Origin of the sequence: Loigolactobacillus backii, assembly GCF_001663675.1 — a bacterium.
Classification (GTDB): Bacteria; Bacillota; Bacilli; order Lactobacillales; family Lactobacillaceae; genus Loigolactobacillus; species Loigolactobacillus backii.
Genome location: NZ_CP014873.1, coordinates 1,557,134 through 1,614,804 on the forward strand (window position 1 = coordinate 1,557,134; position 57,671 = coordinate 1,614,804).

At 40.3% G+C, this 57,671-nt stretch carries 44 protein-coding genes (2 of these 44 running past the window's edge); 35 read left to right on the forward strand and 9 right to left on the reverse strand.

All coding sequences use genetic code 11. The features are described 5' to 3' along the window. From AYR53_RS06930 to yedF, 3 genes are all read left to right on the forward strand, one after another. On the forward strand, window positions 1-615 hold the 3' portion of the coding sequence (locus tag AYR53_RS06930) for a DUF1828 domain-containing protein (protein WP_068281053.1). It extends 204 nt beyond the left edge of the window; the window shows 615 of its 819 coding nt (coding positions 205-819); its start codon lies beyond the left edge, outside the window; the stop codon is at window positions 613-615. 276 nt (window positions 616-891) lie between these two features. After that, window positions 892-2,082 (forward strand): cobalamin-independent methionine synthase II family protein, encoded by a 1,191-nt coding sequence (locus tag AYR53_RS06935; protein WP_068281052.1) that lies wholly within the window; start codon window positions 892-894, stop codon window positions 2,080-2,082. 385 nt (window positions 2,083-2,467) lie between these two features. Further along, window positions 2,468-3,061, forward strand: coding sequence for a sulfurtransferase-like selenium metabolism protein YedF (gene yedF, locus AYR53_RS06940; protein WP_068223113.1), 594 nt, complete (start codon window positions 2,468-2,470; stop codon window positions 3,059-3,061). A gap of 666 nt (window positions 3,062-3,727) precedes the next feature. On the opposite strand, the gene AYR53_RS06945 is transcribed toward yedF, so the two are convergent. The 3 genes from AYR53_RS06945 to AYR53_RS06955 all read right to left on the reverse strand — a co-directional run bounded on the left by AYR53_RS06945 (window position 3,728) and on the right by AYR53_RS06955 (window position 5,319). Beyond that, window positions 3,728-3,973 carry a DUF2922 domain-containing protein gene (locus AYR53_RS06945; protein WP_068223118.1) on the reverse strand — a complete coding sequence of 82 codons (246 nt, stop codon included), beginning with the start codon at window positions 3,971-3,973 and terminating at the stop codon, window positions 3,728-3,730. 328 nt (window positions 3,974-4,301) lie between these two features. Continuing rightward, window positions 4,302-4,517 carry a hypothetical protein gene (locus tag AYR53_RS06950; RefSeq protein ID WP_068281050.1) on the reverse strand — a complete coding sequence of 72 codons (216 nt, stop codon included), beginning with the start codon at window positions 4,515-4,517 and terminating at the stop codon, window positions 4,302-4,304. Between the two features lie 241 nt (window positions 4,518-4,758). Further along, window positions 4,759-5,319 (reverse strand): sigma-70 RNA polymerase sigma factor region 4 domain-containing protein, encoded by a 561-nt coding sequence (locus AYR53_RS06955; RefSeq protein ID WP_068281047.1) that lies wholly within the window; start codon window positions 5,317-5,319, stop codon window positions 4,759-4,761. A gap of 415 nt (window positions 5,320-5,734) precedes the next feature. Here AYR53_RS06955 and AYR53_RS06965 point away from each other — a divergent pair, with 415 nt between their 5' ends. The 3 genes from AYR53_RS06965 (at window position 5,735) to AYR53_RS06975 (ending at window position 9,959) form a co-directional block, all read left to right on the forward strand. Next, window positions 5,735-7,006 (forward strand): ISL3 family transposase, encoded by a 1,272-nt coding sequence (locus AYR53_RS06965; protein ID WP_068279055.1) that lies wholly within the window; start codon window positions 5,735-5,737, stop codon window positions 7,004-7,006. Window positions 7,007-7,910: 904 nt separating this feature from the next. Next, entirely contained in the window at window positions 7,911-8,795 is an 885-nt protein-coding gene (locus tag AYR53_RS06970; protein ID WP_068281041.1) for an RluA family pseudouridine synthase, read from the forward strand. A gap of 405 nt (window positions 8,796-9,200) precedes the next feature. Next, window positions 9,201-9,959, forward strand: coding sequence for a hypothetical protein (locus AYR53_RS06975; protein WP_068281036.1), 759 nt, complete (start codon window positions 9,201-9,203; stop codon window positions 9,957-9,959). Between the two features lie 260 nt (window positions 9,960-10,219). Here the strand turns inward: AYR53_RS06975 and AYR53_RS06980 are convergent, their stop codons facing one another. After that, entirely contained in the window at window positions 10,220-11,377 is a 1,158-nt protein-coding gene (locus AYR53_RS06980) for an LCP family protein (protein WP_068281035.1), read from the reverse strand. An 802-nt stretch (window positions 11,378-12,179) separates the two neighbouring features. On the opposite strand from AYR53_RS06980, the gene AYR53_RS06985 reads away from it, so the two are divergent. The 9 genes from AYR53_RS06985 (at window position 12,180) to AYR53_RS07025 (ending at window position 26,184) form a co-directional block, all read left to right on the forward strand. Then, complete coding sequence (locus tag AYR53_RS06985) at window positions 12,180-13,220, forward strand: conserved phage C-terminal domain-containing protein (protein WP_068281031.1); 1,041 nt, start codon at window positions 12,180-12,182, stop codon at window positions 13,218-13,220. Continuing rightward, window positions 13,210-14,493, forward strand: coding sequence for a DnaB-like helicase C-terminal domain-containing protein (locus AYR53_RS06990; protein WP_068281027.1), 1,284 nt, complete (start codon window positions 13,210-13,212; stop codon window positions 14,491-14,493). Before AYR53_RS06985 ends, AYR53_RS06990 begins: the two co-directional genes overlap by 11 nt. 159 nt (window positions 14,494-14,652) lie before the next feature. Then, the gene (locus AYR53_RS06995; protein WP_068223145.1) at window positions 14,653-14,835 is read left to right on the forward strand and encodes a type II toxin-antitoxin system Phd/YefM family antitoxin; all 183 of its coding nucleotides are present in this window, start codon (window positions 14,653-14,655) and stop codon (window positions 14,833-14,835) included. Window positions 14,836-14,911: 76 nt separating this feature from the next. Then, window positions 14,912-15,175, forward strand: coding sequence for a hypothetical protein (locus tag AYR53_RS07000; RefSeq protein WP_068223152.1), 264 nt, complete (start codon window positions 14,912-14,914; stop codon window positions 15,173-15,175). Window positions 15,176-15,678: 503 nt separating this feature from the next. Then, entirely contained in the window at window positions 15,679-16,149 is a 471-nt protein-coding gene (locus AYR53_RS07005; RefSeq protein WP_125636173.1) for a VOC family protein, read from the forward strand. Between the two features lie 105 nt (window positions 16,150-16,254). Further along, window positions 16,255-22,305 carry an MBG domain-containing protein gene (locus AYR53_RS07010; RefSeq protein WP_068281022.1) on the forward strand — a complete coding sequence of 2,017 codons (6,051 nt, stop codon included), beginning with the start codon at window positions 16,255-16,257 and terminating at the stop codon, window positions 22,303-22,305. A gap of 360 nt (window positions 22,306-22,665) precedes the next feature. Beyond that, a complete protein-coding gene (locus AYR53_RS07015) occupies window positions 22,666-24,528 on the forward strand; it encodes a phosphotransferase (RefSeq protein WP_068281020.1) in 1,863 nt (620 codons plus the stop codon). Then, window positions 24,515-25,459: a DMT family transporter gene (locus tag AYR53_RS07020; protein ID WP_068281013.1), complete on the forward strand. Its 945-nt coding sequence runs from the start codon at window positions 24,515-24,517 to the stop codon at window positions 25,457-25,459. Before AYR53_RS07015 ends, AYR53_RS07020 begins: the two co-directional genes overlap by 14 nt. 20 nt (window positions 25,460-25,479) lie before the next feature. Then, on the forward strand, window positions 25,480-26,184 hold the full coding sequence (locus AYR53_RS07025) for an NTP transferase domain-containing protein (protein ID WP_068281011.1): 705 nt from the start codon (window positions 25,480-25,482) through the stop codon (window positions 26,182-26,184). 68 nt (window positions 26,185-26,252) lie between these two features. Here AYR53_RS07025 and AYR53_RS07030 read toward each other — a convergent pair whose 3' ends face one another. Further along, on the reverse strand, window positions 26,253-26,660 hold the full coding sequence (locus tag AYR53_RS07030; protein ID WP_068281009.1) for a TIR domain-containing protein: 408 nt from the start codon (window positions 26,658-26,660) through the stop codon (window positions 26,253-26,255). A gap of 697 nt (window positions 26,661-27,357) precedes the next feature. Between AYR53_RS07030 and AYR53_RS07035 the strand changes: the two genes are divergently transcribed. The 7 genes from AYR53_RS07035 to AYR53_RS07065 all read left to right on the forward strand — a co-directional run bounded on the left by AYR53_RS07035 (window position 27,358) and on the right by AYR53_RS07065 (window position 34,409). Further along, the gene (locus tag AYR53_RS07035; protein ID WP_225418557.1) at window positions 27,358-27,984 is read left to right on the forward strand and encodes a sugar transferase; all 627 of its coding nucleotides are present in this window, start codon (window positions 27,358-27,360) and stop codon (window positions 27,982-27,984) included. A 101-nt stretch (window positions 27,985-28,085) separates the two neighbouring features. Further along, a complete protein-coding gene (locus AYR53_RS07040; protein ID WP_068281005.1) occupies window positions 28,086-28,961 on the forward strand; it encodes a Wzz/FepE/Etk N-terminal domain-containing protein in 876 nt (291 codons plus the stop codon). A gap of 29 nt (window positions 28,962-28,990) precedes the next feature. Then, window positions 28,991-30,367, forward strand: a complete 1,377-nt coding sequence (locus tag AYR53_RS07045; protein ID WP_068280999.1) for a hypothetical protein — start codon at window positions 28,991-28,993, stop codon at window positions 30,365-30,367. Then, window positions 30,357-31,130, forward strand: a complete 774-nt coding sequence (locus tag AYR53_RS07050; protein WP_068280994.1) for a DUF4422 domain-containing protein — start codon at window positions 30,357-30,359, stop codon at window positions 31,128-31,130. Before AYR53_RS07045 ends, AYR53_RS07050 begins: the two co-directional genes overlap by 11 nt. Further along, window positions 31,127-32,248: a glycosyltransferase gene (locus tag AYR53_RS07055; protein WP_068280991.1), complete on the forward strand. Its 1,122-nt coding sequence runs from the start codon at window positions 31,127-31,129 to the stop codon at window positions 32,246-32,248. Before AYR53_RS07050 ends, AYR53_RS07055 begins: the two co-directional genes overlap by 4 nt. A gap of 27 nt (window positions 32,249-32,275) precedes the next feature. Then, complete coding sequence (locus AYR53_RS07060) at window positions 32,276-33,178, forward strand: glycosyltransferase family 2 protein (protein WP_068280985.1); 903 nt, start codon at window positions 32,276-32,278, stop codon at window positions 33,176-33,178. A 7-nt stretch (window positions 33,179-33,185) separates the two neighbouring features. Next, the gene (locus tag AYR53_RS07065) at window positions 33,186-34,409 is read left to right on the forward strand and encodes a CDP-glycerol glycerophosphotransferase family protein (RefSeq protein ID WP_068280982.1); all 1,224 of its coding nucleotides are present in this window, start codon (window positions 33,186-33,188) and stop codon (window positions 34,407-34,409) included. A gap of 47 nt (window positions 34,410-34,456) precedes the next feature. Here the strand turns inward: AYR53_RS07065 and AYR53_RS07070 are convergent, their stop codons facing one another. Further along, the gene (locus AYR53_RS07070; RefSeq protein ID WP_082920451.1) at window positions 34,457-35,281 is read right to left on the reverse strand and encodes a LicD family protein; all 825 of its coding nucleotides are present in this window, start codon (window positions 35,279-35,281) and stop codon (window positions 34,457-34,459) included. 467 nt (window positions 35,282-35,748) lie between these two features. Between AYR53_RS07070 and glf the strand changes: the two genes are divergently transcribed. The 11 genes from glf (at window position 35,749) to AYR53_RS07125 (ending at window position 49,461) form a co-directional block, all read left to right on the forward strand. After that, complete coding sequence (gene glf, locus AYR53_RS07075) at window positions 35,749-36,867, forward strand: UDP-galactopyranose mutase (protein WP_068280974.1); 1,119 nt, start codon at window positions 35,749-35,751, stop codon at window positions 36,865-36,867. Window positions 36,868-36,870: 3 nt separating this feature from the next. Then, window positions 36,871-38,292: a flippase gene (locus AYR53_RS07080; RefSeq protein WP_068280967.1), complete on the forward strand. Its 1,422-nt coding sequence runs from the start codon at window positions 36,871-36,873 to the stop codon at window positions 38,290-38,292. 18 nt (window positions 38,293-38,310) lie between these two features. Continuing rightward, entirely contained in the window at window positions 38,311-38,712 is a 402-nt protein-coding gene (tagD, locus tag AYR53_RS07085; RefSeq protein WP_068280963.1) for a glycerol-3-phosphate cytidylyltransferase, read from the forward strand. Between the two features lie 59 nt (window positions 38,713-38,771). Further along, window positions 38,772-40,523 (forward strand): hypothetical protein, encoded by a 1,752-nt coding sequence (locus tag AYR53_RS07090; RefSeq protein WP_068280960.1) that lies wholly within the window; start codon window positions 38,772-38,774, stop codon window positions 40,521-40,523. Window positions 40,524-40,842: 319 nt separating this feature from the next. Beyond that, window positions 40,843-41,766: a glycosyltransferase family 2 protein gene (locus tag AYR53_RS07095; protein WP_068280957.1), complete on the forward strand. Its 924-nt coding sequence runs from the start codon at window positions 40,843-40,845 to the stop codon at window positions 41,764-41,766. 913 nt (window positions 41,767-42,679) lie between these two features. Beyond that, window positions 42,680-43,855, forward strand: a complete 1,176-nt coding sequence (locus tag AYR53_RS07100) for an acyltransferase family protein (RefSeq protein WP_068280955.1) — start codon at window positions 42,680-42,682, stop codon at window positions 43,853-43,855. A gap of 319 nt (window positions 43,856-44,174) precedes the next feature. After that, complete coding sequence (locus tag AYR53_RS07105) at window positions 44,175-44,432, forward strand: transposase (protein ID WP_017866964.1); 258 nt, start codon at window positions 44,175-44,177, stop codon at window positions 44,430-44,432. After that, window positions 44,417-45,301: an IS3 family transposase gene (locus AYR53_RS07110; protein ID WP_105782191.1), complete on the forward strand. Its 885-nt coding sequence runs from the start codon at window positions 44,417-44,419 to the stop codon at window positions 45,299-45,301. Before AYR53_RS07105 ends, AYR53_RS07110 begins: the two co-directional genes overlap by 16 nt. 599 nt (window positions 45,302-45,900) lie before the next feature. Further along, window positions 45,901-46,830: a glycosyltransferase family 2 protein gene (locus AYR53_RS07115; RefSeq protein WP_068280953.1), complete on the forward strand. Its 930-nt coding sequence runs from the start codon at window positions 45,901-45,903 to the stop codon at window positions 46,828-46,830. A 148-nt stretch (window positions 46,831-46,978) separates the two neighbouring features. After that, complete coding sequence (locus tag AYR53_RS07120; RefSeq protein WP_404802949.1) at window positions 46,979-47,944, forward strand: glycosyltransferase family 2 protein; 966 nt, start codon at window positions 46,979-46,981, stop codon at window positions 47,942-47,944. 20 nt (window positions 47,945-47,964) lie between these two features. Next, complete coding sequence (locus AYR53_RS07125) at window positions 47,965-49,461, forward strand: glycosyltransferase family protein (RefSeq protein WP_068280948.1); 1,497 nt, start codon at window positions 47,965-47,967, stop codon at window positions 49,459-49,461. 526 nt (window positions 49,462-49,987) lie between these two features. Here AYR53_RS07125 and AYR53_RS07130 read toward each other — a convergent pair. Both AYR53_RS07130 and AYR53_RS07135 read right to left on the reverse strand, forming a co-directional pair. Further along, window positions 49,988-50,872, reverse strand: a complete 885-nt coding sequence (locus AYR53_RS07130) for an IS3 family transposase (protein ID WP_105782191.1) — start codon at window positions 50,870-50,872, stop codon at window positions 49,988-49,990. Next, window positions 50,857-51,114, reverse strand: a complete 258-nt coding sequence (locus AYR53_RS07135) for a transposase (RefSeq protein ID WP_017866964.1) — start codon at window positions 51,112-51,114, stop codon at window positions 50,857-50,859. Before AYR53_RS07135 ends, AYR53_RS07130 begins: the two co-directional genes overlap by 16 nt. Window positions 51,115-51,548: 434 nt before the next feature. Between AYR53_RS07135 and AYR53_RS07140 the strand changes: the two genes are divergently transcribed. Then, window positions 51,549-54,086, forward strand: a complete 2,538-nt coding sequence (locus AYR53_RS07140) for a GH25 family lysozyme (protein WP_068477269.1) — start codon at window positions 51,549-51,551, stop codon at window positions 54,084-54,086. 106 nt (window positions 54,087-54,192) lie between these two features. Here the strand turns inward: AYR53_RS07140 and AYR53_RS07145 are convergent, their stop codons facing one another. Then, window positions 54,193-55,464, reverse strand: coding sequence for an ISL3 family transposase (locus AYR53_RS07145; RefSeq protein ID WP_035457977.1), 1,272 nt, complete (start codon window positions 55,462-55,464; stop codon window positions 54,193-54,195). A 1,084-nt stretch (window positions 55,465-56,548) separates the two neighbouring features. Between AYR53_RS07145 and AYR53_RS07155 the strand changes: the two genes are divergently transcribed. Next, a protein-coding gene (locus AYR53_RS07155) for an IS1380 family transposase (protein WP_068279064.1) crosses the window boundary here: on the forward strand, window positions 56,549-57,671 show its 5' portion. The gene runs 188 nt beyond the window's last position; 1,123 of the gene's 1,311 nt are visible here — the first part of the coding sequence; it begins with the start codon at window positions 56,549-56,551; its stop codon lies beyond the right edge, outside the window.

Sequence of the window (57,671 nt, forward strand, 5' to 3'; positions counted from 1 at the left end):
ACGCTTGATGGTTTGCGTACTAAGGGTATTTTGTTTGATAAAAGAAGCAAAACAAGAAATAAAATAATGGCCGATGTTTTAGATACTTTTGGTATTGAAAAGCAAACAAATTCAAAAAAATTATTTATAATTACTAAGCGGAATGATTTTCCTAACGCAAAACAACGTTTGTTGCAGGGAATTCTAAAAATTATTGATTTAACGTATACTGAATCTAAAAGTGTTTTTAGTTTATTTACTGATGAAGTAGCGAATATACTAACGGCTAAACAAATTCTTTATAATCGTTCTCGGGCCGTTGTTGCACCAAATGGCCGCTCTTTTATTTTTGATTTTATGATTCCCACCAAAAGAAATGGCGATACTTTGGTACGAACTTTTCATAGTCCACAATTTACTAATTCGGCTAAAGTATTCTCGTGGGACGCTAGTTATATCAGCCGCTTTACGACCAACAAACCAGGAAAGTTTATTGCGGTAATTGACGATCAAAATGCAAAACAGGAACAGGTCAATGACTTCATCGCTATCCTTAATAGTGAGCAACAAGCTAGTATCGAAGGAATTTCCTATTCTGAAATGAATGCAAAAATGAATGCCTTCACTAATTGTTAACTGAATATGATTAACATAATAAAAAATGTAGCCTAACTATTTAAATTAGTTAGGTTCTTTTTTTGCAGAGATTTCCGTTAGTCAATGAATATACAGGGGATTAACGACATTTCAAATAATTAATTCTTCAAAGCACCTAAAGAATTAATTAATAATAGTAACATTAGATTGTTTTAATTTGAATTGTGAATTAATTAGCTTAATGCTATTATGAAATCGGTTACAAAAGACTGGTCTTGGTAACTGAAACCTGAATACATAGAATGGGGTGATTAGATGACGACGAAATTTCCACTGTTTCCGGTTTCAATGGTCGGTAGTTGGCCACGGAATCCAGATGTGTTGGCGGCGATTAAGGCGATTGGCAAACCTGATTTTTCTCAGGCAAGTCTTGATGCTGTCGCTCGGCAACAGGAAATATCGGTTATCAAAATGGAGGAGCAACTTGGGTTAGATGTCATTAGTGATGGTGAGTTGAACCGCGATAACTACGCATCATACGTGGCGCAGCGGTTTGACGGCATTGAATTAATGGATATGTTACGTTTTTCTGATGTTTTAGGCTCGGACTGTAGTTTTGCGGACGAGTTGATTAATCGGGCCGGCGTTAAGTTGAGTGCCATTAACAACGCTGTGTGCGTGGGCAAGCTTGGTTATGCGCAAGGATTGACGGTGGAAGACCTGCAATTTTTGAAGCAGCAAACGAAGCAGCCAGTCAAAATTGAGTTACCGGGTCCGTATTTACTGGCGCGTTCGATTTGGGTGCCTAACGCCAGTATGCCGGCCTATAAAAACCAAGAAGAAATGGCCGAAGATATTCTTAAGCTACTAACAAAAGAGGTTCAGCACCTGCAGGCAATTGGTGTGGATATCATTCAAATTGACGAACCTGTTTTAACTGAAATTGTGTTTAGTGCGGCGTCTAATTCCGAGCGCTCATTCATGTGTTCATCACTTTCCAAAAAACGGGATAAGGCAGATGAGTTGGCCTTTGCGACTGACCTAATCAAGCGTCTATTTGCTCAAATTGACCGTAGTAAATCGATTGCTGCTCTACATACTTGCCGCGGCAACTGGGGGACGGATGAAAATGCGATGCTATCTGGCTCATACGCGCCACTAGTCGACACGTTTAATGAAATTTCACCGGATCTTTTGTTCCTTGAGTTTTCTGTCAAACGAGCTGGCGACATTTCAGAATTGTACGACAACGGTCTGAATAAAACGTTCGCGTTAGGCATTGGGTCCACCAATCCCCGCAGTAGTGAAATTGAAAATCCTTATGACATCATGGCTCGAGTTGAAAAGGCGCTGCAATACTTACCGAAAGAAAAAATCTGGCTCAATCCAGATTGCGGCTTCGGAACGTTCTCCAACAGTGTTATCAGTAACGCAGAAGTTGCCGAACGAAAAATGCGTGCCATTGTGCGGGCGGCGAAGTTATTGCGGAAGAAGTATCAGGAGTAGTTGGAAGAGTGTCTGGAAAGGCGCTTAGATTCTGAGGATTAGCCTAAACAGACGAATTGGCTGTTGTAGCTACTATTCCGCAGTTGAAGATTATTAGCAAAAATACGCTAATAATCCTGATGCTTCATCCGTTGTCCATTCAACTATGGCGAAAACCGCCAAGTTGAAACATGGCAACCGCAGGAATCTGCCTTTCCAAACACGTTTAGGCCGAACACGTTTAGGCCGAACACGTTTAAGCCAAACTAGCCAGGGAAGACTAGTAGGATTCTGGCTTATATGTGCTCCTGATAGGCCCACAACAATACCATTTCAACACATTTACAGAAAAAGTACCGCAATCAAACCAATTTTCAAACATACATAAATAAAGGAGAAATCAATCATGCAAAAATTAGATGCTCGTGGCGTTCCCTGTCCTAAACCGATTATTATGACCAAATTGGCGTTAGAAGAGGATCCAGTGGTTAGCGTTACGGTGAACGAAGAGGCGCTTGAAGATCTCAAAAAATTAGCGGATAAATTGGAAGGAACCTACTCAGAAAAGAAGCTTAAGGAAGACGAATATGAGGTGAATATCGAAGTGAAGGATACAGTGGAAAAGGATCAACCAATTGAACAGGCGCCTAATCAAAATGGTGGTGGCACCGTCATTATGATCGGTAAAAAGGTCATGGGTACAGGGCCAGAAGAACTGGGTACGATTTTGATGAATGGGCTCATCTTTACAATTGATCAGACTGCGCCACTACCAAGTTCGATTATTTTCTATAATGACGGCATCTTTTTAACGACAAAGGAAAATGACGCTCTGGAGGATATTAAAAACCTCGCTGATGAAGGTGTCGAAATCCTATCTTGTGGAACTTGCCTGAATTACCATGATGTTGAGGCCGAACTGAAAGTTGGTGGAACCACTAATATGTACGAAATTTTCCAGAAATTAGGTAAGGCCAGCCAGGTAATTACGCTAGAATAAACGAATAAATGGCTCTGAATAAGCCTTGTGTCATACTTGCAACTTTGCGGGTATGGCGTAAGGCTTTTTATTAGAATAATTTTTCCAAGCAAAGAGGCTGGGGGAAAATTCCTAGTCGCTCATTGTTTCTAAACGTTACCCTAGAATGTGCGCCAAAAGTCTGGGTTCACGTGCCTAACTACGACTAATCGAATAACCATAGTACGGTTATTTGATTAGTCTACGTTACGCAGTAAACCCAAAAACGACTTTTGTCCCACTCCAAGCAAAAACCCCTCATCATCGACGAGGGGTTTCACTAGGAGTAACTGGGCTGTTACTACTTTTTAGGTAGAGAAATAATTATCTGCCTGTTGGGGGTGGATAACTATTGCAAATCCAATTATACGATAGGTGCCAGTAATTAGCAATCGTAAAAATGAAAAAATCTAATTTACTGATAAGCAACTAACTATTACAGAATTAATGTGGTTAAAATGTAGTTAACTCATCAGAGATTAGTGGAACTTTTTTTAAATTGGCAACAACGGTAATTGTAGTCAAATCTTTTACATTTTTAAAAAGCAACTTGGTTAGTTGTACGTTAGGGACAGCTTACTTTTTGTTAGAAAAAAACTAACCCAATTGGTAATTACTGTACTATTAGTTGTGCGTTAAACTACAAGCTTACGCGTCCGCTTTTTCACTCTTTTTCTTATCACTGAAAATTGGTGTTACTGTGCGTTCAGTGTAGCTGGCCTGAACCGGGTGGGCGTAGGGGTTGGCAAAATCGATTTCGAACATTTTTAGTTCGGCGATTGTCTGCATTGCCGTCTTGACAGTTGTTTCGTCAAGATTCTGGGAAGCGTAATTCATTCGCAAATGCTTCTCTTTGCCGTTTTCACTGGTGAATTCCATATCAAGTTGTTTCATAGGTGGGACCTCCTTAATTCGTTAGGGTCGATTTTACGTTAATCGCAAAATTTCATTCACGGCGGCTGATCATTTTTCTAGTGTACCTGGAAAAGATAGCACCGCCTTAATGCTTAGGCCGTTTTAGGATCGTCTGCGAGACTAACTGTAGTTTTCGATTAATCTGTGTATTTTTGCGCCTGAATTCTACAGTTAGCCTATAGTCAGTGTGATCACTAATTGGCAGTGTGACTCGTTAAATCAATGACTAAACTGCTTTTCATTAATTTAGGCGTGTTTGGAAAGGCATCCGGGGACTTATTTTTCAAACACGGTCTAGTTCGCTGGACTATTCCTCAATTCCGGGAAAGTCGTGGCGGCGGTAATAAACGGTAACGGCGGCGTTGGCACGCTGACCGGAGAGATTCTCAACAACTTTGCCAAGACCAGTTAGCTGTTCTGTCGTTACTTCTTCTTTGCAGTCATGAAAAACCCGTGTCGCTTCGTTGGCGATGTCAGGCCCAGTGACCTTAATTTCAACGTTCGTTTTAATCCAATCATCCATGAGATTGTCCTCCTGTTATAGAGTGCAGAAAAAGGCGGTATAAACGTGTTCCAAAAGGCAAATTCCTGCGGTTGGCTACAGAAGTCGTCTCGTCCGTTTCACGGCCAATCCGCCTTCTTAGGCCAATCCTCAGAATTTAACCGCCTTTTTCCGCACTCTAAATATTTTGTAAGATCTAATCAGGTGGCCACCATTTTTACCCTTACATACTAATAACAATTTAGCGGCCGGATTTGTGACCTTAATCGCTGAACAAATTTTCAGCTTGGCGCCGAACTCGATCGCGAATTCGGTAAACGCTGCGGCGATTAATGCCTAACTCTTTGGCAATTTGAACCATGTTTTGATCGGCTCGGTAGGCGCGCCAAAGGTAATAGCGCTCGTTTTCGCTAAGTCTGGTCATCAGCAGGTTAAAGTGGTCATCGGCTTGAATTGTGGCAATCAGCTCACTGAATTGGCTGGCTTCTTTGGTGGTAAATTCGGCCATATCGTCAGGCTTTTCGGTTCGTTGCAGTAGTTCGCTAGAAACGCAGCAATTTTGTTGTTTACTAAAAGTGTTACGCCGATTTTTATTTGCCCAAATAATGTGGGTGTAGATGTAACTTTCCCGGTTGAGCTGGCTACCACTTTGGTAGTAATCCACGAAGCCAGTGACGTAATCGAGGACGCTATCCTGGTAATAATCGGCGAACTCCGAATGCCAGTAATAGATACCGGCGGCCTTGAGCGCACCATAAATGATGCCAGGATTGGCGGCGAGGCAGGAAAAGGCTTGTTGTTCTAAATCAGTTTTTTGGGTCAACAGAAACACTCCTTTGCCGTGAAGGCAGAATTGTGTTTCCTAGCGCTAGAAAACGTTTTAAGAATAACAAAATTATAAGTAATTATGTAAACGCTAACTTTCAAATGTGACAAGTAAATCATGAAAAATGTCGGTCAAGTATTGTTCGGCAAATCACTGATAAAGGCTATTGGGTGGGGAGATTTTTTGAATATTTGTGGGTATTTAATCGGAATTGGTATAGAAAAAGCCGAAGACAAGAAAATGTCTTCGGCTATAGTTTATGGGTTCTACAATATCTGTTGTTGGTAATAGATTTTCATCTATTACTGATGACAGATTTTTTATTTATGGCTAGAATAAAAAAGCGGACATTTCCTGTCCGTTCATCCAAGTCAACCACCACGAAGATTTTTCAGAAAGAAGGAAATGCCCTATGTGTCATGATACTACAAAATTATTATTAGGAATAGCTGACGAGAACCTAAAAATTACTGACGGTGAAACTGGAGAAGACGGGGTTATTCGCTTAACTGGCCACTTGGATTACACGCCGAAGGCTTGTCCCAAGTGCGGGATTATCAATGATCAAAAGATTATTAACTACGGCTGGCGCAATACCACTATCAGATTCTCGAAGGTTCTGAGCAACACCGTCATCTTAGCCTTAAAGCGCCGCTATTTCCACTGTAAAGAATGTCACGGCAACTTTCTTGCACAAACATTGGCAGTTCCGAAACACTGTACAATTTCAAACACCAGCCGCAAAGAATGCCTAGAGAAGCTCGGTGAACCGGTCTCTTTGAAGCACATTGCCAATGAAGTATCGGCATCAGATTCATTTGTGGGCCGCCAGTTAATGCGCGCTGAACGAGACTTTCAAACCAATTGGCACTATTTACCAGAGATCATCTTAATGGATGAGGTGAAGAGTACCAAGAGCGCTACTGGTGCCATGAGCTTTGAGTTCATGAATGGCGAAACCCATGAATTAATCGACTTACTCCCTTATCGAACCATCAATAAACTAGAGAAGTATTTTTACCGCTTCGATCAAGCTGCCCGAGAAAACGTCAAAATTATTGTGACTGATATGAATTATACCTACCCCAAGCTTGTGCAGACCGTGTTCCCCAATGCCATGGTGGTCATGGACAAGTTTCATATTATCAACGCCCTAAATCGGGCGTTTAACAAAACCAGAATCAAGGTGATGAAGAAGTTTACCCCGTCTTCTCGCGAATTTCACGCCCTTAAGCGCTACTGGAAGCTGTTGTTAGTACCAACTGAACAGCTTAACTTTGAACAATTCAAAAAGTGGACTAATTTTCCTTACTGGATGGCTGCCACCGATGTTGTCCATCAGCTGTTATCGTTGGATTCAGAACTAGAACAAACTTATCAAGTCTTAAACAGCGTCCGGTCAGCTGTCCAACATCAAGATTGGCATAACTACAATGCGGCATTTTGGAATAACAAAACGTATTCTGAAGAAATGAAGAACACGATTAAAACACTTGAAAGCCATCATGATGAGATTCGTAACACCTTTACCACACACTATTCAAATGGTCCTTTGGAAGGTTCTAATAATAAAATCAAGGCGATCAAACGAGCCAGTTTTGGCTATCGCAGCTTCTGGAGGTTTAGAACTCGAGTACTATACGTTTTCAAAATCAAAACAAAAAGAGCCCTAATCACGAAGTGATTAGAACTCGAAATATGGATTCACCAACAACAGTTGACGAAGAGCCATACAAAATGTCAACCGTCTTAAACGGTTTTGCGAGGGATCTGTTTGAGCAGATCCCGTTTTTTGTATCTTCAATATAGCATAATAAATGTCATTCATCAATGAATTATACTTTATCTAGGTCTCGTTTAGAAAATACTTTTAATAGTGTTTACCAGACTAATTTAGTGAAAACGTGTTTGAAAAAGCAGATTCCTGCGGTTGCCATGTTTCAACTTGGCGCTTTTCGCCATAGTTGAATGGACAACGTATGGAGCATCAGGATTATTAGCGTATTTAAGCTAATAATCCTCAATTGCGGAATAGTAGCTATAACAGCCAAATCATCTGTTGCACAGATAATTCGTCTGTTTAGGCTGCGATTCGGACTTCGGTCCATCTTAGTCCGATCGACAACGTTAGTAATCCTCAGGACCATGTTTCTTGCGGCACGAACTTTGCCACAAGAATGGCCATCGTTCGTAGCATCAAGATTATTAGCGATCTAGGCTAATAATCCTCAACTGCGGAGTAGAATCTGGGCGCTTTTTCGAACACTCTTTAAACTACTTAATGACAATAAAAAATAGCCGTCCACTATACTTTTGACCGAGTATAAACGACTATTTTAGTCCAATAATACAATGTTAACCGTCTTAAACGGTTTTGCGAAGGGTCTGTGTAAGCAGATCCCGTTTTTGGTACCTTTGACAGAGTATGACGACTAGTCTTTATTAGTTACATCTTCAAGATAGCATATTACGTGTCATTCAGCAATGAGTTTACCCGCTCATAAGCCAATCCCACGTCCAAATCAATTTGGCAGCCTCCTTATTTTTGGTTAAACTAAAAGTAGTCTAAAAGCTGAAGGAAGAATATTATGCAAAAATGGCAATATCACTGTACTGTGACCGCCGCGCAGTCGGGCCACCGGTTAAAGCAGTACCTGCGTCGTGATTTATTAATTCCGAAAACGATTTGTTATTATTTGCGAATTCGGCGCATAATCCGGATAAATGGGCGTTATCAATCAGTTTATACACCAGTAAAAACCGGCGATGATGTGCTGCTAACTTTTTACGCGGCTGATTTCAGTACGCCACGGCCTGATTATCATGGTGGTGACGCTAGTTTGGTGCACGTTTTGTACGAAAATGATGATTTATTGGTGGTGGACAAGCCGGCGGGGATTAAAACGCACCCGAATCGGCCGGGGGAGCAGGGCACGCTGATGAGTCATGTCACGGCTTATTTGCAGTCGCCGGCCTACGTGGTTCACCGAATTGATCGCGCTACTAGCGGGGCCCTTATTGTGGCAAAAAATCCGGTGGTGCTGCCGATTCTCAATCGTTTGATTAGTAGTAAGCGAATCACGCGGCAATACCGGGCCTGGGTTCACGGGCATTTGCCGGCTAGGGGCACGATCAATTTGCCGATTGGGCGCGATCCGTTGGACAAGCGCAAACGGCAAGTTGGTGGGCCGGACGCGCTAACTGCAGTCACGCACTACCACGTTTTGCAAGAAACACCGACCAAATCCTTGTTAGCGATTCAATTAGAAACCGGCCGGACTCACCAAATTCGCGTGCAGTTTAGTTACTTGGGGCACCCTGTGGTAGGTGATCCGTTGTACGATCCCCAAGCCGTGGCCTATTCCCGGTTATTTTTACATTCGGCCAAGATGCGTTTGTTGTTGCCCTTTAGTTTTACGCCAGTTACAATAACGGCGCCGTTGCCGGAAAGCTTTTTAAGGCTTACAGATTAAAGGGCTGATTAAGGTGGTTGTTGCTGGTTAATGACTAAATTTAATTTTTGAGTGGGACCTGTCATTGGGTTCCATTTTTATTTGCCAAAATTAGTCTTTTGGATTGCTCACTGTCCTGAAAAATGAGTTTAACTTTAGTTGCCTAATTAAATTCAGTAACCTACCTAATAGTGTGGTGGCAATTAAATGACGATTACGCGAGATAGAAATTAGAAGATCACGGCCTTAAATTAAAATTTTCCCACCTTTATTTGTTAGCGTTAACAAATTTGTTATGCTGGAAAGGCATTATTTTTCGCAAATTGCGTAAAAGAATGCTAATTCAGTTACGGAGGGGTAAATTAGTGATTACTTTTGGGAATAAATTAGACAGTTGGCATTTTAAACGGCAGGGTGGTGGCTGGGATGACTAAGCTACCAGACCTGATCGATCTGACAAAATTGGCTCAGTATTACGAGCAGGCGCGTTTTCACCAGCACAATGAGTTAGGCAGCAACGCCATGCTGGTGGCGGAATTAAATCCGGCGGTGGAACGTGGTGGGGAATTCTACTACAGCGTTGTAATTACGGTGGCGGGGCACATTTACTTTTGTCCGGAAACTACCGAAAAATTAGTCATGGGTTATTTTAATCAGCAATGTTTTCACTACGGCGATTCGAAACGCTTGGCCCGTTCAACGGGGCAAACGCGGTTGGTGCCGTACACAATGGGGCGTTTAGTGCTGGTACCGCTGAGTCGTGAAAAAGCTAAAGAGTTGTACTGGGTGGTTGGGCAACATTTTGATAATGCTCAGCCGGTGGCAGCCGCAGTGAGTGATCTCGTTTTTACAACTGGTCTGCGGGTGCGGGTTGTGGCCAAATCCCAAACGATAATGCGCTCCATGCATAAGGCGGCCCGGCTGCGTTTCAATCTGCGCAAAGGTAGTGAGCAACTATTGCGGATGACCAGCGACTATCAGGTCACCATCAATTATCCAGCGCCTAACGACGGCTACTTTTCCCGCACGATGGCCGATTTTGAATTAGAGCAGCCTGATTGGAAGGCCATTAAAGAAAACCTTGTTGATTTGAAACGGGTTTACAAATTTCTCGATGATCGTGATTACAAGCAACTTAGTAAACAAATGCAGATTAGGGAGCGGCGGTATTGTGGGCTTTCTTAGAAAATGTTTGAAAAAGCACAGGGAACTGTTTTTTTAAATCTGCCTAATGTAAATTGATCTAGGAAATACTCAGAGCTTTTCCAAACCTAGCCTGGTGAGAGAACAAGTCGTTCATCAGCAATAGAAGTAAGATTTTCCAGTCATTTTCCAAATAAAATCCACCAAAAAGGCGTCCGCCCGGCTAACTTAGTCAGGAGGACGCCTTTTTAGTTTGACTTCTATAACAGGTGCTAGTCCGTTTTATGTCTCGTTAAAACACGCTACCAGTTAGCGCCTTGCTGGTTGGCGCTGTTATTTTGCGACCAGGTTGCGGTGGGGCCGCTGCTCTGTTGGGTGTTACCTTGGGTGCCAGTGGTTCCCGTAGCTTCAGTTCCACTAGACTCAGTGCCTTCAGTGCCCGTGGCGTCCGTTTCGCTGGTGTCCGTTTCCACGTTGTAGGTGGTGTAGTTGACACCATCAAAGTAAGGGTTCGCCTTATTCATGGAAACTTCCTTGTTCTTCACCTTAGCCGCGCTTAAGCCTAATTGGTTGCGCAATTTTTTGGAGACGCGGTTAAGTTCTTTGGTGGAAGCAATTTGGTAAGAGCCACCGTTGATCGTGGCGTCTTGACCTTGCAGCTGGTCGGATTTAATCGTGTTGCCGGCTGCCCGGTAGCTTTTGGCCATGGAGGTCATGTCGCCGAAACTAATGTCGGTTCGGATGTTCTTTTTGACGATGTTCAGAACTTTTTGATAATTGGTCAAACTGTTAGCGGATAATAATTTCTTCGCAACAGCCTTGATGACTTGTTGCTGGCGCAATTGGCGGCCGTAATCGCCTAAAGGATCCTGATAGCGCATGCGGGCAAAGGTGAGTGCCTGTTTGCCGTTTAAGTGGTGGGTGCCTTTAGTGATTGTGATGCCGTTGAAGTTAAAGGTGTACTTGCTAGTGACGGTGACGCCGCCGACTGCGTTAACCAGATCCTTCATGCCACCCATGTTAATCGTTAAGTAATAGTTAATTGGCACGTTAAGTAAATTTTTAACGGTATTTTTGGCCGTGGTTGAACCGCCAATCTGGTAGGCGGCGTTAATCTTTTGAATTGAGCTTTCACCATCAGCCTTCATTGAAGCTAAGGTATCCCGGGGAATACTCATTAAAGTTGTCTTTTTCGTTTTCGGATTGATCGTGGCGACCATCATTGTGTCGGAACGGCCTTTATCAGTTCGGCCGTCGGAGCCAGTGTCGATACCTAATAGTAGGATCGAGATTGGTTTCTTGGCCTTAATTTGCTGGCTGGCAGATTTGCTGGCTGAATCGGCGTTGGAATAAACGTCATTGGCAGTTTCCTGAACCTTGTAGTAGGCCACACCGGCGTAAACAGCCACGCCAACAAGTGCCAGCAACACAATGATGAGGATCCATTTCCATTTACCCATCCGTTTTTTTTGTTTACGACTTCTCACAAGCGACCCTCTTTCGTTGATCTAGAGTGTTTGAAAAAGCGGTTAGGTTCTACTCCGCAATTGGGGATTATTACTAGCCGCGCTTACGATGGCGATCGGACTAAGATGAATCGAAGTCCGAAGCGCAGCCCAAAACGCTAATAATCCTGATGCTACGGACGATGGCCATTCTTGTGGCAAAAGCCAAGGGACACAGTTATAAAGCCAATAACTGCTTGCAACTAAGTTCATCTCAGTCACCGCAAGAAGCTGCTTTTTTCAAACACGTTTAAACTAAATTTGTCCGGGAAAGCATCGGAAGCTGCTTTTTCAAACGTATTTGGTCGGCGCTAAATTTATGGTTTGATTATTTAAATAATAATAGCACTAATTTCGCTGATAATTGTAAAGAAACTTTGAAGATTATGAAGTGCGGCTAAAAATGGCGGCGAATCTCAGGAAGCAGCCACTGCTGGATTGGTGTGGATTATTGAAAACTAGTCTAAGGAGCACAGCTGGCAGCAATGGCAAATAAGCCGATTGGCCGGTACTTATTTGGCGTGTTGAATTGCCTGATCATGACTCGTTGTGAAGGATAAGCGATCATGGAAAATCAATGAATGACTTTTTACTAAAACGAAATAGTGAACAAAACTTTTTGTAAAGTTTACAAAAAGTTTACAAAAAAACGCTTTTTGGGCGGAAATTTGGTCAATTTGGGTCACAAAATAGGCTGCTAAATTGTTATTAGTTCTGTTAGGTTTAAAAAAATAATTTAAAAAAGAGGTTTAAGAAGATGATTCAACTACCAAATAACTTTTTAAACAGTCCTAAAATTCAATACCTATTTAGAAGTACCAACTTCAGTCAAGGAAAGAGTTACTATTTCTTATTTCAGGAACTGTTATTTGCGGCGGCCAAGGTAAATGATCATGGTGAAATCTATTTAAAAAAAAGCGAACCCATTCAATTGGCGCAGATCCGCCACTTTTGTCACAGCTATCGGTCCGAGTACCTGGAAGCGACATTAGCGGGTTTAATCGCCGCCAAATTAGTTTGTTGGACGGCCGAACAACACTTACAAATCCTGGATTGGCAACGTTACATTATCCCCGAAAAGCAGGGGACCGCCGCAATGGCCGGGGCGAAGGCAGGTTTTCAAGTCGCTGAAACAACTGGGGGGAAAGCTGATTTTCAAAGTAACACTATTGCTGGAGAAAAAGCAGTCGCAAGGTTTAATCCAACAACTCGGCTAGGCTTAAATTCAACGTCCGGGGCAATGGCCAATTCGGCCACTAACGCATCAACCCCAACTTACCAGCAGTTACTAGCGGTGGAAAAGCAGGCGGCCTTGAGACGGCAGCGGCTGCTTAAGTTGCAGGAACAGGCCCAGTGGGATGCTCTAGAAATTACGGCAACGGAAAAGCAAGTGCTATTAAAATTACTGCGGGACTTTAATCAACTCACCGGCAAAAATTTTGGTGTCGCCATTGAAAATATTCAGCCGCTTTTAATTCAGTTGCGCAACGGTCATTCGCCTGCGTTGATCAAAAGAGTCATTCAGTACAAACAGCAGCAATGGGCTAATACCGATTTTCACGCCTACATTCGGCCGTTAACTATTTGCGGGGCCAAATTTGCCCAATACTGTAACGAATTGCCCGTTCAACCTAGTAACGGCGCCAAACCGAAAATGATCCAGCACAGTCGTCAGGAGTATTTAAAGTTAATCATTCAGCAAAATAACGGTGATTTAAGTAGAATCATGCGGGTGATTGAAGTTGAACACGCCAATTTTAGCCAAAAAGAAGTGGAGGCCGCCTTAAATGATGTTTGAAATTCAGATTTGCGCCTATTTGTTGCTCCATCCAGAAGTGATTAAAACGAAACTAATTCAACCCAAGTGGCTGGGAGCTGAACATTACCGGACGCTGCTGCGTTTTATTTTGGACAATCGTGGTGAGTTTAAAAGTGCTAACGAAATTCAGACGCGCTTTTTGGCCACTTTCCCGGCTGAATTAGACGAGCAGCAGTGGCAGGAAATGAGCAGTGCCAAAGTTAGTGAGGCCAATTTTAACGATGCGGTTCACGGCCTGCACTTTTGGTATTTGCAGGGTGAAATTCAGGCCCGGGCCAGCGAGTACACGAAATACCCCAGTGTGGAAAATTTGGATTTTGTTTTGCAGTTAGGCCAAGAACTTCACGACATGAATTTGCCTGCGTTGCCCACCAAACCATTATCCGATTACGGTGCGGATTTGCTGCACTATTTGGACAATCCGCGGCCAACGGGCATTAAAACTTTTGCGGACGTGGATTCTGTTTTGGGCAACGGCCTGCACGGTGGGGTTTTGTGGACAATTGGCGCCCGGCCAGGGGTTGGTAAATCAGCGTTTGGTCTTAATTTAATTCAGAGCGCCTTACGGACAGATCCGCAAGTGGTGGCCGATTTATTTTCCCTGGAAATGACTGGCGAAGATAATTTTTACCGCACCGTTTCTTACCACACGGGCATTCCCGTCAACAAGTTTAGCAATCCGGCGGGAGTTTTGACTGGTAACGAAAAGGCCAGTGTCAAAAAAATTGTGCCCAACGTGATCAAACAAAAAATGAATCTCCACGATAAGATTTTAGTTTTACCACAAATCATCAAAGTGATTCGCGATAACGCGCGGCGGGCACCCAAGGGTAAGTATTTTGCGGTGATTGATTATTTGCAAATCACTAGTTTAGAACGAGTGCAGGCTCGCTCAAGTGATCGCCGTTTGGAAATTGAACAGATCACCCGGGAATTGAAACTGTTAACCAACGAGCTGGATATCCCGATTGTACTATTTTCCCAGCTAAATCGTGAGTTAGAAAAGCGGCCGGACAAAACGCCGCAACTGGCGGATTTACGCGAGTCCGGCAGTATTGAGCAGGATTCAAACGTGGTGGCCTTTCTTTACTGCCCCAATCAGGCTGAAGAGCGCCAAAGTGAGCGTCACGTGAACTTGCTGTTTAAGAAAAATCGTTCTGGCAGTTTGGCCGAGCTCAGTTTTTTGTTTCTCCCTCGGCAAATGATCTTTTTGCCGCAGCACGGGGATGAGCTGGAAAATAGGGTTAAATAAGTGAGGGGCTGGCAGGTGTGAGTTGTACAAAATAGACCTAAAAGGCTAGGAGGTGCCATGTTTCGAGTGTGCGAGCTTTGCACTAGGAGAATGGACATCATCCGTAAATAGGATTTTGTGCTTGCACAAAATAGACCTAAAAGGCTAGGAGGTGATTTCATGCAAGAATTAACCGTGACGGAGGCCAAAACGCAGCTCAACCGGCTAGTCCGCGAGGTGGACCGGAACAGCGGCAGCCTGCTAATTCGCAACACGCGTACCGGTGACGTGGTCGTTTTGCTGGCGGCCCATCACTGGCAGGCGGAACTACAGAATTTGCTAGGTGAAAAATTGAAACTGTAAGGGATGAAATGTCAATTAAGGAATTAATTGCATAACTACTGCAAAATGTATCGATCCTAGAAGGAGGTTCTAAGCCATGGCAGAAACAGAAACTAATAAGGTTGCACCTAGCAATCGTGTGGCGTCGGGGACATTAATGACAAGCCCACAAAGCTCAGCCTGGTGCCCCAAAGATTACTTAGATCGAAAGCTGTATCCAGATGAAAGGCTAGGGCGGCTTGGTCAGCTGTGGTACCGTCAAAGTGATAGGCTGAATTTTCTAGAATTTGTTCGTTTTCTATGCCTGAATCAGGCCAACGCGCAAGCTGTTTTAAAAATGTTAGGGGCGCAAGAAGACTAATTTTGACCAAGCGTTGAAAAATACGGTTACTAATACCATTCCTAGGTAGGTTGCGATTCGGACTTCGGTTCATCTTAGTTCGATCGACATCGTCAGCGAAGCCAATAATAATCCCCAATTGCGGAGTAGAACCTAACCGCTTTTTCCACCACTCCCACCACTATTTTAATAAAAATAGTTAAGAAACACGCTAGATGTGTCAATGAAACAGGGACCGGTAAATTTATTTTTGCTGTGTCCCTATTAGTATGTAAGCGGTATACTTGCATAAGCAACACTGATTCAGACATAGAAAGGCTTGCCTTGAAAAAGTGTCAAAAGACAAAAGAAAGTCACTGAAAACTTGATTTTTTTTATTTAGGAGTGGGACTATAATAGATTTTAATGAGGGCTATTTTAGTTAGTTGTGATTAAAAAATGGTTTTACATTTACTTGATCAATTTAATGTAAACGTAGTTGAAAAGGCAGTGTAACAGCATGAACTGCCAGTGATGGAGGGATTATGATGACGGCTCACAGCGCAATTTATCCATATTTAACTTTTGCTAATACGAAGGAAGCACTGGCTTATTATCAAACCGTTTTTGATGCCCAGAATATTGTTCGTCTACCGGTAACGGCCGCGGCGGCGCAAGCCATGCAGGTTCCAAGTGGGGTGGATTTTTCCCAGTTAACGATGCACGCGGCATTTACCATTTTAGGTGAGTGGCTTTACGCGGCGGACAACTTTGAACAAAATCAGCATTTGACCAACAGTACCCGTCTATTGCTTGATATTGATAGCGATGATGCTCAGAAATCGGCGACTGCACAGGCTCTGTACGACCGCCTAATGCGTGAGCCAACCATCAAAATCGATATGCCTTTGGCTGATCAGGGCTGGGGCGCCAAACTGGGGATGTTCACCGATAAATACCAAATTCAGTGGATGTTGCAACTGCGTTCTTGGTCCCAGCCTAACCCAGGGGCCTAATTGTAGTTAGACTGTAGGCGGCATTAGTTTTTTGAAAATAATTTTGGATTGGAACTAATTAGCGGGCACTCAAGAAAATAGTAAATTAAGTAAGGAGAGTGAATAATGAAAATTCGTCGATTATTAAATGCGCAACGGGATGTTAAGCAACACTATAAAATGTATAAGGCTGGCAAACGTTGGTTGTATACTGGTATTTCTATGGCAACGCTGGGTTCAGCGCTTCTATTTGGTTTGACAACTAATACGGAAGCGGCGACTAGTAACACTAGTGACGCAACTTCGGCCAGCACTGAGACGGCGACTTCTGCGGCCAATCAATTAACCGCTAAAACAGTGGCGTTGAAGGCAGGTGCCACCAGTTCGGCGGCCAGTCAGAGTACGGTTTCTAGTGCAGCCAGTTCTACGACCACGCAGAGCAGCGCTACCAGTGCGACCAGCACTGAGGCAAAGGCAAGTACAGCTTCCAGCGCGGCCAGTTCCGCTGCTAAGCAGAGCACCGCTAAAAGTACGGCCAGTTCAGCGGTAAATGAAAGTAGTGCCGCCAGTGCGACTACAACTAGCAGTCGAACTACTGGTTCCAATGCAACGAGTTCGGCCGCCAGCAGTGTTGCTAGTTCCGCGCTAAAGCAAAGTGGCGGCTCAACTAATGATCAAAGCTTGGTTTCAGGTATTTCATCAACTACGCCGGCTGCTTCCAGTACGGCCACGCCACCAAGCAGTGTTGCTGGCTCAACGGCCAGTTCGGCCGAGAGTTCAGCGGTCTCAAATGACCCAACTAACGCTTCAAGTACCAGCAGTAGTGCAGCTAGCGATACTGCCGCCGTTACGGCTAGTGATGTGGCAAATGTTAGCGGGGCCACGGTAGTCGTTCCTAGCCCGGCAACCACAGATAACGCCGAGCAAGTGGCGGCAATTAATTTGGCCAATAATTTAGTGGCCAGTGGCGCCAACCAAACATTGATTTCTTCCGCCGCAACAGCTACTAGTGTGGTGGCCACCGCGGCTAAAATGGCCCGGGTGGTAACGGCTGCAGTCGCAACCAACATTACTATTGGCAATGTCAGCAAAACTTATAATGATCAGCCGGGTACACCAGTGACGTATCAGGTTATTTTGTCTTCTAATTTAAAGGCGCCGGCTTCTTGGTACTTATCCGGCACAAATAATACGATGATTGCTGGGGCATCTGGCGATATTGATTTAACGGCGGTGGCGCAGGATGCGGGAGTTTACAAGATTACGCTAACGGCGGCTGGTTTGGCGGAAATTCAAGCGGCCAATCCAGGCGTTGACGTTACCATGGCCGATGTGACGGCGGGAACGTTAACCATCAAACAGGCCCTGGTACCTTCCCAGGCAATTAAGGTTGTTTCGCAGTCAAAAGATTTTGATAATGACGCAACCAATATGCCGACTAACTATCAGGTCACGTTACCTAGTTTCTTAACTGCACCAACAACTTGGACGCTGGATAGTAGTAATACTGCCGGTTCCACAATCCTTACTTATGATGTACCAGTTAGTACTGGCGACTTGACCAGTGTCAGTAGCCAAAGTATTGGGACTTACCCAATTACGCTAAGCGCACAAGGCTTGAGTGATCTACAGGCCGCTAATCCAAATTACGCCGTGACGGCAGATGCAGTGGTCGCCGGCAACTTTACGATTATGGTCAATAACAAGGTGATTGTCGGGGCCGCAACAGCCACAACAAAATTACCAACAACGCTGAGTGTGACGTTAAATGACGGTTTAACTGCACCAACTGATTGGACGGTTTCTTACGATAATACAGGGCAGAATTCTATCGTCTACAATGTTCCAATTTCTTATTTTGATACTTCCAACGTTCAATTAGGTGTGGATGGCAGTTATAGCGTGACTCTGACGGCTGCCGCTTTGACTACTTTAAAGGCGGACAACCCAACGGTATCCTTTGATAGCAACAACGTTCAGACTGGCTCGATTACGGTCAATACCGCAGCTACAGCAACAACACATTTTAATCCAGGCAACTATTATGTCACCATTAAAGGTCAGAGTGAAGGCCAGGCATTTACCATCGCTGATGGTTCTGGCTTAACTTTAGAATTACGCTTACTGAATAATAACGCGGGTAAATTAACAGTTTCCAATTTAACGGAATTCGTGATCATTCCTAGTGGCTTTGATATTGCGACGGTGAATGCCGCCAATCAGTACACGCAGTCACCTACGCCGGCGGAAACATTAAAGGCTGCCATTATTGCTGAATTGGAAAGCGGGAATGTTGCTTATTCGGGTCTAACAGTAACTCAACTGACTGACTACAATGGTCGGCAAACTTTTGAAATTCAGTTTGGCTCAGTAAATACGGTGGGCGGCCTATTTGATCTGCCTGTTGTTGCAAACGGCGACTCTGGGACAACATCTGGCTACGTTGGAACTAATGCTGGTTCACCTGATTCATCCGTAATGTATTTGACCAGTGACCCAGCGTATACGCAAGGGGACTATGCAGTTACTTTAAGCGGCTATTCCAACGTTGCATCGGTGGCCAATGCACTTGGTATTACTGGTGCTTACGTACTTAATTCTAGTTATACTAATTTTATTTATCCTTACACGATTGTCACGGGCCAGGTCCAAGACACCTATAATTTGGTGGGACCAGCTAATACGAAATTAGGAGCAGTAACCTTTACTGGCGATTCCCAGACCACCTATGATCCGATGACGAAGCTGCAAGCAACGATTGTGGCGAATGGACATACTTACGTTTTGGTGAATAGTTCCGTAATCACACCACAGCTTTTCCCACAGATTGTTAATCCAATCGCTTCAGAAGCGACGGTTAGTGCCGGTAACGCTTACACGGTTTATTACCAAGAAGAGGTCAACGAAAGTGATGTGGCCGATCAGGTAACGGCAATTACGGTTCAAAATCAGGCCAAGGTTTATGATGGCCTGACTAGCACGGATCCAACTAGTTATTTAGTTTACGTACCGACTGGTTATACTGTGCCCACTGACTGGACCGCTACTGCCAACGCCAATTATTACGAAGTTGCGACGAGTTCTGGTGACCTGGATCTTTCGGGCATTACTAGTGAAAAACCAGGGAGTTATGTGGTTAAATTAAGCGATCAGGGCTTGAATGATTTTGCCGCCGCCAATCCGTTGTACTTGCTCGTTAAAGCAGTTGGTATTAGTGGCAACCTGGAGATTACACCTGTAGTGACAACTAAGTACGTTGACGCGACGACTGGCGCAGAAATTAAAACCGCCAGTGTTGACGATACGATCTACGAAAATGGCGCGGCATATAAAACTAGTGCGGCCGTAATTGCCGGTTATGTTTTGACTGGTCTACCAACGAACGCCAGTGGCACAATTGGTGGCGAAAATATAACTGTCACTTACCAGTACAGCCAAGTCGGTGACTACGTGGTAACACCGCCAAATGGTGGCACGTCAACGACAACGCCGTACCAGACTGACCCTGATAATCCAAGTACAGTCACCACGCCAACTAATGATCCAAGTAATCCGATAATTCCGTACGTACCAGGATACACACCAACTGGCCCGGATGGCACGGCCTTGACGCCAGTTGACCCTAACGATCCTGAAGCAGGCTACACACCGCCAACACCAACGTCACCAACGGCAGATACTGAAATTAGTTACACCGCAGATACACAAACGGTGACGGTGAACTTAGTGGATGAAACAGGTAAGGCCGTTACGAATTCTGCTGGCAAGAGTAGTTATACTTTAACCGGTAAAACGGGCACGGCGGTGGACTTTAGCTCAGTGGGTAAAGTGGTTAATGGTTATGTATTGCAGACTGATGGCACCAGCACAGCCTTAGACTATGATGGCGACGATAGCACCAACCAAACGGTCACGTTAGTTTATGCTCAAGTTGGTGGTTACGTGGTAACACCGCCAAACGGTGGCACGCCAACGACCACGCCGTACCAAACTGACCCTAATGATCCAAGTACGGTGACCACGCCAACTAACGATCCAAGTAATCCGGTAATTCCGTACGTACCAGGTTACACGCCAACTGGTCCCGATGGCACGGCCTTGACACCAGTTGACCCTGACGATCCGGAAGCAGGTTATACACCGCCAACACCAACGTCACCAACAGCGGATACTGAAATTAGTTATACCGCGGACACACAAACGGTGACGGTGAACTTAGTTGATGGAACAGGTAAGGCCGTTACGAATTCTGCTGGCAAGAGTAGTTATACTTTAACCGGTAAAACGGGCACGGCGGTAGACTTTAGTAGTGTTGGTAAAGTGGTTAATGGTTACGTATTGCAGACTGATGGTACTAGCACAGCCCTAGACTATGATGGCAACGATAGCACCAACCAAACGGTCACGTTAGTTTACGCTCAAGTCGGCGGCTACGTGGTAACACCGCCAAACGGTGGCAAACCAACGACCACGCCCTACCAAACTGACCCTAATGATCCAAGTACGGTGACCACGCCAACCAATGATCCAAGTAACCCCGTGATTCCGTACGTTCCTGGTTATACACCAACTGGTCCCGATGGCACGGCTTTGACGCCAGTTGACCCTAACGATCCTGAAGCAGGCTACACGCCACCAACACCAACGTCACCAACGGCAGATACGCAGATTAGTTACACCGCCGATACACAAACGGTGACGGTGAACTTAGTGGATGAAGCGGGTAAGGCTGTTACCAATTCTGCTGGCAAGAGTAGCTATACTTTGACCGGTAAAACGGGGACGGCGGTGGACTTTAGCAGTGTTGGTAAAGTGGTTGATGGTTACGTCCTTAAAAACGATGGCACTAGCAAAGAGTTGGATTATGATGGTGACGATAGTACGAATCAAACGGTCACCCTAGTTTACGCCCAAGTCGGCGGTTACGTGGTAACACCGCCAAACGGTGGCAAACCAACGACCACGCCCTACCAAACTGACCCTAATGATCCAAGTACGGTGACCACGCCAACCAATGATCCAAGTAACCCCGTGATTCCGTACGTTCCTGGTTATACACCAACTGGTCCCGATGGCACGGCTTTGACGCCAGTTGACCCTAACGATCCTGAAGCAGGCTACACGCCACCAACACCAACGTCACCAACGGCAGATACGCAGATTAGTTACACCGCCAATACACAAAGTGCAACGGTGAGCTACGTTGATGATACGACTGGAAAAACGCTAATCGTTGATAACCTGACGGGAGTTAGTGGCGGCACTAGCAGCTACCTAACGACCGACCGCGTTAACAGCTATCTTTTGGCCGGCTATACACTAGTCAGTAACGACTATCCTGGTTCACAGTTTATTTTTGATAGCGACGGTGCAACCACGCAAAGCTATCTGGTTCACCTTGTGCACGCCACAAGCACGGCGACGGAGAGTAAAACCGTTAACCAAACAGTTCATTATCAGTATTCGGATGGGACCACGGCCGCAGCGGATGTGACTGACAGCGTGACCTTCACCCGGACAGCAACCACGGATAAAGTAACGGGTAACACCACTTACACTGACTGGACTGCGGAAAATGGTGACGATAGTTTTTCGGCCAAAGTTTCACCAGACATTACGGGCTATACACCTGATCAGAAACAGGTTGCGGCTGTGGTTGGTGTAACTACGGCAGATTCCGACGCTACCGTTACAGTCACCTACGCCAAAAATGACGCAACGGCACCAGGCAACCCAGGCTCGGCAGGCAGTTCAACGGCACCAGGCAACCCAGGATCAGCAGCGAGTTCGGCTACCCCGGGCAACCCAGGCTCGGCAGGCAGTTCAACGGCACCAGGCAACCCAGGTAGCGCGACGAGCTCAACAGCCCCGGGAACTCCAGGTACCGCCGCGACTTCAACGGCCGCCGGCGCCGCAACACCAACTGATTTGGCGAACGTAACGCAACCGGCAATGACCACTGAACAGACGGCTATAGCTAATAGGACCAACGTTAGTGCTAAAAGTTTGACCCAGGCGCAGGCGGCCCAAGCGCCACGGACTAAGGCTAATGCGGCGCTGGGAGTGGCTAAGTTGCCACAAACAGGCGCGGCTAACGAATCATTCCTTGCCCTAATTGGTGCGTTCTTAGTTGCTTTATTTGCGCCGATGGTAGCTTTGAGAAAGAAAAAAGAATAACGCTTATTTCGTAAATTGAACTTTGATTTGTAAATAGACGTGAAATAGCTTGCTAAACGTTGAAAATGACGTTTAGCAGGCTATTTTGTGTTTGGAAAATTTTATTTCCGATTGAATTAGTTAGAAGATCGGCAAACTGATTTTCGATAAATTACGGGTGGTAAACATATTTTTAAGAGTAACTTACAAGTAACAATCTTTTTTAAGCATAATGATGAATTAAATGACTGTCCTGATTGATTGTCATAAAAAAGCGACTTCATTCGTTTTTGTTTATGATATATAAATTGCAGATCTTGACATGATTCTTGAATTACGGTACTTTAGTTATGTTCAATAAATGAACAAGAGGTGAATGTCATGGATAAAATTGATGAAATATTATTAGAATTAAATAATAATAAACAAGTAACTCAGCGACAAATTGCAAATAAAATTGGTCTTTCAGTAGGAACCACTAATGCATTATTACGACATCTAGAGACCAAAAATTTGATTATTATTAGTAAACGTGGTCGTTCCTTTACTTATCAACTGACTCAATTGGGGCGCCAACGTTTAAACGTAACTTTGATGGCTTATCGTAAAATCCGGTTGAAAACTGAACAACAAGCTAATCATCGGCTTAATACTGCAATTATTTTGGCCGCAGGGAAAGCTAAGGATTTTGAACTGCCTGCTTGCCTGCTGCCAATTGATAATACGACACCAATAGATCGAACCTTGACGTTATTAAATAGTTTCAAAATTGAGAATGTTTACGTTATAGTTGGATATGGTGCTAATCAAGTTAAAGCACACCTTGCCAATCGTAATGTGATTTTTTTAGAGAATATGGCTTATGCCACTACAGGAACTATGCGATCTTTAGCCCTAGTCAGAGGGCAGATTAATGGAGATTGTCTTATTATAGAAGGCGACTTATTATACGAGAGTATGTTGCTTGACCAAATTATGGATAATAAGGCGGCAAATAGCATTATTACGGCCAGTATTAGTGGCTCTGGCGATGAGGCCTTCGTTGATTTTGATCAACAAAATAATTTAGTTCGAATCTCTAAGGATATCCGTCAAATGAACCGTTTGTCCGCCGAAATGGTTGGCATCAGTCGAGTTTCGCATACTTTATTGAATGAAATGTTTTATTTATACCAAGACAATCAAAATGAATGGCTTAACTACGAATATCTATTATTAGAGGCCAGTCAATCCTATGAAGTTAAATGCTTACTGTCTAGTAATACTGCATGGGCCAATCTTGATAATGAAAAACAATATAGACGCGCACAGGATTATATCTATCCATTAATTAGGCGCAATGAAAACGATAATCAGATAGATTATGCTAAACAGCAAATTCAGACAATCCTCAATGTACAGGCTAGTGCCATTAGCGATATTCATTTTGCCGGGGGGATGACTAACACCAATTATGAGGCAATAGTGGATGGACAGGATTATTTTATCCGAATTCCTGGTAAATGGACAGAAGTTATGATTGATCGTCAAAGTGAAGCATTAAATGCTCAGTTAGGTAGTATTCTCGGCCTAAATGTGGAAACCAAATATATTAATCCACAAACAGGAATAAAGATTGCTAAGTCAGTTCCTGGTGCGGTGACTCTATCACCACGCACAGTTCGTTTTAGTGATAATTTACGTCAGATTGCACAGATGCTGCATAAATTGCATTTTTCAGAACTTGAATTTCCTAATCAATTTGACTTTATTTCTGAATGGCATAAATATGAACAGATTGTCAATAAGGAGGGTGCCGATTATTATCCTGATTATGAAAATGTTCGGCAACAAGTATTTCAGCTATACCATTTATTGGAGCATAAGTATGGCCTAACCAGTCAACCTTGTCACAACGATTTAGTTGCCGAAAATTTTGTTAAAAGTGATCAGGGAAGATTGTTTTTAATTGATTGGGAATACTCTGGAATGAATGATCCGTTTTGGGATCTAGCGGCCTTGTGTAATGAAAGTCAGTTAACAACAAATGAAACACAGCAATTTTTGAGTGATTATTTTACGCATCGACCGAGTACTGCCGAATTAACCAAGCTTAATATATTTAAAGTCTTTCAGGATATGTTATGGAGTACGTGGACAATTGCTAAAGAGGCCAGCGGTGAAAACTTTGGACGTTATGGCCGAGATCGTTATGATCGAGGCGTGAAGCTGATGCAGGAGGTACTTTTAAATGAAGCAAAGTGAGGCCTCAGGTAATGTGTTTGGTTTAACTGGTGGTCTGCTGTGGGGGTTAGATACTGTATTAATTGGTGTTATATTAGGCCTATCTCCGTTTAAACATTATTTAGTCATTGCGCCATTGGTTGCAACCTTTCTCCATGATACTTTCTCCAGTCTCTGGATGTTATTGTATACAGGAGTAGCACATAATTTTAAGTTGTTAGGTCAAGCACTTGTTTCACGTAGTGGTCGTTTTGTAATGTTAGCCGCTCTGTTTGGTGGCCCAATTGGAATGACGGGTTATGTATTGGCTATTCATTATATTGGTGCTTCTAATACGGCGGTGATATCGGCAATGTACCCTGCAGTTGGGGCTCTATTTAGTTATTTATTTTTACATGAACGTTTAAAATTACGAGGTGTTTTTGGTCTATGTCTTGCGATTATCGCTACAATGATTTTGGGTTTTACAACGAGTGAAACGCCGCATAATAATTTGTTAGGATTTATGTTTGCAATGTTATGTGTGATTGGTTGGGGTTGTGAGTCCGTAATCTGTTCATATGGGATGAAAAACGATGTTCTACCTGATGTTGCCTTACAAATACGACAGCTAGTTTCTGCTTTCACTTATGCAGCAATTATTATGCCACTTGTTAATGGGTACCCCTTAGTTGGTGTCGTTCTAAAGCAGCCGGTTATTGGGCTCTTAGTCCTAACAGCATTAGCAGGAACTAGTTCTTACTTATGCTATTATCGATCAATTAATATTGTTGGACCGATTGTTGCAATGGGATTGAATATTAGTTATTCAGCGTGGGCAATCTTAATTGGAATATTTTTTGGTAATGGGATTGATTTTAAAACATTTTTACTAGCCATCTTAATTATTATTGGATCAATTTTAACAACAGATAATCCAAGGGAATTTTTTAAATTGTTTTTACGAAAATAGATTAAAGGAGCTAAAATGTTATGAATGCAATTATTATGGCAGCAGGTCTTGGGAGTCGTTTTAAAGAGATGACCACACAGCGACATAAATCGCTATTACCAATTAATGGTATTCCTAATTTAGAGCGTACCATTAAAATGCTGCAAATTGCCGGAATTCATGAAATTAATATTGTAACAGGGTATTTGGCCAAAACTTTTGACTACTTGGTTGAAAAGTATCCTGGTGTTAAATTGATTTATAATGATCATTACCGTTCTTATAACAGTATTTACACCTTTAGTAAAGCACTCCCTTATTTTGGTAATTCCTATGTGATTGACGCCGATACTGTAATGAATAAAAATATTTTTAAACCGTTACATCAGAGTACTTATATTACAATTTTACGCCAACTCCACGGCACAGAGTGGTGTCCCGTTGAAATTGAAGGACGAGTAACTAAAATGCTAATCACTGCTAAACACATTCCGTCTATGTCGGGGATTTCTTATTGGAGTGCTGCCGATGCTGAGGTGATCAAGGCAACATACAGCAAATATTTAACTGAAGATACACTCACCGATGCAACACTATACTGGGATAATATCCCAGCTAATATTTTAAAACAATTACACATTACAACATGGCAGGTACCAGAATTTGCAGTATATGAAATGGATACTCAAGAACAATATCGAATTATTCAGAAAAAATTACGAATTGTAGAAAATGTAAAAAAGTGACTTATTTTTAATATAGGAATTTCAAAATATTTAAAGTACTTGAGCGCATAGTAAAAGTCGCTAAATATTTATTCTTTAGCGACTTCCAAAAAAATCGTCCGGATCGCATCGTAAGAAAATTCGGCCAACCAGGCAACATCATAATCATAGACTTCGTAAGGTGACAGGTAGGCAGCCCGCAATTTGTAAATGATTACCGGTTTGTGGTAAGCGACCGCAGCCGTGATTTGCCAGCCAACCCAGTAGGCGTTCTCCATCGTTTGGTTGCCAATTAATAGTAGCAATGCCGAGCAGTCCTTGACGGCTTGCTCATTGACTGCTGGAACCGCGGCCAATTTTTCCGTTGGCGCCATGTGTTGTTCCTGAAAAATGACGTCGGGGAAATTGGGGTTTTGGCCCCATTTACGCAGCAGGTAGATGTAACGCTGACATTCATCGTGATCGTTATCGTAGCTGACCAGTAATTGACTAGACATGAGCGGCTCCCTTGTGTGTTAAAATATGTCAATAACCTAACAAATTATATCCTACCACGTTTTTTACCGGTCCGTAAACGTTGGTTGTGGGTCGCTCATGAAATTCACGGCAACTTCTTACGAAATTCTTAAACTTTAAATGGTTAAATGACTTTAGTTGAATCAAGGGATTGAATTGCGGTAAAATACCATTAAATTAGCAAACTAATTTTTAACCACGTTTGCATCAACTAGGCCATTCTAAAAAGGTGTTTTCCAAACATGGTCTAGACGTGATTTTAAGAAGGCAGTCGTTTACTTCCGGCATCAAAAAGGATTAACGGCCAATTTTGTTTTTCGTTAGCGTTTGAAACAAGGCAAAAGCCAAACGCCATTTCAAAGCAGCAAGCAGGTCGCCTTTCAAGAATGACTTGTGTTCGTAGAAAATTTTGGGTATACTTGTTGCTGTTGTAATTAGGTTACGTAAGTAAAATGAAGCTAATCATTCGGCTAGCAGTTCTAAACGCTAGTGGCGTGCGCTTCTTGGTAGTAATGAAGCGCCTGTTGTTATTGAAAACTTACGCTGACTAAACTAACGTCAGTTTTGGACGTTAGGGGAGGACCAACAATGGAAAAAAAGGAAACAGTTGGGCGTCGTTGGCAATCTGATTTTTACCATAAGGATGCCGACCCAATATTATTTCGTGGAGAACAACCAATGAGCAAATCAAAGACTTATTTAGCGATTAAGCGGCTTTGCGATATCGTCGTTTCTATCATCGCCTTGATCTGCTTAATCCCAGTGTTTGCGGTTATGTTTATCCTTTATCGTTTTGGTGAAAACCGTGGACCGATGATCTATAAGCAAGAACGAATCGGGAAGAACGGGAAGCCGTTCAAGATCTGGAAATTTCGTTCGATGGTCGTCAATGCAGACAAAAAATTAAAAGCAAATCCGGCGTTATACAAAAAGTACCTCGCCAACAGCTATAAGCTACCTGCCGAAGAAGATCCCCGGATCACGCATTTTGGACGAATTATCCGAAAGACGTCGATTGATGAGTTACCACAGTTCATTAACATCTTAAAGGGCGATATGGCACTAGTTGGACCCCGTCCCGTTGTCCGGACGGAATTAAAGGAATACGGCGACAATGTGCGTAAACTGTTATCCATGACGCCTGGTGCAATGGGTTATTGGCAAGCAAGTGGCCGCAGCAACATCGGTTATCCCGAACGTTGCGATATTGAGATGTATTATATTGATCACGCCAATTTTTGGTTCGATGTCAAGATCGTGTTCTTAAATATTATCAGTATTTTTAAGAGTACGGGTGCCTATTAAAAAATTAAGGAATGTGCTGGTGGTTTAATATCATCAGCACATTTGTATATGGATCGATTTATGACTGAATAGCAAATCTAATTAATGAGTGTGGGGATCTTATGAAAGATGAAATTTCTATAGTGGGACTTTTTAAAGCTCTGCTCCGACGTTGGTATGTAATCTTATTAGCGATAATTATTTTTGCAATGAGTGGTATTTTCGCAGCTAAAGTATTTTACCAGCCAACATATAAAGCAAGCGCTATTTTTTATGTAGAGAAAAAATATACTACATACGTGCCAGTTGATAAAAATGACAAAAAATTGGCGCAAAAGTTTTCTACAATACCTAAAAAGAAAAAGCCTATCCCATTGCCTGCACCGGAAAAGCCTGCGACAACAATTAGTGGGAAAATACATCAATTTATTGAAAGTTTGCAGGATAAAGATGCATTAAGGCCACAGAATAACCAAATAATAACGCCTGAAAAATCTAATCCCAAAAAAGATAAACAAAAGGAGAAAAAAGAACGTCAAAAGTTGTTACGGCAACATAAGATCCATAAAGTAGCAAAATGGGAAGTAGATAACTCTGCACGCATGAAGTATCAGGATAAGATTCGTTCTGCTAAATTTTTAAAATCTGTTCAACAACAATTACAGTCGGACTCAAGTTATCAGCAAAGCTTGTCCCAATTACAGCATAATGTGCAGATAATTATTAATGCACAGTCACCAAACCTTAATCTAAATACGACTGGTAATTCACCAAAACTGGCAGTTAAAACGTCAGCAACAATTATTTCTGAATTAAAACGGCAATCGTCAAACAAACAACGTATTCAAATAGTGACACAGAATACTACAAAACAGATAATCCAAAGTCCAATGAATAGATTAAAATATGGCTTTTTGGGTAGTTTAATTGGCCTTATAATTGGAAGCCTGATTGTTCTTTGGCAAATGGGGATATTGGTGAATCCATTTAAACGTTAAAATTCGGAATATTTTATGAGGTGAATAGCATGGAATGGTTTATAATCCCTATTAGTTTGTTTACAAAAAATATTAATTACACATTACCAAGTGTTCTGGCAACATTGCCGATTTATGTTTTTGCGGTTATGATGTTATATCGCTGTGTTACAGTACGGGGAACTTTTAGTGCAATAATGGTTAATCGAAAAGTTTTGACGATTACCTTAATTAATATTTTGGCTCAGTTAGTGATGATTATTTATAGTTATAATGTTACAAATCAACCAGAAAATACAAGCGGCCTATCAACCGGTCCGGTTAATGTTTTTCTGTTTTTTGGAAATATTTTCTTTGTTTATTATTTTATGAGTGTCATCATTAAAGATGATGCTTCTGCACTTAATTTCACTAAATCCATTTTAATTACATTATTTGTTTTTTCGGTATTAGTATTGATTCCACAAGCCATTGCAACTGTTAGTCGAAAAACGGACATGTGGGTTAATTTGATGGGTCGTTTATTTGAGGTTGAACACACCAATCGTGGAGATTTTTATTGGGTTGGTAGCTATACGACAACTATGCGACGAATCAATGGATTTTCATCAGAGGCCGCGTATTTTTCAGCACAAATAGGGATTGTATTTATACCGTTTATACTTGCTGCAATCAAAAATCATTTTGACTATTTCAAAAATGCACGTGTTCGCTATGTTTGGAAATATTTGGGACTTTTATTATTTTTATTTTTAATTTTACTTTTGGCAAAAACTTCGACTGGTATTTTAGTTATTATTATTGCTCTATTATGCCTTTTTGTTTCAGCACCAAAGGAGTACCGACGAATTTATTTTGTGATTGGTATTGTTGGACTGGTGTTACTTGCAGGGCTATATCAATTTGTACCATATGTACACGCGTTATTAACTAAATATTTATTTGCCAAGCAAGGAACAGGAAATCGTGTTGGTGGAACAATTGGGTTGTTTAAAACTTTTTTGCACTACCCACTATTTGGAGCGGGGCAAGGTTATCTTAGTTATTATATTTTTAAATTTGTGCCGCATGCAACAACGCTTAATGGCGAATTTCATTTTAATTTCTTAAAAACTGGATATCCAGCGCTCAGTATTTGGGGCATGATTTTTGCGAGTTTTGGGTTAACCGGAGTTGTACCGTTATTCATTTATTTATATAATAAGATAAAATTGGCTTGGCGGATAAAAAAACAAGCAATTACTAGCCAATTATCTAATGCAATTTTCTATAATACCATTGTGGACAGCTTTTACTTTACGTTAGTTCTTTTTTCAGTAATTGCATTTTTTACCTTTTCCTGGGGAGATGAAATCTACCTAATTATTTTCTTCTTCTATATTGTCATGCTTAAACGCGCAAGTAAGGAGTTAAATCTTGAACGTTAAAATATTAGTAGCAGCTCATAAAAATTATGTAATGCCCAGCGATAGTAATTTGTATTTACCCATTTTTGTAGGGAAGGCTCTGCATCCTAACGTTAACCAAACTTTTCAGGGTGATAATACTGGTGATAATATTTCTGCAAAAAATGCTCACTATAATGAATTAACGGCGGTCTATTGGGCATGGAAAAATTTAGATGCTGATGCGATTGGTTTGGTTCACTATCGTCGCTATTTTAGCCTTCGGCCGAAAAGAAGTTTGACTAGTATTTTAACGCAGGACCAAGTGGATTCATTATTAGTTGAGCACGATGTGGTTTTGCCAACTAGACGCAAATACTATATTGAAACTAACTATTCCCATTACATTCACGCCCATCACGCTGAGCCATTAGAGCTTACTCGCCAAATCATTGCTCGCGACTATCCTAGTTATTTGGCCGACTTTGATCAAGCAATGAAGCGGACTTCGGCCCACATGTTTAATATGTTCATTATGAAAAAACAGCCATTTAACGAGTACTGTACTTGGTTATTTGATATTTTAACAAAGCTGGAGAAACAACTTGATATCACCGGGTATGATAGTTACGAAACTCGAGTTTACGGTTTTGTTAGTGAACGACTGTTAGATGTTTGGTTAGCCCAAAATTTACAGTATAAAACGACTGAAGTACCGTTTGTTTTCATGGAAAAGCAAAATTGGTTTAAAAAGGGCGGCAATTTTTTATTGCGTAAATTTTTTGGTCGGAGCGCCAAACCATGAAAAGGGTCCTAATAGTTGGTGACTTTCTACATGGCAGCGGCGTCACTTCGTTTATTTTGAACGCTTTTGGTAATATTAATGATCAACAAATTCAGTTTGAGGCGTTGGCTAATGCTGGTTCGTCCGAAATGAAGGCGGAGATTGAGGCAAAATATGGCTGGCCAATGACCGTTATTCCGGCGGCCAATCAGGGATTACACAGTCATTTAAAGGCTTGGCACCAATTTTTGAAGGCAAATCGAGGTCGCTATGATGCAGTTCACTTTAATTATTCAGCAATGTGGAACTTTTTGCCGTTAATGATGGCCAAGCATTATGGTGCTAAGCAAATAACCCTTCATTCCCACAATACTTATTTTGGAACGGATGGTTCAGCAGCTAAATTACGCGTTTTAAAGTTACTACATAATTTTGGCAAGTGGTATGTTTGTCATTTTGTAGCTACTGATTTTGTGGCAGTGTCCAAAGAGGCTGCACAATGGCTGTTTACCGGTTCAATTGTTAAACGACAGCGTTATCACCTAATTCGCAACGGTATTAATTTGGCCAAGTTTAATTTTGATCCTGAAAAGCGACGGCGGCTACGTCAAGCAGCTAACTTGGATGGCAAACACGTTTACGCTAATGTAGGTGTTTTCGAAAAGCGGAAAAATCAGCAATTCTTAATTAAGATTTTTGCTAAAATTGCGGTCCAAGACCCACAAGCTATTCTGTATTTAATCGGAACAGGACCACTTGAAACGCTGCTTAAACAGCAAGTTAAGGCGGCAAAACTAACTGATCAGGTCCAATTTTTAGGCCGGCGTTCTGATATGGCTGATTTATATCAGGTAATGGATTATTTAATTTTTCCATCATTACATGAGGGTTTGAGTATGGTTTTTGTCGAGGCTCAGGCTGCTGGTTTAACTATTTTCCCTTCCGCAGAAATACCATTAGATCGCTATGACCACGAGATTGTTTTTCCAATCTCGTTATCCAAATCTGCGAATCAATGGGCAGAAGTGATTGGGCAACATCAAAATAGCGAGCGGCGGCAGGGACATATTGCTGCGTTGCGTCGATTAGGCTATGATGAAAAGCAGACGGTGAAGGCAATACACGCCCTGTATCAGTAAGGGTAGATAATGGATAGGAAGTTGAAAATGAAGGTAGCAGCGCTAGTTGTAACGTATAATAAACTTGATTTACTTAAGGAATGTTTACAGGCACTTTTTAATCAAACACACCCTTTAAATCACATTATTGTGATTGATAATGCTAGTGAGCAGACAACGCAGGATTATCTGACGGTATTAAGCCAGCAAGGTCGAATTAATTATGTTCGGTTACCTCGTAATATTGGGGGTGCCGGGGGGTTTAATGCGGGGTTAAAAACGTTTATTAAACACACACAAGATGATTTTGCCTGGATTATGGATGATGATACGATTCCAACGAAAACCGCTCTAGAAAAGATGTTGAGTAAGACCGATAAACTAACGCATCTTGGTTTTTTATGTAGTAATGTTAAGTGGACCAATGGTGAACCTAGCGCAATGAACATACCAACTTTGGCTAAGAATTGGACAGGAGCACTGGATGAGGATGTTGTTGCAGTTAAGGCGGCCTCATTTGTTTCTTGTATGGTAGCTCGTACCGCAGTAATAAAAGTTGGTTATCCAATTACAGATTTCTTTATCTGGGGTGACGATGTTGAATATACTAATCGGGTTTCCAAGTACTTTAACTGTTACTTAGTTAATAAGAGTGTCGTTATTCATAAAATGGCGGAGAATAAGAGTGTTAATATTGCGTTAGAAAATAATCCTAAACGGATTGCGCGATACTATTATTCATTTCGCAACCGGCATTTTACAGCACGGCATAAGGGCTTTGAAACCTCTGCTTATGAATTCCTTTTTGTCTTAAATTCGGTACGGCGTGTTCTATTTGGTAAAAATAGCCATCGTTTGATGAAACTAAAAGTGATTTTTAAGGGAACAATGGCAGGTTTATCGTTTAATCCTAAAATTGAGCAAGTTGATCTGAGTGATTTAAAAGACTAAAAAGTAGGTGATTTCAATTAAACGATTTCGACGGTTAATTCGTGAAATGACGGGCTTATTTGTGATACTTAATGGGTTTCGCCGGCTTTTTTACCGAATCGTAATTGGTGTTCTTCGTCTGTTTGTTCACGCGGATAAGAAAACGATCCTTTTTAATAGTTTCTATGGGAGTTCGTATAATGATTCCACCCGCGTTATTTACGAAAAAATGACTAGGGATCAGCGTTTTAAGGGTTATCGAATGTACTGGTTAATTGATGATTTTAGCAAAATGCCAGAAGTCGATCCACGGTTTTTGGTTCGCGATAATTCGGTTGCCCACGTCTATTATTTATTAAAGGCCAAGTACTGGGTGAGTAACTCAACCATTGAGCTCGTTCGTCAGGTTTCAGTTCCTCGTGCTGGCCACGTTTACATTAACACTTGGCACGGTATTCCACTGAAATATTTAGGTGGTGACGAGCTAGAACAGAATTTTGCCACTAAATGGTTCAGTCAAGTTCAGTTTGATTATTTATGTGCTTGTAATGACTATGATGGCCAAATTTTTGCCCACATTTTTCCTAGGTCGGCTCAACAAATTCATCAAGTTGGCTTACCGCGTAATGAAAGCCTACAGCAGAAGTTTACTCAACAACAAGTTACGGCGCTCAAACAAAAATTGGGTGTTCCGTTAGATAAAAAGGTTGTTTTATACGGACCAACCTTTCGTGATTTTGAAGTTAAGCATTACCAGTATAAAAATGCTTCTTTGGATCCAACAGGCTTAGACACTGCAACTTTGACGCGGATTAAACAGCGGTATGTTATTTTAAACCGCAGCCATTACTACGTTGCGGATAACCGGCTGAGTAAGCAACCGGCACAGGATAGTACTTTTGTTTATGACGTAACCGACTATCCTCAGATCAATGATCTTTTTCAAATTGCGGATATTTTGGTGACGGATTATTCAAGTTTGATGTTTGATTTTGCTATTTTAGGCAAACCAATCTTGCTCTTACAGGCCGATTTGCAGGTGTACATTAAAAGACGCGGTTTATACATGAATCCCGCCGGAAACCTTTTACCAAGTTTTACTAGTACGTCGAAGTTATACGCGTATTTAGCAGAATTAGGTACAGCGGACTATTCAACCCTTTCCAAACAGGCAAAAGCATTTGCCGCTAAGTATCAGCCCAAGCAAATAACTGCGACTACTGAGATAATTGACTATATTGAATCACATTAAAAAGGACTAAGATTTTGTCTTAGTCCTTTTTAATGTGCAATAATATTTTAATTCTTCCAGAAAAGTTTGTATGGATGCTTTGTAACCCGATCCTTTTTGGCCGGTAATTTTGTATAGTCCCCATATAAGGCGGTTAAATAATCATGATAGTGTTTGATGCGGCGAAATTCTCGTTTTTCGAAGCTGGTATTTTCAGTTCCAATAAAGATTTCGGTTGCCATTGCTTCCCGTTCACGAAATTCGCTAAGAACGTAACCAGCTAATTTTGTGGAACCAAAGGGATACTTTTCCTGTAATTCAAGCATTTGCTGTCGCCAGTAGGCCATATCATGTCCATGTTGTGTTGCTTTTAAATGATCAGGTAAAAGCAACAAACTTTTAGCAACGGCCTTAAAACGTGAGTGAGATGAATAATAAAAACACGGCGCGGTATTCATCATTTTTTCGTAATTTGCTAATTGATCAACAAATGGCTGTAATTTTGGTTTATTAGGTACACCATCAACCGGGAAAATATCAACAAAGACGCCAAAGGGATCTAATGTATCTAATTTATATCGCGTTTGAATAATCGTTCGAGTATCAAATACTTTGAGATAGCTGTAAAAATAATTTGGATCTTTTGGCTGCACTAAAGAATATCGTGAATTCTTTTTTTGTTGAAGTAGCTGTCTTAACTTTTCATAATTAGGACGAGTCAGCATTAAATCAGCATCATCATCCCATGGAATGAAGCCACCGTGACGAATAGCTCCAAGAAGTGTCCCCCCACAAAGTGAATATTCGATCCCATTTGTTCGGCAAAGCTGATCTAGATAGATCAACAATTCGAGCATAATCCTTTTTTCGTCTTGTTGCGTTATTTTTTTCATAATTCACCCGAAATAAGTAATTTTATCAACCTAACCTTAATAGAGTAACATAAAAAAGATTTGCATGCTTTTTTTTGAGTTGTAAAGCGTGTTATGATCATTATCATTAAAAATATATAAGAAAGAAGGTATTCTATGCTAGAGAGAATCATTGAAGGACGTCAAACTCATTATTGTGTTTGTTTAAATAATGCGATTAGCAATCTAGGCGTATTTAATCAGATTTGATCGCATTTATAGTACTGGTTAGTTAATGTAATTTCAATATTTTTTATTTACGGGCAATTAATTTGGTTTTGAGTGGTAATAAAAATTTATTTTGTTCATTTTTGTTCATTTACTAAAAAAGTTTAAATACTGGTTTAGTTATAGAATTAAACTGTTATTTTAACTTAGTTTCTGTATAATAATAGCGTATGTATCAATAATGTTTTAAGTGATAATATAATTCAGGAGGAATTTAAATAATGGCTCATTATGATTATTTAGTAGTTGGTGCTGGTTTGTTCGGCGCAACTTTTGCGTACGAAGCGGCAAAACGGGGTAAAACGGTTAAGGTAATTGAGAAGGAAGATCATATTGGTGGTCATATTTACACTAAGAACGTTGACGGCATTAACGTTCACGTTTACGGCGCCCACATTTTCCATACCAGCAACAAGGATATTTGGGACTACGTTAATCAGTTTGCGGAATTTAACCGCTACACCAACAGTCCCATCGCTAACTATAAGGGCGAAATCTTTAATATGCCATTTAACATGAATACCTTCAATAAAATGTGGGGCGTCATTACTCCTGAAGAAGCTCAGGCTAAGATTGACGAACAGCGCCAAGAAATGGCCGGTAAAAAGCCAGCTAACTTGGAAGAACAGGCGATTTCTCTGATTGGGCGGGATGTCTACGAAAAATTGGTTAAGGGCTACACTGAAAAGCAGTGGGGTAAAAAGGCAACTGACTTACCAGCTTTCATTATTCGCCGCTTGCCCGTTCGGTTAACTTACGATAATAATTACTTTAACGATGCCTACCAAGGTATCCCAATTGGTGGTTATACGCAGATTATCGAAAAAATGTTGGCCGACGATAAGATTACCGTTGAAACGGGCGTTGATTTCTTCGCTAATAAAGCGCAGTACTTAAAGGATTCGCCAAAGGTAATTTTCACGGGCATGATTGATCAATACTTCGATTATCAATTGGGTACGCTGGAATACCGTAGTTTGCATTTTGAAACTGAAGAATTAGATCAACCTAACTATCAAGGTAACGCTGTGGTTAACTATACAGACGCTGAAACGCCGTATACGCGGATTATCGAACACAAGCACTTCGAATTCGCCCGGGGTAACAAGAAGAAAACAATTATCACTAAGGAATTTCCAAAGACTTGGCAAAAAGGCGACGAACCTTATTACCCAGTTAACAATAAAGAAAACAATGGTTTATTTGCACAGTATAAAGAACTAGCGGCAACGCAGCCCAACGTCGTTTTTGGTGGCCGTTTAGGTCAGTATAAATATTACGATATGCACCAAGTGATCCAGACTGCTTTGACCACCGTCAAAAAGGAATTCAGTGATTAATTTATGAAGGTCGTTAAAAACTATTTGTATAATGCGAGTTATCAGTTATTTCTGATTCTCGTTCCCTTGATTACGACACCCTATATTTCCCGGGTTTTAGGCCCAGAAGGTGTTGGAATCAACGCCTATACAAATTCAATTATCCAGTATTTTGTCTTATTCGGTAGCATTGGGATCAATCTCTACGGTAACCGCGAAATTGCGTACCACCGGGATGATCCGGCCAAGTTAACTAAGACTTTCTGGGAAATTGAGAGTCTGCGGATAATTGCCATTTTAGGGGCCATTGTTATTTTTATGGGCTACTTGGCCATTGTCCATAAATACCATAATTATTTAGTCATGCAGTCTTTCCAGCTAATTGCGGCGGCGTTTGATATTTCGTGGTTCTTTATGGGAACCGAAGATTTTCGAACAACTGTTTTGCGGAATATGCTGGTTAAGATTTTGTCTGTTGTTTTAATCTTTAGTTTTGTTAAAACGGCCAGTGATACAGCACTGTACATTTTAATTATCGGTGCTTCCCAGCTGGTTGGTAACATCACGTTGTGGCCGTATCTGCGCAAACGCTTGGTGCCAGGGATGTTCCACCACTTGAATATTTGGCGGCATTTTCGACCGGCACTGGTTTTATTTGTGCCCCAAGTGGCCACACAGATTTACTTAGTGTTAAACAAAACGATGTTGGGCCAATTTGATAGTGTCACGGCAGCAGGCTTTTTCGATAATTCGGATAAGATTGTTAAAATGGTACTGGCCATTGTGACGGCGACAGGTACCGTAATGTTGCCGCGAGTTGCCCACACCTTTGCTCAAGGTAATATGAAAAAGGTAAATTCTTATTTGTATACGACCTTTGATTTTGTCACTTTTGCGTCAATTCCAATGATGTTTGGTTTGGCCGCGATTGCGCCTAAGTTTGCGACTTGGTTCTTTGGACCTAAGTTTGCGGCTACTAGTACTTTGCTGATGTGCGAGGCGCCGGTTATCCTGTTCATAGCGTGGAGTAACGCCATTGGCACACAGTATTTGCTGCCCACTAACCATAACCGTGAGTACACGGTGTCCGTAACCATTGGTGCCGTTGTTAATTTACTGCTTAACATCCCGTTGATTATTAAGTGGGGTGCCGTTGGAGCGGCGATTTCTACCGTTGTCTCTGAAGCCAGTGTTGCTTTTTATCAGTTGTACGTTATTCGCAAACAGGCGTCGCTTAGTCGTTTATTTACCAGTTTTTGGAAATATTTACTCGCTGGGGTAGTGATGTTTGCCGTTGTCTTTGCCATGAATTTACACCTGCCATTTGGCGCCGTTAACCTAGTTCTTGAAGTTGGTGTCGGCATTGTCATTTACGGACTGTTCATGGTGATTTTACGGCCGAAGATTATGACCACCGTGAAGGATTTCGTGGGTTCGCGGCATTAAGTTAAAGGAGATAGAAGCGTGAAAACTGTTATTACTTATGGAACATTTGATTTACTTCATTGGGGCCACGTTCGTCTTTTAGAGCGGGCAAGTCAACTAGGCGATAAACTAATCGTTGGATTGTCAACTGATGAATTCAACGCAATAAAGCATAAAGAGGCCTACCATAGTTATGCGCACCGCAAGTATATTTTGGAGGCTATTCGGTACGTTGATCAAGTTATTCCTGAAGAAAATTGGGATCAGAAGATTAATGATGTTAAAAAATACCACGTTGATACGTTTGTGATGGGCGACGACTGGAAAGGTCAATTTGATTTTTTGAAGGACTATTGTGAGGTTATCTATTTACCACGAACAACGGGTATTTCAACTACTAAGATTAAGCATGATTTGAATCTTCAAGGTAGGACAAAATAGGTTGTATAGGTTGAAAAAAATAGTTTAAGTTTACTCATTCAAAAAGGGAGGATAATTGAATGAATAACATTAGTTGGCGCAAAACTAAAGTGCTTCCTTTTTTAGTTTTGGCTTTATTTGCCATTATTATTCAGTTGCCGCAAATATATGATCATTCGATTATTTTGGGGGCTGATTCGCTTTTTCACATGAATAGGTTTTATGAGGCCGCTATGCAAATTAAACATGGTCATTTTAGTTATTTTCAGTCTATTTATGGATTTCAACAAACGGCAAGAGTGGTTAATGCTTTATATGGACCACTTTTTGCTTATGCAAATGGTCTTTTATTGCTACTAATGGGTTCTTGGTTTAAGTATCAAGTAGTAACTTCTTTTTTTGTTTTTTTTATTAGTGGAACAGGGATGCTTTTACTAGCAAGAAAAGTTAGTATTAATGAATACTATGCAACTAGCATTGCAATAATGTACATGTCCTCTGTCGCCGTTTCATTTTGGACAATGCAACAGGCCTTTACATCATGGGGGGCCGCTATCTTCCCTTACCTTTTTTTGTCTGCAATTAATATGATCAAAAATACTGAAAGACCCATTAATCCATACTTATTGGTCAGTGTTACGGCGATACTTATTCAAGTTCATGTTTTAAGTACGCTAATTGGTGTCAGCGCATTAGTACCATTTATGATAATTGGATTTATTAGAACAGATCATAAAAAGAAAATGATTATCGATTTATTACTATCTATTGGCATTGTTTTGTTTTTGTCTGCTAATATTTGGGGAGCAATGGTCGAGCTATATAAAAGCAATCATATACTAGCGCCAATTCCTAATTTAAATCTATCAGTTTCTGCCAATATTTTGGGTTCAACACAGTTTGATTTTAATCATCTTGGTATTTTTTCCCCATTGATTTTTATTTTTCAATTTATATATGTATTGATAAATTGGAAAGCAAGCTCTTTGGTTCAACGTACAGTAACAACTGTCGGTTTTTTTTATTTAATTTTATCATCTAATTTAATTCCTTGGACGGTTATTGGAAATCATGTGGCCTTTATGCAATCTTTTCAAGAGCCACAAAGATTTACAGTGGTTGCTGATATCTTATTATTAATTGGTTTTGGAATGACCTTAACTGAGCTAAAGATTAGTCAACAAAAGTTAACAATTCTTAAATCATTGGTGTTTACTTTAGCAATTTCGATGAGCTTTTACACAAATGAATCAATAAATGAAGCTTCAAATCTTTGGCAAAATAATCAATTAGGTTATTTACATGCTGTTCAAAAAAGGACTAATAATTTACAAATAATACGAAACAGTTTTTTTAGGCAAAATGATTTAGGTACAGGATTAAGATTACTTGTTAAACCAACACCCGATTATTTACCAACAAATAAAAAAGTAGTTGCTAGCAATTATAGTGAATTAAATCCCTATAAATTATATTCTGAACAAGTATTAAATAACAATTTACCTGTACAAAAGAGTATAAGTGGTAATAATACATTGGTGTTAAAATGGGTTAATGATTCTAACAAATCAAAGTCAACTCAAATTCCAGTATTTCATTATGCGCAGACGCAGTTAGTGTTCAATCATAATAACTTACATAATAAAGAATTTAAAATTTCCAAATTAGGTGCGGTAATTTTAAATTCAAGGCCAGGTGTCAATCTGTTAAAAGTAAAATTTGTTCCATCAAAATTTTTTGGCATATTATGGTTGATAACGCTAATATCATGGCTTTTTGCTTTCGTTTATAGTGGAATACGATTCATTCATAAACTACGTGTAGATAGTTAATTTAATTGTATGTGTGCTAACGGTTTGAAAACTGATTTTTGTAAATTGAAAAACATATCTAAAGTCATAACTTGATTATTTTAGGCTAACTAATTGCGGTTACATTGCTGATAAATATCATATGTATCTCGAAAATTGTTTAGACATTTTTTGGGTAGAGCTATTACTTTTTAATTTTTAAAATAATTTATGAAAGTGCCGTATAATACTGGTGTTATTGACTTTTAATGATTATAAACAGTTTATAGTATTACGTTAAGTGGTCAAATTAATATTTTATAGTCTTGTTTACTCTAAGAAGAGATACGTGGAGGAAAAAATGAATTTTGTGTCAATAGTTGTTACACATAATAGAAAAGAATTATTAGTAGAGGCAGTTAATAGCCTTATTAATCAGACGGTAAAGCCCGGGAAAATAATAATCATAGATAACAATTCAACGGATGGCACTCAGGATCATCTTTCTGATGAAAACATTTTACAAAATCCGTTAGTTAAATATTACTTTGTTAAAGATAATTTAGGTGGTGCGGGTGGGTTTTATTTTGGTATGAAGAAGGCAATAGAAACAGAAAAATTTGATTGGATAACTTTGTCAGATGATGATGCAATCTATTCAAATGATTACTTTGAACATATATCTGATGCGATCAAGTCAGCGCCAAATATCAAGGCTTTCTGTGGGTCCATTTATTTAGAGGATGGTCGAATTCAATATACGCATAGAAGACGGATTGCCAGTACAAAACGGATAAAAGAAGTTACAATACCTGTTAAGGAATATTCTCATAATTTTTATGTGGACGTTTTTACCTTTGTTGGCTGTGTTATTAGCCGCGAATTAATTTCTAAAATTGGATTACCCGATAAAGATTACTTTATTTGGTATGATGATGTGGAATATTCATTACGAATTAGGGAATATACAAAAATATTGAATGTTAGTAAGGCTAAAATTGTTCACAAAACAAAGGTAATCTCAAACGATTTTGCTGCTCAATACAAGCCTGATTGGCGGGAGTATTATGGCGTCCGTAATAGACTATTAACGATTAAGCGTCACACGTCATCACAATTATTTATTTTCTTTTATATTCCATACTATATATTACGATCCTACCTTGACTTATTTAGGCCTAGATTTAAGGGCTTTAGGAGACACGTTGTTTATGTTTATACCTGTGCGTATTTTGATGCCTTAAGAAATAAAAAAGGTAAGAATCCTAAGTTTTTGCCGGATTAATAGGTATATTGGCATTGGTATAGTAAAGGTTTCATCTTATCATTTCTAATTTGGCATAATGAGCAATGTAATCAGGCTTTGTTTAATTGGATGATATTTGTTGGTAGAGACTCTTTCTTTTAATAGTTTTTGGTGCGCCATAAATTTGGTGATAAATCACGAATCCGTTTGTTTAGTCAGATATTTCATGATAATCAGTAGGTGGACAAAAAATGACTTTACCTGCTAGATTTTTTTGACACCATCTATTATTAGGTGGTTAATGTTAATGGCACTTTGTTAATCATTTGAACTTACCTTTATATGGTTAAGGGCCTTTTTTAGTTAGTATGGTTATTTCTAATTAGTCTATGGAATTTTTTGTCACACCGGAGAACTTAATAACTTTTTATTTTCTTATATTCATTGATTGGATCTGCTACCAAGATACTATCTGAATGGAGTCAATGATTACTTTCTTGGAATTAACGGTGGTTTTTTCCTTGGAACCAGAATACGATGTTTTCTATCATATTATGAAATTAGTCGAAATTATGTTCATGAATTTATACTATTTTTTTGATGTCGAATGAACAATCTGTTTTTATTATGCTAAATTAAAAATGCTCATAGTAAATGGCTTCTTTCATGGTGCGTTGTGGTAACTACCATTGTATGACATTTACTGTGGGCTTTTCTATTTTCTAGGTGTTCGGATTAATTTTACAATCTGCAACAAGAAAATATCTTCGAGTATTATCGTAGGATACAGGTGGTAGAACGGAATAAGTTTATTTATTCAGGAAGTCCCCTTGCAATTAAGGTTAATTCTAGTAATGTTCAACTAGTATTTAAATCATTGTGGTATAGGTCGAAAGGTTAGCAAGTAGTCGGTTTTGAGGGGATAAAAATAAAGAGTAGTGAGGTTAGAGCAGTGATAAATGATCAGATAGTGGGAAATCAAGATAATGCGACTGTCATTCAGGAAAATTCAAAAGTTAAAAGACGGGTTGAGTGGATTGATATTGCACGCTGGATTGGGATTACGTTAATTATTATTAGTCATACAATTATGTATGAGAATTGGTATTATTTTCAGAATGTACTGTTTATGGTTCATGTGCCAATTTTTTTCTTTTTGTCTGGATATTTATATCACAATAAAACTTGGCGAAAACGTCTCTCAGGTATTCTAAGTACATTGATTTTACCATACTTAGTTGTTGGGTTTATTGCAATTGTAATGGCATGGTTTGTAGGACATATTGGTGGTTTTGGTATTTTTAAAACTCCGTATGATACGCACAATGCAATTAAGGCAGTGTTCCTAGGATTTGGTAGTTCACAAGTACTTTTTAATACCAATCATATTGAACCAGCTATTGGTGCAGTATGGTTTCTATTGGGTTTGGCTTGGGGTGATTTCTTTTTTGCAATTTATCTTAAGCTGGCTTTAAAAGTAAAAAGTATCTGGGGCTCGGTGAGCTTTTGGATTGTGTTGTGGGGGTTAGCTGCCGGAATTGCAATTTTTGGGTTTAAATTGCGACCTCATGGTTTGTTGCCGCTTTCGTTAAATGCCGGTTTAGTAGCACCCCTATTTATGATTTTCGGGTATACATTAAAACAAAATGGGCGCTGGTTTGATTTTACATTGAAGTGGCCAGTTAGCTTAGTTTGTTGGGGTATTTGGTTATATGCGTCACGTTTTGGCACTTTGGCCTTAAGTCAGGGAGCCGCAACAAATATTTATATCTGTACGTTAGGTGCTTATGCGGGTTGCATAGCAGTGATTAAGATTAGCCAGCTAATTGAAACATACTTACCAAGGCTAAGTCATGTGGCGGCTTACTTAGGTCAGATGTCAATGATTATTCTATGTTTTCATTTATTAGAAATGAATTTAAGTACAATATCGGCGCGATTATTTGCAGTATTTACGTCATCTAATGGTCATTTGATCTATGATGTTTTGATGGTTACTGGGCGATTGATTTTTTGTTATGCACTAGCTTATCTTATACCCAAAATTCCCTTTGTTCGGTCCTTCTTCTTAGTTCGGCAATACCCATTTAAGGAGTGGTTTAAGGGAAATAGATGGCAACGTAAATAGATGTAAATTAATTTTTTTCAGATGGTAATGATAGCGGCATCGTCTAGTTTTAGAATGGGTTATTAGATGTTTATTTTAAGATTGAACTTGACTAGCAATTGAGTAATTGCAAATAACGGCAAAATTGTAAGACCGAACAGATTTAATTTACTTGTCTGAAAAATTGTTGTCAATTGCAAAATAAAATTTTTTATAATTAATTGATAAATTAATGGTGATTTTGGACTAACTAAGCTGGTGATAAAAATATTGCCTGAAGGTAGTATGAAATCATGGACACGATTTAGTATAATTCCATAATAGGAAGGATTGTGTTTTTATGACCAAGAAAAAGTACTCAGTAGATTTTAGAAAAATGATTGTCAAGCTGTACCAGGATGGCGCCCCGGTAGCTGATCTTACAGACGAATATGGTGTATCAAATGTAACTATTTACAAATGGATTAATCTATATAAAGAAGACAAAGGAAGTGGAATTTCCAAATCAGATGTTTTAGCGTTGCAAAAACGTTTGAAACAGCTAGAAAGTGAGAATGACATCTTAAAAAAAGCCTTAACCATATTCGCCAAAAAGTAAACCCAGATGACTGGCAGACAGCCGTTGATATTAATTTGAAGCACCATAGTATCAAAGAAACCTGTAAAGTACTCTCAGTTCCACGCTCAACTTACTATGAACATCAGCAGAATCATGTATCGCCACAAGCCAAGCGTCGTAAGACACTTAGCCAGTCGATTAAACGCATTTACTTTAATTCTAGACGTATCTACGGGGCACCTAAAATTCTAAAAGCGTTACAAAAAGAAGGTAAGACTGCCAGTATTAAGCTAGTTCAACGATTAATGCGCCAAATGGGGTTAAAATCAATCACGCGCAAGAAGTGGCATTATCAACAAACTAATGATATTGATGCGACTGATTATTCAAATATACTCGCGCAAGATTTTCGTACAACCAGTCCAAATCAAAAGTGGTGTGCAGACATAACTTATATTCACACCAAAGCCAATGGCTGGTGTTATTTATCAAGCATTCAGGATTTATATTCACGTAAAATCATTGCCCATAAAATCAGCCGTCATATGACTGCTGATCTTGTGATCAGCACTTTTCAACAAGCCTTTGAAACTAGAAAGACGACTAATAACTTAATTGTGCATACCGATCTGGGTAGCCAGTACCGCAGTGCTGGCTTTGAACAGATCTTAGCGCAACACCATATTCGCCATTCTTATAGCAAGCGTGGCTGTCCCTATGACAATTCATGTTTGGAATCATTTCACGCCAGTTTGAAAAAAGAAGAGGTTTACCAACACCATTATCAGGATTTTGAAGAAGCAAATGCTGCAATATTCAGCTACATTGAGAGCTTTTATAACAGTGCTCGAATTCACAGTAGCATTGATTATTTAACTCCAAATGAAAAGGAAAAATTAGTCGCTTAAATTATACATAAAATGTGTCCAGATTCTTGACCTAAATCCAGCCTGTTGATTCTTTCGATTTTTAGAAAAAATAGATCTGTTGTAGAAGAACAATTTGAGATTTAAATGATATCAAGTTATTTTATTTATTAAGAACGTGACTATCTGTTATTCTTGAGCTTTTATTTATTAGATTGGGTTGTACATAAGGGGTAAGTTTTTTCAAGTTATAATCAATAACTTGTAATTGTTTTGTTGGATAAATTATTAATCAATGGTATTTTTTGGCTTTTAAAAGTACATACTATAACTATTAACTACATGGTAGTGAATGGAAATTTTTATTAGACCACCTGTGAACTGTCACACTTGTACGTACACCTTGTTCGTTTATAGATTCGGTTATTGAAGTGCTGTCCTGATAAGGTTTAATAATTATTTTTGTTTGGAACTATATATAAATAGATAGTTTAGATATAACTTTTGATTGCTTTGAAGTATTACAAAAAGTATTGTGACACACAATATATATCTAATTAAATTTTCGGTACTCCCTTTTAAATAGAATAAAGGGGGAGTTCTGTGAACGTTACTTTGTATGAAAAAGGGGGCATGATAGATTGAAAAAAATTTCTTTGATTGTTCCTTGTTTTAATGAACAAGAAACAATTCCACTATTTTATCCTACTCTAGAAAAAATCAAACCACAATTACGTGGCTATGAACTTGAATATTGGTTTATCAATGATGGTTCTAAAGATGATACGTTGATTGAGTTACAAAAACTACAAAGTCAGGATCCAAACCAGGTCCACTTTATTTCATTTTCACGTAATTTTGGTAAAGAAGCGGCTTTGTACGCTGGATTAAAGGCCGTTAATGGTGATTATGTTGCTGTAATGGACGTTGATTTGCAAGACCCACCTGATCAGTTACCAGAAATGTTGGCCGGTATTGAAGATGAAGGCTATGATATTGTCGGTACAAGAAGAAAAAATAGACAGGGCGAACCCAAAATTCGTTCGTTTTTTTCTGATTTATTCTATAAAGTGATTAACAAAATATCAAGCACCGAGATACTGAATGGTGTTCGTGATTATCGATTAATGACTAGACAAGTTGTGAACGCCATTTTAGAAATGTCCGAATACAATCGCTTTTCAAAAGGTATATTTAGTTGGGTAGGGTTTGATACTAAGTATCTTGAGTATGAAAATAGGGATCGTTCTGCAGGAAATACTTCTTGGTCTTTTTGGAAATTATTTCGTTATTCAATTGAAGGTATAGTTGATTTTTCGGATGCACCATTATCGATTGCTTCTTTTATTGGATTGTTTTCATTTGTTATTGCCGCGATTGCACTTATCTTTATTGTTATTCGGCAATTAATTGTTGGCGGAAGTGTTGCTGGTTGGGCATCGCTAGTTTCGATTGTTTTGATGATTGGGGGATTACAGCTTTTATGTTTAGGTATCGTAGGAAGATATATTGGAAATATTTATTTAGAAACTAAGAAACGACCTATTTATATCATTAAGGAGAAAAAATAATCTAAATTACAAGGGATAAAGTAGTGCAGGCAGAATTGGTGTGAATGAGCTTTTTAAAATGAATCTAGTAATCAACTACAGGTTAGATTGATTCACTAAATGGTGTTAAATCGACCAACTTAACCCAATAGAAATGGAATGAAAAATGATGCAGGAAAAGAAGTTGACGATCGTGGTACCTTGCTACAACGAGGAAGAAGTTTTACCCGCAACGGTTAAGGCGCTGGGTGGCATCCTCAGTCAGTTAATGGCTGCCAAGCAAGTTGCCGCCAATAGTCAATTATTATTCGTTGATGATGGCAGTCGGGATAAAACCTGGGCTCTGATTCAACAATTTGAGCAGGCGTACCCTTACGTGGCGGGTTTAAAGTTTAGCCGTAACTTTGGCCATCAGGATGCGCTTTTGGCCGGGATGACCAAAGCCGTGACGGATAGCGATTTAATCGTCACGATTGACGCCGATTTGCAGGATGACGTTAACGCAATTCCAGAAATGGTCGCCGCCGCACATAAGGGCTTTGATGTTGTCTACGGCGTGCGTAATGACCGCCAAACCGACAGTGTTTTCAAACGGGATACGGCGTTGGCGTTCTACCGGATGATGGGTCACTTAGGCGTTAAATTAGTGCCAGATTCGGCTGATTTTCGATTGTTAAGCCAGCGAGCAACCACGGCTTTACTGGCTTTTAAAGAACGTAATTTATTTTTGCGTGGCATGGTGCCGTTAGTCGGCTTTCCGTCAACCAAGGTTTTCTATAAACGTAAACCCCGTTTTGCGGGGAAATCCAAGTATCCGCTGCGCAAAATGCTTTCTTTTGCCATGGACGGTGTGACGTCGTTTTCTACGGTTCCGATTCGATTGATTATGAATTTGGGAATTTTAATTGTCATTATTGGTATTGCGTTATTTATTTACACAATGGTCCAAAAATTGCGTGGTAACGCCATTACTGGTTGGGCGTCATTGATGATCTCAATTTGGGTTTTAGGTGGCGTGCAACTGGTCTGTTTAAGCGTCATTGGCGAATACGTTGGTAAGATTTTCACTGAAGTCAAGCGTCGTCCTCGCTACACGATTGAAAAGGACGATTACACCAAGTCATCAAAGAAATAATTGAACAAAAGAGGGGTACCATGTTAGGGGTCAAAAATTTTTTTACGCACGTCATTACAACGATTAGTGCCGTTTATTTTTTCATTATCTTGCTTGGCGCACTGGTAAATCCCAACCTAATTAGGCAAACGGCGGCAAGCAAGTGGCGTTGGGCTATTGTGTGCGCGCTGCTAGTACTGGCACTGGTCTTTCAAAGGGAACGGCTAAAAACAGTCGCTTATTACTTGCGGCAGCCGCTGCTTGATCACCGCCGCCTAGTAGTCGGGGTTCTTTTAGGGCTGGGGGTTATTTTTCAAATCAGTCTTGTGCTCAATTTAGCGGCGCCCACTGGCTTTGATTCAGCGGCCATTCGGCAGTCGGCAGCGTTACGAGTAGTGACACCAGAATTGCAAAACTATTATTCAATTTACCCGAACAATTTATTTTTCTTTTTCTTTGCTAAGGGGCTGCATACGGTTGCCAAATTTTGCCACTTTAGCAGTTTTATATTAACCTTGGATTTTGTTAATTTAATTTTAGTTGACCTCAGTATTGGTTTGAATTATTTGGTTGTTAAAAAACTAAACTGGGGTGATCAGGCCGCACGAACAACTTTTTGGTTATCCGTGGTGGGAATTGGGCTAACCCCATGGCTAATCGTTTTTTATAGTGATACAGTAGTATTACCGATTGTAAGTGGGATATTGCTTTGTTTGGCCAGCATATTAGCGGCTGGTGACCTAGTTAACCAATATTTCAGTCCGATTTTATTGGGTCTACTACTATTTGTTGGCTATAAGTTAAAGCCGACTACACTGATCATTATGATCGCCTTGCTGATTGTCGGGCTACTTAATTTGTTTGATCCAAAAAAGCGCCAGAAAATGCTGCCGCTGGGCCACAAATTTCTACTGAGCTTGATTGTTTTCAGTGGGACGTTGTTACTGTTTAATGTGGCGGTGAAGCATTTATCGCCGATTGAATTAAACAAGCAACAGGAAATGCCACCAACGCACTTTGTGATGATGGGGCTAACTGGTGAGGGCGGTTATAACTTAACCGATTTTCGGAATAGTCAGGCTCAACCAACCGTGGCCGCCCGCAAAGCCTATAATATTAAAATAATTAAGCAGCGGTTACGCAATTACGGCTTTAATGGCTACCGGCGTTTTTTATGGGCAAAAAATTTAAATAATACCGCCGACGGTACTTTTGGTTGGGGTAAGGAAGGCCACTTCATTGAAGCAACACAGCAACCACACGGCTACTTTAAGGCGCTTTACTACCCGTCTGGTAAAAATAATGGCAATTACCATTTTTGGGCCCAACTAGTCTGGCTAATCGTTTTATTTGGCTTGTTGGGGTCGCTGGCTTTTCACGACAACAAAACGATTTGTTTGCAATTGGCGATTTTAGGGTTATTGATTTACCTACTATTATTTGAAGGTGGCCGTTCACGCTACTTAATTCAGGCGTTGCCGCTATTTTTCGTTCTAGCAGGCCGCGGTTGGGCCAAGATTTCACGGCCAGCCGCTTAAAATGGGGTTTGTGCTAGATCGTAGACGACACAAATGATTCAACAAGGAGAGAGTGGTAATTGGCCCAAAAAATCATTCAGGTGCTGCTGCCGTTTATTTTTTGGAACTTAGCTTATAATTTACCTTTCTGATATAAATCAATAACTGAAAGAACCACTTGTTTTCAAACGGATCAATTATAGGATACTTGTAGGATAAGGCGAAGAACCAGTTGAGTAAAGAACACTGGTTGATTAAAAAGCGTACCCAGAAATAATTGAGAAACTATAGTTTATAGTCTTACCTGATACAATTTTCCCTCTAATGGTACTATTGTGTAATAATATTAAAGGCCTTAAGCTTTTTTGCGAATAGTAAAATTTTTGTTCATATTCCCCCCAAACGCTTATATCTATGCGTTTGGATTCCTATCCTGGATTCAATATTCTAATTCCTAGTAATTAACTATATAAATTGTTGGATTAATTTTATTTTTCCATTAAAACCTGGATTTAGGTCAAGAATCTGGACACATTTTATGTATAATTTAAGCGACTAATTTTTCCTTTTCATTTGGAGTTAAATAATCAATGCTACTGTGAATTCGAGCACTGTTATAAAAGCTCTCAATGTAGCTGAATATTGCAGCATTTGCTTCTTCAAAATCCTGATAATGGTGTTGGTAAACCTCTTCTTTTTTCAAACTGGCGTGAAATGATTCCAAACATGAATTGTCATAGGGACAGCCACGCTTGCTATAAGAATGGCGAATATGGTGTTGCGCTAAGATCTGTTCAAAGCCAGCACTGCGGTACTGGCTACCCAGATCGGTATGCACAATTAAGTTATTAGTCGTCTTTCTAGTTTCAAAGGCTTGTTGAAAAGTGCTGATCACAAGATCAGCAGTCATATGACGGCTGATTTTATGGGCAATGATTTTACGTGAATATAAATCCTGAATGCTTGATAAATAACACCAGCCATTGGCTTTGGTGTGAATATAAGTTATGTCTGCACACCACTTTTGATTTGGACTGGTTGTACGAAAATCTTGCGCGAGTATATTTGAATAATCAGTCGCATCAATATCATTAGTTTGTTGATAATGCCACTTCTTGCGCGTGATTGATTTTAACCCCATTTGGCGCATTAATCGTTGAACTAGCTTAATACTGGCAGTCTTACCTTCTTTTTGTAACGCTTTTAGAATTTTAGGTGCCCCGTAGATACGTCTAGAATTAAAGTAAATGCGTTTAATCGACTGGCTAAGTGTCTTACGACGCTTGGCTTGTGGCGATACATGATTCTGCTGATGTTCATAGTAAGTTGAGCGTGGAACTGAGAGTACTTTACAGGTTTCTTTGATACTATGGTGCTTCAAATTAATATCAACGGCTGTCTGCCAGTCATCTGGGTTTACTTTTTGGCGAATATGGTTAAGGCTTTTTTTAAGATGTCATTCTCACTTTCTAGCTGTTTCAAACGTTTTTGCAACGCTAAAACATCTGATTTGGAAATTCCACTTCCTTTGTCTTCTTTATATAGATTAATCCATTTGTAAATAGTTACATTTGATACACCATATTCGTCTGTAAGATCAGCTACCGGGGCGCCATCCTGGTACAGCTTGACAATCATTTTTCTAAAATCTACTGAGTACTTTTTCTTGGTCATAAAAACACAATCCTTCCTATTATGGAATTATACTAAATCGTGTCCATGATTTCATACTACCTTCAACCTATGATTATTATAAAGAACTCACTATTGGTTTGGCCTTTTTATTCATACTAGGTTTTTAACTGATGTAAGGGCCAATTATGGATACATAAGAATTCAAAGTGGTGATAATTCATGGATATTTGATGATAATTGCTTAGCTAAGATTACAGTTTCTTAACAGTCGTGTTAAATTACCGGAAGTCAAGGAAAAAGATGATATATTTAACGTATTGAAATTTATGGTAGTTAGCAAATAACTATTTAAAAATGATCAAAAACTAATTTTAATATATTTACATTAGAGCGGTTTAGAGATCATTGATAAAATAAATTACATCCTGGCCCAGATCGGCTAAAATGAACAAAAAATTTCTGGAGGCATTAACTTGGAAGGCAATAGGCATGTAGATAAGCAGTTACATTTTAAAATGTATAAGTCTGGTAAAATTTGGGTGATTGCGGGTATTACAACTTTTTCATTTGGTTTAGGCATTGCATTTGGCGGTCAAACAACTGTTCATGCGGCCACAAATAATACTGTAGGGCAGTCCACTGTAGTATCTAGTACCGCAAATCAAAGTTCACAAATGTCGGCAATGAAGGGATCTGTTTCCACTGATGCGACAAGTGCAGCAAGTACAAGTGCAGCAAGTACAAGTGCAGCAAGTACAAGTGCAGCAAGTACAAGTGCAGCAAGTACAAGTGCAGCAAGTACAAGTGCAGCAAGTACAAGTGCAGCAAGTACAAGTGCAGCAAGTACAAGTGCAGCAAGTACAAGTGCAGCAAGTACAAGTGCAGCAAGTACAAGTGCAGCAAGTACAAGTGCAGCAAGTACAAGTGCAGCAAGTACAAGTGCAGCAAGTACAAGTGCAGCAAGTACAAGTGCAGCAAGTACAAGTGCAGCAAGTACAAGTGCAGCAAGTACAAGTGCAGCAAGTACAAGTGCAGCAAGTACAGCCGCAGCAAGTACAACGGCCATTGATGGTTCAACTGTAGATGCTGAAGTAGGGTCATCAGCAGCAAATAATTCAGAACTATTATCAAGTTCATCTAGTAACAGTGATGATAAGATTGCATCGAATGTGGCCGCTTTATCAACGAGTAGTCAAGTTTCAGTTGATTATGGCCATGCCGATGATACAATGGACTTTGTTGCAGGTGCACATGCTGTTGGTAGTGCAGCGGCTCCTGCAGCTGGACAGATTACAAGTTATGTAAATTCAGAGGGTCAGAATCAGATTGATATTCCAGCCGGTTTGGCACCTGACATTCAGGCCGAATGGTTGCAAAATGCCAAGGAACAAGCTAATTCTAATTATGCGGCTACGGGACAGCAACAAGTTATTACAATGAGTGATGATCAAGTGGATTCATTTACAATTGGGGATTCTTCACGCCCACGACGGGTAGATGCGGTCGACATTTCATCTTATCAATATGATTTAACTCAGGCTAATTATAATGAAATGAAGAAGTTAGGTGTTAAGACTGTCATTATTAAATTGACTGAAGGAAATTATTATGAGAATCCTTATGCTCGAAATCAAATTTCTATGGCAAAGGCCGCAGGTTTACAAATAGCCGTTTATCATTACGCAAAGTTTGCGAGTGCAAGTGCTGCAGCAGGTGAAGCTAATTTATTGATTTCTGATTTACGATCACTAGGCTTGAGTAAAAATACTTTGATTTTTGCTGATATGGAAGATACTAGTACTTATACAACGGGCATTCAAGGAGATTTACAGAATTTCTGGAATACATTATCAAATGCTGGTTTTACTAATCATGCAGTCTATACTTACGTTTCTTACGAGTATCGTGATGCAGTTGTTAATACAGTTGGATTAAGTCGTACTTGGATTGCACAGTATCCGTACACACCATCTGCTAGCAGTTTATGGAATTCACAATATGCGGCCTGGCAATTTAGTTCTACAGCACGTTTACCAGGTTATTCAGGCAATTTGGATGTTTCAATTGACTACAATGGGTTACTTAATTTAAATAGTGGTGCCTGGCAGTTAAAAAATAATCAATGGAGTTATATTAAGTCCGATGGTAGTAAAGCAACTGGCTGGTTGGCTGATTCGAATAATTGGTATTATTTGAATACGAATGGTGTCATGCAGACTGGTTGGGTTAAAGTGCAAAATGTTTGGTATGATCTTAATGGATCAGGTGCTATGCGGACTGGCTGGACTAAATCAAATAATAATTGGTATTATCTGAGTAAATCAGGTGCTATGCAGACAGGTTGGATTCAAGTAGCTAGTAATTGGTATCATATGAATACGAATGGTGCCATGCAAATTGGTTGGATTCAATTAAAAAATACTTGGTACTATTTGGAAAATAGTGGCAAGATGGCCACTAACTGGATTTTTACCGGAAATAGTTGGTATTATTTACGCACAAGTGGTGCAATGGTTGCAAATGTTTGGATGAAGGATGGTAATCAATGGTATCATTTAACTAACTCAGGTAAAATGAGTACTGGATGGCTATATTATAAGGGTTATTGGTATGCTTTAAATGGCTCTGGTCAGATGCAGACTGGTTGGTATCAGACAAAATATGGCTGGTACTACCTCAGTAATTGGGGTGGAATGCAGACTAACACCTGGATTCAAAATGGAGGACATTGGTATCATTTGGCCGATTCGGGTAACATGAATACTGGTTGGCTATATTACAAGGGTTATTGGTATGCATTAAACGGTTCTGGCCAAATGCGAACAGGTTGGTATCAGACAAAATATGGTTGGTATTATCTTAATAGTTGGGGTGGAATGCAAACCAATTGTTGGCTTCAAATTAACGGTCATCGCTATTATCTTAATAGTACAGGTAAAATGTTAACTGGTTGGCAGACAATTAATGGTCAAAGATACTATTTTGATCAAAATGGTGCATTACAAAATTAGAAATTTGTATCTAAAGAGCGTTTACGATTATTTCAAAAGTTAGGTTGACTTAGAAATAACGGCTCTTCGTCAACTGTTGTTGGTGAATCCATATTTCGAGTTCTAATCACTTCGTGATTAGGGCTCTTTTTGTTTTGATTTTGAAAACGTATAGTACTCGAGTTCTAAACCTCCAGAAGCTGCGATAGCCAAAACTGGCTCGTTTGATCGCCTTGATTTTATTATTAGAACCTTCCAAAGGACCATTTGAATAGTGTGTGGTAAAGGTGTTACGAATCTCATCATGATGGCTTTCAAGTGTTTTAATCGTGTTCTTCATTTCTTCAGAATACGTTTTGTTATTCCAAAATGCCGCATTGTAGTTATGCCAATCTTGATGTTGGACAGCTGACCGGACGCTGTTTAAGACTTGATAAGTTTGTTCTAGTTCTGAATCCAACGATAACAGCTGATGGACAACATCGGTGGCAGCCATCCAGTAAGGAAAATTAGTCCACTTTTTGAATTGTTCAAAGTTAAGCTGTTCAGTTGGTACTAACAACAGCTTCCAGTAGCGCTTAAGGGCGTGAAATTCGCGAGAAGACGGGGTAAACTTCTTCATCACCTTGATTCTGGTTTTGTTAAACGCCCGATTTAGGGCGTTGATAATATGAAACTTGTCCATGACCACCATGGCATTGGGGAACACGGTCTGCACAAGCTTGGGGTAGGTATAATTCATATCAGTCACAATAATTTTGACGTTTTCTCGGGCAGCTTGATCGAAGCGGTAAAAATACTTCTCTAGTTTATTGATGGTTCGATAAGGGAGTAAGTCGATTAATTCATGGGTTTCGCCATTCATGAACTCAAAGCTCATGGCACCAGTAGCGCTCTTGGTACTCTTCACCTCATCCATTAAGATGATCTCTGGTAAATAGTGCCAATTGGTTTGAAAGTCTCGTTCAGCGCGCATTAACTGGCGGCCCACAAATGAATCTGATGCCGATACTTCATTGGCAATGTGCTTCAAAGAGACCGGTTCACCGAGCTTCTCTAGGCATTCTTTGCGGCTGGTGTTTGAAATTGTACAGTGTTTCGGAACTGCCACTGTTTGTGCAAGAAAGTTGCCGTGACATTCTTTACAGTGGAAATAGCGGCGCTTTAAGGCTAAGATGACGGTGTTGCTCAGAACCTTCGAGAATCTGATAGTGGTATTGCGCCAGCCGTAGTTAATAATCTTTTGATCATTGATAATCCCGCACTTGGGACAAGCCTTCGGCGTGTAATCCAAGTGGCCAGTTAAGCGAATAACCCCGTCTTCTCCAGTTTCACCGTCAGTAATTTTTAGGTTCTCGTCAGCTATTCCTAATAATAATTTTGTAGTATCATGACACATAGGGCATTTCCTTCTTTCTGAAAAATCTTCGTGGTGGTTGACTTGGATGAACGGACAGGAAATGTCCGCTTTTTTATTCTAGCCATAAATAAAAAATCTGTCATCAGTAATAGATGAAAATCTATTACCAACAACAGATATTGTAGAACCGAAATAACGTGGGCGTTTTTTTGTACCATAAATTTGCATTTGAGTGTAATGAAAAAAATTCAGAAATCCCTATAAAATGGTGATTTTAGGCGATCATTACATAATCAAGCGGCGTATAAACGAGTTACAGCTGAGGCGAGTTAATGAGCGACTATAGCTCTAACAAAAACAATAATGTTTTATTGGGCCTAAATATGAAAAACTTGGTTAAATGAAGTTTATGGTCAGAATTATCACGAAACAGGCGGAATTGTTCACCTATTGTTGTTCAAGAGCGCTATAAAAGGCATAAACTAAATTTTATTGTTTCCGTGAACGTTCTCAAATGATAGTAGAAGTGTGACAAGAGGACTTAATATCATGGTAAATTACACTGCAAAAAGATTATCAAAGAACGATTTTGTTTATCGATTAAATAAAAGGTTTCAGAATATTTAAATGAGAAAACACTGTATGGAGTTTAGCATGATCAGAATTTGCAATCAGTTTGATAATTTAGGCCTAAAAAAGTGAGAGAGCTGCTGCTGGATCATAAAGTACATGGGAAAATGCATATATAGGGACCCGTAAATGATCAATTTAACCGTTTTTAGGAAAACATGTTCAAGCTATCTTGAAGGCACCATACTTGATATTGAATTGAACACGGATAATATTGCTACCAAGGTGTGTCTTCAAATTAAAAAAAGTTCGTTAATTGTAGAAAATGTAACTGCTTTTGCGGTTAATGTCCTGCCTTTCCTAGATTATCTTAATAATGAACACTAAACCTGAATTATTCACCATAAGTTCTCCAAGTACAGTGTCACCCCGGTATCATGGGCGGTACTGTGTTTTTTATTTTTCACCTTTTTAGTGCAGAAAAAGAACCTCCGATTTGGTATAGTTGATTCACCACAAGTCAGCTATCCACCCAAAGAAAGAGGTCCTTCTCATGGCAACTTTACCGGGAAAACGAGTTAATTTCAATCCTAAATTACATATTTCGCACACTGGTGGTGAACTTTCCACTGATGCTGGGCTAGTGTTGGTCAAAGAATTAATGGCGCAACTCAATTTCACGACCTTAGCGTATCAATTAGTCCATTTTGATGACCAGCGCCATTACGCTCGTTACAGCAACGTTAGTCTACTAGAACAGGTCGTGCTGCAGTTGATCGCCGGTTACCCGGCCGATCTAGCTGCCACCAGTTTGCGCAATGACCCCACATTTAAATTACTATTGGCACAACCGCAATTGGCCTCACAACCGTCATTATCCCGTTTTTGGCAACGCTGTGACGAGCAGACCATCACCTCATTACAAACGTTGAATCAAGCATTGCTTGACCAAGCGTGGACTGGCGCCAAGCAACAACAGCTGATCCTCGATATTGACTCGACTCACGCCGATACTCATGGTCATCAGGAAAAAACGGCCTTTAATGCGCATTACGGTACCACGGGTTACCATCCGCTGGTCGCTTTTGACGGGCAAACGGGCCACTGTTTAAAGGCTCAATTGCGCCCAGGTAATGTTTATACCAGTACGGATATTGCCCCCTTTATCACACCACTACTACAGCACTATCATCAAGTCAAACCGAACGCTGATATCTTGGTCCGCGGGGATAGTGGCTTTGCGACTCCAGAATTATACGAAACTTGTGAAGCCAACGACACTTTTTACTTGATCCGCCTGAAAGCCAATCGGCGGCTGAACCAACTGGCTGAACGTTTTGTTCAGATCAGTGATGAGCAGAATTGGACTGAGACCGAGGTCCATTATTATCGCGCGTCTTATCAAGCCCGATCATGGTCTAAGCCGCGCCAGATCTATATTAAATCAACTCGACCAGCTGGTGAATTGTTATTTCAACATGAATACCTCGTGTCCAATTTAACGAGTTTTGTCGCCGAAGATGCATTTCACGCCTATCACCAACGGGGTCAAATGGAAAACTATATCAAGGAAGCCAAGGCTGGCTTTTACCTGGATAAAATGACTAGCTCGCAATTTATACCAAATTATGCCCGCATGATGCTCAGTGTCCTCGCTTATAATTTAGTCAGCTTGA

What these genes read in the sequence shown, in the direction of transcription:
- AYR53_RS06935 (WP_068281052.1), top strand. Translation starts at nt 892, where the DNA reads ATGACGACGAAATTTCCACTGTTTCCGGTTTCAATGGTCGGTAGTTGG.
- yedF (WP_068223113.1), top strand. Translation starts at nt 2,468, where the DNA reads ATGCAAAAATTAGATGCTCGTGGCGTTCCCTGTCCTAAACCGATTATT.
- AYR53_RS06945 (WP_068223118.1), bottom strand. Translation starts at nt 3,973, where the DNA reads ATGAAACAACTTGATATGGAATTCACCAGTGAAAACGGCAAAGAGAAG.
- AYR53_RS06950 (WP_068281050.1), bottom strand. Translation starts at nt 4,517, where the DNA reads ATGGATGATTGGATTAAAACGAACGTTGAAATTAAGGTCACTGGGCCT.
- AYR53_RS06965 (WP_068279055.1), top strand. Translation starts at nt 5,735, where the DNA reads ATGTGTCATGATACTACAAAATTATTATTAGGAATAGCTGACGAGAAC.
- AYR53_RS06970 (WP_068281041.1), top strand. Translation starts at nt 7,911, where the DNA reads ATGCAAAAATGGCAATATCACTGTACTGTGACCGCCGCGCAGTCGGGC.
- AYR53_RS06975 (WP_068281036.1), top strand. Translation starts at nt 9,201, where the DNA reads ATGACTAAGCTACCAGACCTGATCGATCTGACAAAATTGGCTCAGTAT.
- AYR53_RS06980 (WP_068281035.1), bottom strand. Translation starts at nt 11,377, where the DNA reads ATGGGTAAATGGAAATGGATCCTCATCATTGTGTTGCTGGCACTTGTT.
- AYR53_RS06985 (WP_068281031.1), top strand. Translation starts at nt 12,180, where the DNA reads ATGATTCAACTACCAAATAACTTTTTAAACAGTCCTAAAATTCAATAC.
- AYR53_RS06990 (WP_068281027.1), top strand. Translation starts at nt 13,210, where the DNA reads ATGATGTTTGAAATTCAGATTTGCGCCTATTTGTTGCTCCATCCAGAA.
- AYR53_RS06995 (WP_068223145.1), top strand. Translation starts at nt 14,653, where the DNA reads ATGCAAGAATTAACCGTGACGGAGGCCAAAACGCAGCTCAACCGGCTA.
- AYR53_RS07000 (WP_068223152.1), top strand. Translation starts at nt 14,912, where the DNA reads ATGGCAGAAACAGAAACTAATAAGGTTGCACCTAGCAATCGTGTGGCG.
- AYR53_RS07005 (WP_125636173.1), top strand. Translation starts at nt 15,679, where the DNA reads ATGATGACGGCTCACAGCGCAATTTATCCATATTTAACTTTTGCTAAT.
- AYR53_RS07010 (WP_068281022.1), top strand. Translation starts at nt 16,255, where the DNA reads ATGAAAATTCGTCGATTATTAAATGCGCAACGGGATGTTAAGCAACAC.
- AYR53_RS07015 (WP_068281020.1), top strand. Translation starts at nt 22,666, where the DNA reads ATGGATAAAATTGATGAAATATTATTAGAATTAAATAATAATAAACAA.
- AYR53_RS07020 (WP_068281013.1), top strand. Translation starts at nt 24,515, where the DNA reads ATGAAGCAAAGTGAGGCCTCAGGTAATGTGTTTGGTTTAACTGGTGGT.
- AYR53_RS07025 (WP_068281011.1), top strand. Translation starts at nt 25,480, where the DNA reads ATGAATGCAATTATTATGGCAGCAGGTCTTGGGAGTCGTTTTAAAGAG.
- AYR53_RS07030 (WP_068281009.1), bottom strand. Translation starts at nt 26,660, where the DNA reads ATGTCTAGTCAATTACTGGTCAGCTACGATAACGATCACGATGAATGT.
- AYR53_RS07035 (WP_225418557.1), top strand. Translation starts at nt 27,358, where the DNA reads ATGAGCAAATCAAAGACTTATTTAGCGATTAAGCGGCTTTGCGATATC.
- AYR53_RS07040 (WP_068281005.1), top strand. Translation starts at nt 28,086, where the DNA reads ATGAAAGATGAAATTTCTATAGTGGGACTTTTTAAAGCTCTGCTCCGA.
- AYR53_RS07045 (WP_068280999.1), top strand. Translation starts at nt 28,991, where the DNA reads ATGGAATGGTTTATAATCCCTATTAGTTTGTTTACAAAAAATATTAAT.
- AYR53_RS07055 (WP_068280991.1), top strand. Translation starts at nt 31,127, where the DNA reads ATGAAAAGGGTCCTAATAGTTGGTGACTTTCTACATGGCAGCGGCGTC.
- AYR53_RS07060 (WP_068280985.1), top strand. Translation starts at nt 32,276, where the DNA reads ATGAAGGTAGCAGCGCTAGTTGTAACGTATAATAAACTTGATTTACTT.
- AYR53_RS07070 (WP_082920451.1), bottom strand. Translation starts at nt 35,281, where the DNA reads ATGAAAAAAATAACGCAACAAGACGAAAAAAGGATTATGCTCGAATTG.
- glf (WP_068280974.1), top strand. Translation starts at nt 35,749, where the DNA reads ATGGCTCATTATGATTATTTAGTAGTTGGTGCTGGTTTGTTCGGCGCA.
- AYR53_RS07080 (WP_068280967.1), top strand. Translation starts at nt 36,871, where the DNA reads ATGAAGGTCGTTAAAAACTATTTGTATAATGCGAGTTATCAGTTATTT.
- AYR53_RS07090 (WP_068280960.1), top strand. Translation starts at nt 38,772, where the DNA reads ATGAATAACATTAGTTGGCGCAAAACTAAAGTGCTTCCTTTTTTAGTT.
- AYR53_RS07095 (WP_068280957.1), top strand. Translation starts at nt 40,843, where the DNA reads ATGAATTTTGTGTCAATAGTTGTTACACATAATAGAAAAGAATTATTA.
- AYR53_RS07105 (WP_017866964.1), top strand. Translation starts at nt 44,175, where the DNA reads ATGACCAAGAAAAAGTACTCAGTAGATTTTAGAAAAATGATTGTCAAG.
- AYR53_RS07120 (WP_404802949.1), top strand. Translation starts at nt 46,979, where the DNA reads ATGCAGGAAAAGAAGTTGACGATCGTGGTACCTTGCTACAACGAGGAA.
- AYR53_RS07125 (WP_068280948.1), top strand. Translation starts at nt 47,965, where the DNA reads ATGTTAGGGGTCAAAAATTTTTTTACGCACGTCATTACAACGATTAGT.
- AYR53_RS07135 (WP_017866964.1), bottom strand. Translation starts at nt 51,114, where the DNA reads ATGACCAAGAAAAAGTACTCAGTAGATTTTAGAAAAATGATTGTCAAG.
- AYR53_RS07145 (WP_035457977.1), bottom strand. Translation starts at nt 55,464, where the DNA reads ATGTGTCATGATACTACAAAATTATTATTAGGAATAGCTGACGAGAAC.